Source organism: Streptomyces sp. NPDC046881 (assembly GCF_040645015.1).
Lineage (GTDB): Bacteria > Actinomycetota > Actinomycetes > Streptomycetales > Streptomycetaceae > Streptomyces.
The window spans coordinates 1-42,324 of sequence record NZ_JBEYXJ010000078.1; the positions used below are offsets into that span (position 1 = coordinate 1).

Genomic DNA, 42,324 nt, shown 5'->3' on the forward strand with positions numbered 1-42,324 from the left:
CTATATCGTGCCGTGCAGCGAGGGCCCCAACTTCCGGGGCCTTTTCGTGGCCGGGGCGGCGTGGGCCGCCCTGCATGATGCGGGCGGCCGGGGCCGTGGTCGTTCGTCCAGAAGCGGATCAGCGCGCGGGGCGCTGGGGGTGGAGCGTCTTGAGCGGCACCGGTGGGGCGCCCAGCGGCGCGTCACCGTCGGGCAGCTCCGCGCGCCGGGTGTCGGCCTCGCGGACCGCCGACTCGGTCGACGCCCACTTCATTTCCCGTAGCAGCCAGAGGGCCCGGCCGTCGCCTGGCTCCTCCTCTTCCTTCCGGGCTGCAGCAACGGGTGCGTTGCGCAGCTTGTAGAGGTAGAGCCGGGCGAGCGGGCTGCCCTCAGCACAGTGAGCGTGGCCAGACTCCTGGCACACCGTGCACTGCTCGGCGTGAGCCCGGTACAGCCGGAGCGCGCCCTTGGCGTCCAGGTCCTGGACCACCATGTGAGCAACGGATGGGGCGGCCGCGACCGTCGGCTTGCGTCGCACAGTGGTCCGGCGGCGGGCGGCGGTCTCGGCGCTGCCGTCCTCCAGGCGCTTCTGCCACACCTCGAATTCGATGTCCACGTTGACCAGGCGGTTGCTGCCCTGGCAGCGGACCGCTGCGTCCTTGCCCGCGCGACCCATGTCGTGTGGGACTAACTTCTGCTGCCGGGCCTGGATACCGGTGATCGGCACCCACGTCTTGCAGTCGGGGCAGATCAGCGATGCGCAGGAGGGGCGCAGGTCGTACTGGTGGGGCTTGAGGGTGGAGATGACGAGCGCGGGCCGGGCGCTGGTGTTCCGGGAGCGTGTCCGGCTCTTACGGGGCCGAGCGGTGCGCTGAAAGGTCGAAGCAGACATGTGGACTCCTCAGAGCGGAGTAACAGGGGGCGCGTCGCGGTGCTCTCTCTGCCCTCCGGGCCGCACGGTGAGGCCGGCGTCCCGCAGGACAGACAGCGCACAGCGCTGTGACGTGCTCGCAGGTAGTCGTGCTGTCAGGCCCGGGGGAGTTTGATGCAGCTCTCGACCCCGGCCGCCAAAAAGGGCGGACGACTACTGCGGTCTTGCAGTGATGCTTACTCGGCGCTCCCAGAGGATCACCGACGCCTGACATACATCAGGTTGCATCAGGTACCCTCAGGTGTCAAGCGGTATAGTGAGGCAACCAGACAAGATTGAAGGAGGCGAAGGCAGATGTCCGGGCCACCCCGAGCCGATAACCGGCCGCCGTACGCGCGCATCGCGGGCCACTACCGCGACCTGATCAGCTCCGGGGAGCTCTCGCCGGGCGACCTGCTGCCCAGCATCAAGACACTGGCCACCCAGTGGGAGGTCAGTACCGCCACTGCGGACCGGGCGATGAGACTGCTGCGCGAAGAGAAGCTCGTGCGAGGCATCCCGGGCGTCGGCACCGAGGTGATGGCGCGCCCCATCTCGTTGTCCTCTGGGGCGGAGCGTCACGACCGCAGCAGCAAGACGCAGTCGTCGTGGGGAGTCGGAGAGAAGTCGTCCGGCCACACCGCTGGCATTGTCGCGGCTCCCGAAGACGTCGCTCACGTGTTGGGTATTTCGCCTGGTGACGATGTGATTCGCCGCAGCCGTGTCTACCGAGACGGTCATGGCATCGTCTGCCACTCAACGTCGTGGATCCCGGCGGAATTCGCCCAGGTCGTGCCAGAGCTGGCCCTAAGCGAGCGGCTCAAGGGCGGCCTTTCGTTGGACCTGATAGCTCGCGCAACGGGTCGCCAGGTCGAGAAGCGCGTGGATGAGGAGTCGGCTCGCATCGCCACGCCGCAGGACCTCAAGCTCCTGGAGCTGGAGGGCGGCACCATCGCGGCGATCCTTGTGCTGACCGCGCGCTTCCTGGACGCCGACGGCGAGCTGCTGGAGTACGGCGTGGACCTGGGCGCCCCGGGCCGCACCCGTCGCACGACGTCAGATGTGCAGCGGTGACGACGTACAACGCCGTCGTCCTGGACGACACGCTTGTCTCCTGCCTCGAAGCCCGCCTCGGCCAACTCCTGCGAGCCGAGCGGACCGACACCCTCACACTGGAAGGACGATTCAAGATCACGCGCATCTCTGCCGCTTTGTCCGGCCGACCGGGCCCCGCGCCTCGCGCCATTCTTATGTCCGGTCTGCAGGGTGCTGGCAAAACGACCCTCGCCCGCGCCCTCGAGGAAGCCGGGTTCCGGCGCCTCTGCCCTGACGAGGAAATGTTCCGCCGCTACGGCCACTACGGCAGGGACTTTCCCCGCGGACAGTTCAGGATCAGGGAGGCGCCCGTGCTCAAGGACATCGCTCTCGAGCTCCAGGAACTCCTGGCGGCCGGACACGACGCCGTGGTCGACCACGGCTTCTGGACTCGGGAAGAGCGGGCGCAGTGGGCAGCGACCGCGATGGAGGCCGGCGGCGAGCCCGTTCTCATCTACTTGCCGGTGCCGCATGAGGTGCGCTGGGAGCGGATCCGAAAGCGCAACGCCAAGTCGTTGGTCGACCCGAACAGCATCGAGTTCAGCGAGGAGGATCTGCTTCGGCATGCGGGCCGCTTCTGCCCGCCGACCGACGATGAGCCACACATTGTGTACGACGGTCACCCGGAGAGCGTGCTGGCGACCCTTAGCCGAGGGCTCTGACATGCCGGGCGCAGCGACGACATCCAGGCAACCAGGCCCTCGTTCGAGGTTCGGCATGAGGTCCTCCGACCGGGATGCTGAGTGTGTGGATCAACGTCAACCAGCTTCCGGGGCGAAGACATGGAGCGAGATGTCCCGGCGTGGCAGTGGTGTAGCAACAGCGTGGCAATAAGGCGCTTCGCGCCTGGTAGGTGACCACCAAGGGGGTGTGTAGTGATCGCCGTGGAGCAGTGGACAGGCGAGGAGGCGCTGCTGTTGCGGTCGGTAATGCGTGCGTCGGTACGCGAGTTCGCCGAGCGCCTCGGCATCAGTCCCCGGACGGTTTCGAACTGGCAGAAAAACAGGACCAGCGTGTGCCGTCCGCAGATGGCGCAGATCCTGGACACAGCGCTCAGCCAGTGCACGCCAGGGGAGCAGGAGGCATTCCGTCTGCGCCTGGCAGCCCTTCAGGGGGAGCCGGTTCCGTCCGCGGCCAGTGCGGCAGAACGCCCGGCGCCGTGCACCGTGGTCTCTCACAAGTTCCTGCCTGTGTACCTGGGTGAGCTGAGCACACCGCTGTACGCCGCAGGTACGCCCAGCGAGCCGGGCCCGGGTGGCCTGGAGCAGCGGACGCTCCCGGCTGGCCACCGCTCTGCACAGTCGTCGACGGTGCACGTTTACGCGTGCGGGGTCGCCGTGGTGCACCTGGAAGAGCACCAGCGTGTTGAATCGCTGACCGAACTGGCGGTGTGGCGTTACCGCACCTATCTGAAGGAGCCGGCCTGGGTGGGAGAGTGGATGACCCACCTCCTGATGCAGCACACCGAGGGCAGGGAGGTTGCCAAGCCGTCGCTCATTCCCCAGTACGTGCTGTCGGCCTACGAGCTCCGCGACCATTCCTGGACGGGCTCCGGCCTAGACACCGCTCTCCAGTTACTTGCCACGCCGTCTGTGCTCGTCAATCGACAGGATCCCGCGAACGTGGTGCCGCTTGGGCCGGGGGTGGAAGACGCCAAATTCCGTGACGGTTGGGCTCATCCTGAAGCCGTGACGTTCGATGGCGGGGTTTCTCGCGGCGTGGTCGGCTGGTCTGGTGTCGCCTACCACCCGCGGCCGGAAGAGCGAGCCTTGACCATGAGTCAGGTAGTCGCCTTGGAGCTGGACGTACAAGCGCTTTGGGCGCTTTCGTCTCACATCCTGCACATGATCGAAGACGGCCAGGATCCGGTGATGCCGACGGCCTATGGCTGGCGCTTCTTGCGTAGCGCCTACTTCCGGCTCACCACTGCACGTCCCACCGAGACCGCTCAGCACCGGGTGATGCGCGAGGCGATTCTGGCCACCAGCGAGCTTCCAGATCGGCTGCGCGCCGCCCAGGATGCTCTTCGAGACAGCAATCCGTGACGGCTATGTGGAAGGCGGACTGGGTGGACCCTCGATCGACAGCGCTGCTGGTCATTGACGTGCAGCAGGGCTTCGTGAACCGGCATAGCCGTGGTGTTCTTCCCGCGGTCGTGCGGCTGGTGGAGGGCTGGCGGGCGGCCGGCGCTCCTTTGGTGCTGTCCCGGTTCCACAACGAGCCGGGCTCGCCCTACGAGACGATCACCGGGTGGACCCGGCTGCGCACCCCCGAAGAACAAGCATTCGTTTCGCAGCTCACTCCGTACACGGACAACGCCGCCGCAGTCATCGACAAGGCCCAAGCATCGATCTTCACGCCCGAGGGTGCCCGGATCATCCGGGACGCAGGCTGGACGGACCTGGTGTTGTGCGGCATCGACACGGACGCGTGCGTGTATGACTCCGCGATGGCCGCCTACCAGAGCGGCTACCGGCCATGGATCGTGGTCGACGCCTGCGCCTCCAGTGGAGGCGCTCAGTATCACGACGCGGCTCTGCTGCTGGCGGCCCGGAATCTCGGTGCCGAGCAACTCGTGACCAGCGAGACTGTCCTATCCCGAATCAGTGGACCCCAGGGGGCGCACGCATGATTACACCGTCGTACGAAGCGGACGTGCTGGTGGTCGGCGCAGGGCCAGCCGGGGTGGCGGCTGCGGTCATGGCGGCCAGTCTGAACCTGCGGACTGTAGTTGTTGAGGCTGGTCAGGTCGGCGGCAAGCTGCACGCCATCGGTGCGTTGGAGAATGTGTCCGGCAACTGGTCGACCGGTCCTGAGCTGGCTGCAGCCCTGGCTGCGGATCTAGACCGAATGAAGCAGGCAGGCTGGTGCTCTGTGGTCAACGCCCGTGCCGTAGGAGTCACGGGGTACGACGACCGAGCAGAACTCGCCCTCGAGGATGGGCGGGTATTCACTGCACAAGCGGTCGTGGTCGCCACCGGTGTTGCTTCGTTGACACCGCTCGATGCCGCCTGGATCAGCGCTCCGGCAGAGTTCTCCGCTCCTCCGCTGTGGCGGACGAAGTCCGTGGACCTTGCTGGACGGACGTATGTACTTGGAGGCGACCGGCCTCTCGGCACCTGGTTGCGAAGCCATCCCAAGTCTTCAACGACGTTGAACGTGCTCTACCCGTCTGGAGATGACTACAAGATCACAGAGGTCGCTGGGAACCGGCGCGTCCGTCTCGTGCCCGTATCTCACGTCACGGTGTCCTCGCTGACCTATGGGAGCGGCTGGGCCCTGCAAGTGCAGGATCGGAACGGAGAGCGGAAGTCGTACGTAGCCACCACCGTGTTGAGCAACATCGGCAACAAGCCGGCTGCTCTCCAGGGTCTCGCTGTAGGCGAGGACGGCTACTGCCCACCTGACAAGCAGCACTCCCGAATCCGGATCGCCGGCGACTTGAGGTCGGCGCAGTACCAGCGCATCGCAACCGCCCAGGGCTCCGGGGCCGAAGCCGTGCTCGCCGGCTACTACTCCACCGTGCTTCAGCACGCCTGAGACGAGGTCAACCATGCCGACAGTTGGCAGCGAACGAGGACTTGTGCCACTGCTGGCGCAGGCCTCGGTCGGCATTGGCCTGGTGGCGACACGTAGCCCCCAGGAGGCCTCTAGGTATCGCGGGAACGGTAGGGTGGCCCCGAACGTTGATCAAAAAGAAGTGGCCCCGTCGACCGGCCTTGGCAAGCCGGGAGGGGCCACGTGGCCGAGGGACCTTGTAGGAGGGGTCCCGGGGCCTGCCGAGCACCCTTTTCGCGAGAAGGAAGGTGCCGACGTGATCAGGGTACCCGTACCCGTCACCCGACACACCGCACCCCGCCGTGGGGCCAGCAACCATGCCGGTTGCTGCTCCTTCGACGGGGCGTCCGTGCTGTCATCCGTGCACACCCCGGTCCGCGCCTCTGGTGAGGGGGTCGGGATGACGTAGTCGTCGGGGGCGGCGCCCGTACGGGTCTTCGTACCGCCCCGGGTCGCTCAGCCACAGGTGATTGGGAGTCACCTCGGCTCAGCGCCCATCTGCCACCGGAAGGGCTTGGGAGGCCCCTCCGAAGGGGTTGTCCGTCTGGTTGGGAGCCAGTCGGACAGTTCGGATCGGTTCTGTCACAGGAACCCGAAGCACCGCTCAGGGGGCTTCGTCATGCCGTGAGGCGCGAGCCCCACGACAGGAGTCATTGTGCATGACCTTCCTGCGGGCCGCCAGCTTCGGCATGCCCGCACATACCCGTCATACCACGCAGAGCAGCCACATCACCGTGTGACCGTGGCTGACATCACGTCGTGCGCCGGTCCTACGAGCCAGATCACCGAAGCTGAAAAGCACGTGCTCGGAACTGGCCCGTTCGCGCTCTGCGTCGCGCTTCGCGCCTTCACACGCCCCGTCCCGTGTGACGGGACCAGCTCCAAGAGCCTTAGCCGCCTGACGGGAGCCCTCGGGGCTTTCGCATCTGATCGGAATCTGTCCACAGGTGACCTGGTCCACGGTCGCCGGATGAATCCGATTGCGACTTCTGTCTGGACGGGCCGGTGAGTGCCGGGGCGGCGCCAGCCGCTGTCGGGTTCCAGGTGCCGGCTCCACGGCGTACTCGGACGCGTCTTGGACTTGCTCCGGTCCAGGGTGTGCCGGCTCCGAGGCGTGAGGCCGGGCATCCGCTGGCGCTTGGGAGGAATACGCGGGCGCGGCTGAGGAACGCGCTGCACGCGCTGCTGGACGTGCCCGGCCTGGACAGTGCGCCGGATGTGGTGCGGCTGGCGGTGGTGGTGCTGGCATCGAGGACGTCGGCGGAGTCGGGTGTGGTGGAGATCCGTACGGGTGAGCTGGGCCGTTGGCTCGGGCTGTCCGCGTCGTACGTAGCCTCCGATGTGGTGCCGGTGCTGCGCCGCTCGGGTGTGGTGTCGGTGGAGACGGCGGAGGGCGAGTTCGGCCAGGACGACGGCCTGAAGTGCAAGGTGCTGCCGCTGTGGGCGGCGCAGGACGTGGCCGGGCACCCGCTGAACTTGTCGAAGAAGGAGTACGCGACGCTGCTGCGGCTGTTGGAGGCCGTGATGGCGCCGGGCTGGACGCACCGGGACGGGCGGGTCACACCGGCCGGGTTGATCGGTACGCGTACCGGCCGGGGAGCGGCAACGGACCGCCTGGCGCTGCTGCTGCTGGTGCTGGAGGCGCGGGAGACCGGGCGGGTGCGCCTGTGCGGCGGGGCGGTGGATACCAAGCGCGGCCGGGCGGCGGCGACGGTGGCCCGGCTGCTCGGGTGCACGGCGTCGGCGGGGGAACGGGTGCTGGAGCGCCTGGAGAAGCGGGAGTTGGTGCGCCGGTTCCGGCTGCAGACAGGGTCTGGGCTGGCGAACCGGTCGCGCCTGGTGGTGCTGGCGGTTGCCGCTGCGCACGGCCGCACGGTCGCCGATGCCGTCCGGGAAGACCGTGCGGAGGCCCTTGAGCCCGATTTTTCGGACCCCGACGTTACGGCAGGGCCTGGTGAGGCGCCGAAGCTGGAGACGGAAGCGCTGGTCAGCGGCGTGCCGGTGACCGATGAGGTGGATGTTACAGAGCCCGACGTTGCGGCAGACCTTCACACTGATCACCCTCACCTGGTTACTGCCGTCTTTTCCCCCACTGTCTCTGGTGGCTTTTCCGGCGTAGGCCGTAGTGGGTCTGGTGATCTGCCGGACCGCGCGTACGCGCGCGAGGATCAAGCCGGCGACGGCGAGGCCGCCATTGCCGCGAGCACGTCGCCGGTGGCGGAGGTTAGCCCGCTTCGCGGGGAAAAGCTGGAAGAGTCCCCAGTCGATGAGCGGGGTGGGCAGCGTGCTGCCGTAGCTGGGACTGGTGGTCGGCTGAAGGCGGCGGGCTGGGACAAGACGCAGCGGCAGCGGAGGGCGGGCCTTCCGGCTGATCTTCGTCTGCGGGTGGCGCTGGGGCCGGTCTCCGGGCTGTGGGCGCGGCTGTCCGGCTGGCAGCAGGGCCAGGTCGAGGCGGCGGCGAAGGCGGAGCTGAAGCGCCTGGCGGGCCTGCTGGAGCAGCCGGAGGTCGCGCCGCGGCTGCTAGCTGACCGGCTCACCGACCGCCTGGAAGAGACCGGCGGCGAGGCTCTGGTCAGCAGGCCGTACGGGTGGCTGATCGGGCGGGGCCTGGTGCAGCGTCAGGCATGCACGGACCGGCGCTGCGACGACGGCATCCGGCTGGACACCGGCGGCGAGTGCGAGAACTGCGGCAACGTAATCCACATCCGCCGCGCCCAGCGCGCCCGGATCGCTGCGGACATCGACCGGGAGCTGCCCGGCCTGAGTGACCGCGAGCGCAGGCGCGTCCTCGAGGAGCGGCTGCGGGAGCAGGCCGCCATCGAGGCGGAGGACTACGTCCGGCGGCGCGAGCAGGCCGCAGCCGAGCAGGCCTGCCGCGATGCCGCCCGGGAGCTGGCCAAGCGCGAGCGCCAGGCAGCGGCCGCCGCCGAAGCGGTCCGCCAGGCCCTGCCGTGCGAGGACTGCGGGCAGGAGCGGTCAGCCGGCCTGTGCGAGGCGTGCGGCTACCGGCGCCGGACCGAGGCGGCGATCGTGGAGGCCGGGCTGGTCGAGGCCATCTGGTCGGCCGACCTGACCGACCCGGGCGCCGTCGCCGCCGTCACCGCCAAGGTGCGAGCGACGCTGGAGCGCGACATCGCGGCCGTCCGCGCCGACTACCTGCGCGCCATGGACCCCGCAGACCAGGAGGCCGACCCGGTAGGCACCGCGTCCGTGCTCGCATACGGCGCCCTACACACCGTTCAGGAGGCTCTCCCGGATTACCGGCGATGCGCCCTGGCGATGCTGGGCCGGGCCAAGGAGGCCGAAGCGGAAGCCCGGCGGGCGTACAAGACCGAGCAGGGCCGCCACTGGTTCAAGCACAACCCGAACGGCGCGGACGCCCTGGCGGCGGCGACGAAGGCCGCCGACTCCGCCCGGGAGCGCACGGCCGAGCACCTGCTCGCGGTGCGACTGGGGCAGCTGCGCGAGCAGCAAGCCATGGGCACCAAGCAGGCCGCGGCCGCGCCGTGGACGGACCGGCTGCCCGAGCTCGCCGCCCGCCCGCTAAACGCCGACACGGCCGGGGCGGTGATCGCATGAGCGCCGAGCTGAGCGACATCGACCTGGCGCGCCAGGCCCTGGCCGCCGCCCGGGAGGCGGCGAAGAAGAACGGGGCCGCCCGGAAGCGGCGCACCGGCACGGTCGTACGCCGGGACGGCCGTGAACTTCTCGGGCTCGGCAGCGCGATCAGCATGATGATGACCGAGCGCGGCATGGTGGCCCCGGACGCGGGCGGCAGCGTCCTCGCGCAGTTCGACGACATCCTCGCCGCGGCCGCGCCGGAACTCGCCGGTCACGTCCAAGCCGTTGCGTTCGACTCGGACACCGGGGCACAAAGCTGCGCTGGAGCGCGCCGAAGCTGTTCGCGGCCGCCAACGAGAAGGTGCAGGACGCGAATGTCCGCACGCTGCGCGTCTTGGCGCCCGCCCTCATGAAGGCCGGCCCCGCCATGGCGGCCGCCGGCCCGAATCCGACGACCGTGCCCGCCGCGCGGGTGCAGCGACGGACCCCGCCGGACGGCTACCGCCTTGCCGTCAAGGCACACCGCCAGGCCGTCCGGCCGTCGAGGGTGGCCCCGGCCATCGCGGAAGCGGTGGAGCGACAGACCGCCACGATCGGGAGCTGAGCCCCGCCGCGCGTTTCCCGAGCCGGACGTCGTCGCGGACGACGCGCCGACCTCGATCGAGGCGACCCGGGCGCAGCGACGCCGCCAGGCTGCGGCCACCGAGGGGAGCAGACCAGGGCGTAGCCGCCGGCGTTGTTGCCGAGGGGGCCATCCCCGCGGGCGCGGAGAGCAGATCATCATCGAGCCGGACGGGGTGGATGCCTCGGGACCATCCCCGCGAGCGCGGGGAGCAGCCGGACGTCGCGCTGGCCACACTGGATAAGGCGGGACCATCCCCTTGGGCGGGGAGCAGTCTTCCAGGTGGTGGTCGGACACCTGCCCCGTGGGACCATCCCCGCGGGCGCGGGGAGCAGGAGCTACCGCCGAAGACCAGGGCATCGAAGGCGGGACCATCCCCGCGGGTGCATTCTTACCGCGCCATCGGCTTCTTTTCCAAGTCTTTCACCGAATCTGACATACCGGCTAAAGCGCAGCTGTCGCGGCCGCTTTGCCGCCACCTTGCCGCGGATTGGCCATGCCGATCAGCACACCGATCACGATGACGGCCAGCAGCAGGAACATCTTTCCTTTCAGGCCCACCTGGGTTCCCCCTCCGCAGTACGGCTGATCGACGTCACCGTACCGCCGGGGCGGGCTCGCCACCGATGCGGACGAGGGTCTCCGCAAAAGAGCGGTGGTCGGCTACGGCGTGACGGGCGCGCGCCCAGGGCCAGCCGAAGAACTGCCGCTGGACCGGCACGGTCAGTGCGAGCAGCAGCTCCAGCTTGGTCGCCTCCTCCCGCTCGGACAGGAACACGATGCGGGCGTTGCCGGCGTAGTCGATGGCGAACTGGATCAGCCGCTGGGTGGGCCAGCTGCCGGCGTACGTCGCGCAGTTGTCGATCAGCCAGCGGGTCGCGTCGTCGATCTGCTGCCACCAGCGCTCACGCTCGCCGGCCAGCCGCTCGCGCATGACGGGAGTCCACCCCGGCTCGTCGTCCGCCGGGAGTTGCAGCCTGCTCAGCAGCGCGCACGCCGAGATGATCCGCGTCATGCTCGCGCTGAAGGTGTCGCGGCTCGCCAGGACCTCTCCCACCCGCTTCTTGCGGGCCTCCATGCGCGGAGTGACGAACAGGCCGGTCGCAAGGGCGGTGACGACGGCGGTGGCGGCGGCCACCAGCAGGGTCCAGAAGATCGCAGGCATGGCGGTCATGCTCCCGCGCTCGGCCGCGCGGCGCAGACGTTCAGGCAGACGGACCCTGGATCTCGCCCCGGAAGGTCCAGGTCGGGGTGCCGGTAAGAGCCGTGTCACCGGCCGCAAATGGTGACTGACCGACCCCGTGAGCTGCGGATCAGGTGAAGGTGCGGGCGCGTTCGAGTCTCGTGGTGTTCGACTTTGGGCGCCTCCATCCGGGGTGTACCGCTACCCGCAGCCCGGAGTGGCGCCACAATCTCGAGGCCGCTTCCCCTAAGCAGGGGGCGTGACGACTGAGCTCGATCGGCGGCGGGCCCGGACACGCCGCATACGGCTCCTGCGCCGGATTGGTTCCTGGGTGCTCGCCCTGGGCGGGGCCCTGGCCCTGTTGGTCGGTCTGCCCTGGCTGGTGTGGCGAGGGCCGTACCTGCTCGATAAGGGGTACATCAAGACGTCCACGGTGGGTGAAGCCGGCGGTTCGGCCGCGCTGATCACTGGCCTGCGCACCGCCCTCGTGGCGTGTGCGGCCGCGATCGGCGCCGGAGTGGCCCTGGTGTACACGATCCGCAACTACCGGCTGACCCGGCGCGGGCAGGTCACCGACCGGTTCACCAAAGCCCTGGAGCGCCTCGGGTCCAACCACAGGTATGTGCGGATCGGCGGAGTGTTGGCGCTGGAGCAGATCGTCCAGGACGCCCCCGAGCAGGCCACCCACGCCGCCCAGGTGCTAGGCCACTTCGTGCGCGATCGCGCTCCGGCCCGCCCAGGCCCATCGAATGCCCCGGACGGCGAGGCAACCACGACGGACACCTCGCTACCCACGTCTCCGGAAGCAGACATCCAGGTGGCCTTGACCGCTCTAACGCGTCCCGAATCGCGCACGCACGTCGACGACCGCGAAAGGCTCGACCTCGGAAACCTTCACCTTGCTGGCGCATCCCTGGTCGGGGCGGACCTCACCGGCGCATCCCTGGTCAGGGCGGACCTTACCGGCGTCGTCCTGGCCGGGGCGGACCTTGCCGGCGTCGTCCTGGTCGGGGCGGACCTCAAAGGCGCCCACCTCCCCTATGCGGACCTCACCGGCGCCCACCTCCCCTATGCGAACCTCACCCGCGCCTCCCTGGTCGAGGCGAACCTCACCCGCGCCGACCTGGCCGAGGCGAACCTCACCCGCGCCGACCTGGCCGAGGCGAACCTCACCCGCGCCGACCTGGCCGGGGCGAACCTCACCCGCGCCTCCCTGGTCGAGGCGAACCTCACCGGCGCCGACCTGGCCGAGGCGAACCTCACCGGCGCCGACCTGGCCGAGGCGGACCTCACCCGCGCCAAATTGGGCGGGGCGAACCTTGCCGATGTCCGGGGATTGAGAACAGAGCAAGTCAGGTCGGCGCGTATCACCGCGGAGACGGTGCTGCCGCCCGACATCAGGACGGCCCGGGGGCCGTCCACGACCTGAGGAGCGGATCGCCGTCTGCCGCTATGCCGACGACCCGAACCCGCCCCACCGGCAAGCATGATCAAGATCACCGGCGTTTTCGGCTGGTGACACGATTCTTACCTGCACCCCAGGTCCTGCGCACGCGCTCGATACCGTCGGTCTCCTCGATGAGGCGGATGACCACATGCGGGTCGGTGCCGTAGAGCCCGACCCACTCCGTGTACCGGTCCCGTGCGGTGCCGGGGACGGTCCACTCGCCCTCGACCGCCGGACCGTCCGCCGTGAACTGCAGCCGGGCGAGATGCGTGGTTCCCATGGCCTCCTCCTCGCCGCGGTGCTCGCAGTCCATTGTCCGCGTGTCCGAGGCCGGAGAGGTGCAGTGTGCGGCGCGCTGTGCCCCCAGCCCGGGTCAGGCACCGCCGTGGGCGTCAGCGGTACCGGCACCGGGACGGTGGGTGACGGGATGGATGTCAGTGGCGTGCTCTACCGTCCCGGGTGGCGTGGCATGGCGTCCGGAAAGTCGTGCGGCCGGTTGTCAGACCCTGCGGGTAAAGTACCTCCGCCCACATTCGGAACCGCAGCTTCCGTTGCGTTTCACTATGCGAACCCCCGGCAAAACGGGTCAAATCTCACCGTCCGCTTGTGTGTTGACTCACCCGTCCGAGGGCCATCCGAAGTGTGATTCGGATCACTCTATTGACTGGAAACACCCTTCCACCTGGGCAGTTACCGGACTTAAGGGTCTGATCTGCGGGGATAGACATCCCGTTAGCTGTCGCACGATCACCGCGAAATGAGGCACGATGGGGGCACCGCTGCTTCCAGGTGTGACAGTCGTCACAAACGGCCGTATCCGCTTGCGTACGCAGCGGTAACCGCATTCGGAAACGAAGGAAGGCCCCACCCGACGCCCGCGAAGCATCCAGGTGAGGCCTCCCTCATGTGCACCGTGTGCAGCGCGGGCCCCGACCGGTCAGGTCGGGGCTTTCCGCGTTACCAGGGCCAGTTGTCCATCATGACCTTGTAGGCCGTGCGGACCACCAGCTCCAACCACCAGGCGGTCCAGGTAGACCGGTCCCGACGGCTACAGCAACGGCAGTGAACCTCAGACTGCTCAGGCTGATCCTGCATCGTCATCTGGCTCTATCACCCCTTCCCCGAAGGGGCCGTGAGTTTCACGGCTCCCGTGGTGGAGGCGCACAGATTTCGTGCTCCTCGCGCGAGGGCACGAGCGTTCGTGAACCTCTTGGGGTGTGTGGCCGCACACTACCCGAGCGGCGGGGCGCACCGCGCTCGCGTCAATGTCGCTCCCTCACAAAAGCGGAAGGCACTGGGTGCCACTTAGGCGAGGCACACTTGCGGTCCTTCGGGACCGGCTGCGTGCCGCCCAAGCGCTCTACCAGGCACCGTTGGTGACGGTACGTCGGGTACGCGGTGCCACGGTCGGGTTGTTCCCGGGGCGGGCGTGCGTAACGTCACACAGGTAGCGCGCCCTGCGGGTGAACATGCGCCCCTGTGCTCTCGTGCGCGACCGCCCGCGCCCGACAGCCCTGCGCCTGGAGAGCATTGGGCGGACTGTCGGCCGTCGGCATCAGGTCCTGGCAGATCTCGGCACGGGCCGGTCGACCGGCGGTCACCCGGCAGCCGGCACTGCCCCTTCACCGAATGCGGCGACGTCGCCGGGCAGCATGTCGTCGCGGAGCTGGACGGCCCGTACCGGGTGCCGCCAGACTCCCCGGTCGGCCGCCGAGTAGCCGTGGGTCTAGCGCTGGTCGGGCCAAGCGGCCAGGGCTGTTTCTCTTCGCGCGCCTGGGCGACCTCCGTGCGGAGCTGCGTGACAAGAGCGCGTAGCCGCGCCCGGTCACGTGAACGTGGCGTGCTCCGCACCGCACACGCCGACCATCGGCCGCGGCCCGCTACGCGTTCCTGTGGCCCGCCTCGCCTCGCCTCGCCTCGCCCGGCCCGGGCGAGGCAAGGCGGGGCTCTGCAGAGTCGCGATCCGGGCGCCGTGGTCGTACACCGGACCCATGGAACTGCGACCGCCGGTGACGCCAATGCTGGCGCAGGGACGAGATCAGCTGCCCGCGCCCGGGGCGCTGCCGGGCGGTCTCGCCTTCGAGCTGAAGCTGGACGGCTACCGAGCGCTCCTGTTCACCCCGAACCCCGCGCCCGGTCCGGTCCTGCTCCAGTCCCGCCGGGGCGCCCTGATCCAGGACCGGTTCCCCGACCTGGTCCGTGCCGCCGCCTCCCTGCCCGACGGCCTGGTGCTCGACGGCGAGCTGGTGGTGTGGGCCGGCGAACGGTTGTCGTTCGAGGCGTTGCAGCGGCGCGCGGCCTCCGGCGGGCGGACGGCCGTACGGCTCGCCGAGGAACTGCCTGCGCACTTCGTCGTCTTCGACGTCCTCCAGGCCGGCGGCGAGGTGCTGCTGAAACAGCCGTACACCGCGCGGCGCGCACGCCTGGAGGAGTTGTTCACGGAACACGCCCTGGCCCCGCCGTGGCTGCTGTGCCGGGCTACGGACGATACGCGCATCGCGCAGGAGTGGCTGACGACGTGGACGCAGCAGCCCGGGGTCGAGGGGCTCGTGATCAAAGGCCGGGAGCAGCACTACCTGCCCGGGGTGCGCGGCTGGTACAAGGTCCGCCGCCGGGACACCACCGAGGCCGTCATCGGCGCGATCATCGGGACCCTGACACGTCCCCGGAGTCTGCTGCTGGGCCGGTACGACGCGGCCGGCGCACTGCGGCCGGTGGCCCGAAGTACCCCGCTGCACCCCGATACGGCCCGGCATCTGGCCGCACGGCTCACCGCGGCCGGATCGGGACATCCTTGGCAGGGCGTGCGGTTCACGGCGTCGTGGGGCTCGCACACCCCGCTGGACGTGGTGTTGGTCGAGCCGGAGTTGGTGGCGGAGATCGACGTGGACACCGCCCGGGACCGGGGAGTCTGGCGGCATCCAGTACGGGCCGTCCGGCTCCGCGACGACATGCTGCCCGGCGACGTCGCCGCATTCGGTGAAGGGGCAGTGCCGGCTGCCGGGTGACCGCCGGTCGACCGGCCCGTGACGTAAAATAGAACATGTAAACGATGAGATTCCGGAGCCGGTCGAGGCGCGGCCGTGGCGCCCGGAGGATGGGCCGCCCCCGATCGTGTGGACCTGGCCTCTGACGGATCCGCCGGCGCTATGGCTGAGGTCGCGGGGCCGGTGGCGGTGGGCCACGGTCCGGATCCGGCAGGACTGGGCGGGCGGCCGGGTCGCCTATCAGGTGCTGGCGGACCTCGACGGCTCGACCTCGATGGTGACCCGGGCGTACTGGTGGCCGCATCGGGTCTGCGCGTCGCGCGGCGCAGTGCGTCCGCCCCGTTCCGGGAGGCGGGTCGCGGCGGCGAGATGCCCGTGCCACCTCACTCAACCACGGCGCCCCAGTGAGCGACGGGTCACGCTCTACAGGCCGTGACCTGCAGCGGACATACCAGGACCCCGGACGGCGAGCCGCCCGGGGTACCTGTTCGTCACCGAACCTCGGCAAGAGCAGTCATGGTGCTCACGACCCCGGATCGCTCCCCTTCCCGATGTCCTTCCGGCTCCCGCAACCGCACCTCTTTTCGCCCTTGATCGAGCGCCAACAGTCGCGGACGGACTTGTACGCCTTGGCCGCCTTCTGCATCAGTCCGGGAGTCACATCGAACAGGTGACTCAGAATTATGACAACGATGTCAATGAATCCGATGATGATGATCGCCCACAGCAGCATTGCCCAAACCCTCTTAGCGGGGGTGCTGGCATCGGCACAGCGGCCTTCGAGCACCCGGTGAGTACCGAACGAGCCGCCGCTTGCCGACGTTCAAGACGGTCTCGGGCGCGACGCGCGCGCGGAGAGTAGGGGCAGCAACAATGTCGGTCATGGACGGGCTGCGCAGACGCCGGGCCGCAGAGCCGCATCCATGAGCCGAAAAGCGTTGACCAGTGCCTTTTGACTACAGCACGCCGGTGCGGCGTCAGGCAAGAAGGGGCTGGAAGTGAAGGGCTACAAGATTTCACCCCTATGTTGTCTATACCATTCAACGCGCATACATGATCGTGCTCGCGGGACCAGGGCCGCGTCGGAGATCGGCGCGGTCTTCCTGACGACCGTGATGAAGACCGTGCTGTTCTTCATGAAGGCGGTGCTGTCCTTCACCTACAGCACGCCGATCATGGCGTTCTCCTCCCAGCCCTCGCCGGCCTCGAAGTAGCCCTCCATCGCGGCGGAGTTCTCCACCCATCCGCCCTGCCTGGCGATGACCTTGCGGTCGTTGCCCGCGCGGCGGGACTCCTCGGCGGCGCCGCGGCGGGGGGAGTGGCCGGTGTAGCGCTGCAGCAGCTCGGAGCGCGCGGTCAGCTCGGTGGTGATGGTGCCGATGGTCTCGGGGTCGAGTCCGCCGGGCAGCGGGGTGTGCCAGCGGTTGTGCAGCGGTTTGAAGGCGAAGTTGTCCGGGTCGGCGAGGCCGGCGGCGTCCCGCCACGCGCGCCACGCCCGGACCGGGCAGGTGGAGGGCCTGCTGCCGTAGGGCATTTTGACCTTGCGCGGTGCGATCTTGGAGACCCGGATGTCGACCTCCAGGCCGTGCTCGACCTCCGCGATGTGGCGCAACCGGAGGTAGGCGACCTCGTGCTCGCGGGCGGTGAGGGCGAAGTGCAGCAGCACGATGGCCCGGTTGCGGATGCCCAGCCGGTTCTCGGGGGCGGCCTGGACGGCGGCGCGCAGCTGGGGCACGAGCAGGGCGGGCGCCGGCCCGCGCCCGCGGGTCTCCTCGGTCTTCTCCATCTCCCTCACCTTGGCATTGAGCACGTACCGGGCGCGGGAGGCGACCTTGCGGTCCAGCTGCAGCCCGTAGTCGGTGCGGCCGGTGACGACGACTCCGGGCAAGCGGCGGTCGATGGTCGAGGGCGCCGTGTAGGTGCCCTCCTTCCACCCGGGCTGCCACCACAGCCACTCCACGAACGCGGTCAGCGATCCGGGCGTGATGGCCGTGACGGGGAGTTCGAGCAGCGCACAGAACTGCTCCCACTGCTTCCAGTCGGCGGCGTACCCGTCGGTGGTGTTCTTCGGGCGCAGGTCCTGCTCGTGCTTCTTCGAGCGCTCCTCCAGCTCCTGCAGCTTGGCGAGCACGTCGGGGGTGAACTCGGCGCCGGGCACGGGCGAGACGCCGGCGGCGGCCGGGAGGACCAGAGAGGGCGCCACTACGCGGGGTGTGTCCAGATCCGTCACGTTCTCCTCCGATCGTCCGTCAGTTCGCTTATTTCGTACCGTGCTTTGTCGCATCTGGTGCAGGCATATGTAAGCGGTCAGGTGCCTGGTGCTCGACGCAGTACCTCACAGGTGCCAGGTCCGGGACGATTCGCGTGACAACGGTTAGCACCGTCGAATCGCCATCTCGCTGGGGATCCGTACGGGAGAATGCGCGCAGTTCGTGGGAAGCGGGGGAGCCGGTGGCGCAGCGGGTGATCGCGGGCAGGTATGAGCTGCAGCAGTTGCTGGGCCGGGGCGGCATGGGGGAGGTGTGGGCGGCCCGCGACAGCGTGATGGAGCGTTTTGTGGCGGTCAAACTGCTCCAGCCGCATCTCGGGACGACCGAGGGTGAGCAGCTGTTCTTCCGGGAGGCCCGCACGGCGGGGGCGTTGAGTCATCCAGGGATCGTCACCGTCCACGATCTCGGACGGGACGGCGACGGCACGCTCTACCTGGTGATGGAGAACGTTCCCGGCCGGAACCTGGGCGTGGTACTGCAAGACGGCCTGCCGCCGGTCGCGGACGTCCTGGCGTGGACCGCGCAGGTCGCCGACGCGCTGCACGCCGCGCACAGCGTGCGGATCCTGCACCGTGACCTCAAACCGGAGAACCTGATGCTCACCCCGGCGGGCAGCGTGAAGATCCTCGACTTCGGAATCGCTCGCTACATCTCCACCCTGACCGTTACCAGCCGCGTTGTCGGCACAATCGCCTACATGCCGCCCGAGCGGCTCCTAGGCAAGGTCGGCGACGCCCGCGGGGACCTGTATTCGCTCGGCTGCGTGCTGTACGAGCTACTGACCGGCCGCACCCCGTTCGGTGGCCTCGACTCCCTGGCCCTGATGTACGCCCATGTGAACACCCCGCCCACACCGCCCTCCAGCCACCGCCCCGGCCTGCCGCCCCATCTCAACGCACTGATGGCCGAACTCCTCGCCAAGGAACCAGACGACCGGCCCGCCAGTGCCGCCGATGTCCGTGACCGCCTCAGCCACCCACCCGCGTCCCCGCCTTCTGTATCACCGACGGACCCGCCGGCAGAGCCCAGCCACCGGCTTGTCGGCACCGTCATCGGCGGCCTCCGGCCCCCACCGGCCCGGCCCGCCATGGCGAAGCCCTCCCGCCAGCTCTGGACGCACACCACCGGCCGCGCGGTCCGTTCGTCGCCGGCGGTCGTGGACGGCACTGTCTACATCGGAAGCCGCGACAAGAAGGTGTATGCGCTGGACGCGGCCACCGGCACCCCCCGCTGGACACACGCCAGCGGCAGCGCCTGGAGGCATTTCCTCACCACCTCATGGCCTTCGTCGCCGGCGGTCGTGGACGGCACCGTCTACATCGGCAGCAACGACAAGAAGGTGTACGCGCTGGACGCGGCCACCGGCACCCCGCGCTGGACACACACCACCGGCGACGAAGTCTATTCGTCGCCGGCGGTCGTGAACGGCACCGTCTACATCGGAAGCGACGACCACACGGTGTACGCGCTGGACGCGAACACCGGCACCCCCCGCTGGACACACACCACCGGCGGCGAGGTCCGTTCGTCGCCGGCGGTCGTGGACGGCACCGTCTACATCGGAAGCCGCGACAATAGGGTGTACGCGTTGGACGCGGCCACCGGTATCCCCCGCTGGACGCACCTCACCGGCCACTGGGTCGTTTCATCCCCCGCGGTCGTGGACGGCACCGTCTACATCGGCAGCGGCGACAACACGGTGTACGCGCTGGACGCGACCACCGGCCACCCCCGCTGGACGCATACCACCGGCGGCTGGCTCTTTTCGTCGCCGGCGGTCGTGGACGGTACCGTCTACATCGGCAGTTGGGACCACAAGGTGTACGCCCTGAACGCGGCCACCGGCACCCCCCACTGGACCCACACCACCCACGGCGCGGTCGAGTCGTCGCCGGCGGTCGTGGACGGCACCCTCTACATCGGAAGCCGCGACAAGAAGGTATACGCGCTGGACGCGGCCACCGGCACCCCGCGCTGGACACACACCACCGGCGACTGGGTCTTCTCGTCGCCGGCGGTCGTGGACGGCATCGTCTACATCGGCAGCGATGACAGGCGGGTGTACGCGCTGGACGCGGCCACCGGTCAGGACGGCGCCTCGTAATCGGGGCATCCTGGCGCCTGGGAGGACCCGGCCGGTGTGACAGCCGTCTACAGCACGCCGAGCAGGGCGTTGTCCTCCCATTGGTCGACGACTTCGAGGTAGCCGGCGAGGACCTTGGAGTGGGGGGCCCAGCCGCCCTGTTTGGCGATGACGATCTGGTCGTGGCCCTTCAGGCGGGAGGACGTGGCGAGGCCTCGGCGGGGGCTGTGGCCGGTGAATCGGACCTCGATCCCGGCGCGTTCGCCGGCGCGGGTGACGACGTCGCCGATCGCTGCGGGCTGCAGGCCGCCCTCCATTACGGTGTGCCAGCGGTTGTGCAGGCGGCGCCAGGCGTATCCGTCCGGGTCGGTGAGGCCAGCGGCCTCCTTCCACGCCTGCCAGGCTCTCACCGGGCAGATCGAGGGCCGGGAGCCGTAGGGGACCGGGACGACGCGGGGCCGGACCTTGGATACGCGCAGGTCGGCCTGGATGCCGGCGGGGGTCTCGGCGTAGTCGCGGACGCGGTTGAAGGCGAGTTCGTGCTCGCGGCCGGCGACAGCGAAGTGCATGAGCACCATGGCGCGGTCCCGGATGCCCCTGAGGTTGTCCGGGCAGGCGGCGCTGATCTTCACCAGGTGCTCGACCAGCAGCGGAGGGGCCTGGCCCCGGCCGCGGGTCTCCCCTTTCTCTTCCATCTCCTTGACCAGCTGCTTGAGGCGGTTGCGGGCGAGGCGGGCGACGCCGTCCTCCAGCCGCACGCCGTGCTCGGCGCGGGCGGTCACCACGGTGCCGGAGATGCGGCGGCCGATGGTCGACGGCGCGATGTACGTTCCCTTCTTCCCGCCGGGCTGGGTCCACAGCCACTCGACGAACATCACCAGCGTGCCGGGGGTGACGGCGAGCACGGGCACTCCGGAGTCGGCGCAGAACTTCGTCCAGCTCGCCCAGTCCTGGGCATAGCTTCGGCGGGTGCTTTCCGGGCGGCCGTCGGCGACGGTGCGCACGGCCTGGCGGTCGATGTGGTCGAGCGCGGCCTGGGTCGCGGTGTCGTACTCCTCAGGCCGGGCCGGCGCGGCCGGGATGACGACCGGTTCAACCGTCTTCTGACCATCTGACATGAGACACCCCGTTCACCGGATTTACGCGCTTCCCTGGACTCCTGATATGGAGTTATCCCGGAACCATGACCGGCAGGTGCCGGCGAACATCCGAGGGCCCTCGGGAGGGCCGGGCCGTCCGGCCCTCCCGACCGTCGGGGCCTACTCGTCAGTCGTTACCGGCGAATCCACCGGGACCGTTCATCAGCTGCTTCACAGACTTCCGCAGACGGACCCCCAGCCGCTCCCACCAGGTGCGTGGTTCCCGGTCAGGCCGGGTACTTACGTAGACGGCCAGCGCTACCGCGGTCACGGGGAGGACCAGGACGGAGAAGCCGAGCGCGAGCCGCCAGACGTTGAGATCCTTCACCCTCTCAAAACCTGCAGCCGGAGTGACGTCCCTGCTCTGACCCCACCACCAGGCTGTGCCCCATGCCACCAGGGCCAGACCCAGGGCTCCGAGAGTCACCCGCAGCGTGACCATCCCCCGCGAGACATGGGTGGCCACCGTGCCCGGTGCGGTGTTCATGATCGTGGCGGTCTCCGCCTGGGTGAACTCCAGCGCCTTGTTGAGCAGCACGGCCTTTCGCTGCTGTGGCGGCAGAGCATCCAGTGTGTCCGCGAGGTCCAGGCGCCGGTCGGCGGCACCGATGGGGTCGGCGGGGCCGGCGGCTTCCAGCTGGACGTCCGCGTCCAGGCTCCCGTACGGCTGGCCGGTCCGGTAGCGCTGCGCCGCGCGCCAGACCTCGTTCTTGACCACGGTGAAGACGTACGGGCGCAGTTTCTGGACCGGCTTCTTGCGTGCAAGGACGCTCGCGAGGGCATTCTGCACCACGTCATCGGCATCCACCCAGGCCTGCGGGACGTCGAAGGCCCTCAGCCTCTTCCGTGCGTAGCCGACCAGCTGCCCGTACTGCTCGGCGGCCAGGGCCGCTACCGCCTCGGCGCGTTCCGTCGCCTGATCCTCAGCCATGCCGCCCCCGCCTCGTCGCACGGCGCGCACCGCCCGCCTCCCGCCGTGCGCGCTCCAGCTCCGCCTTGCCTGCCGCCCGGATGCGGAAGGCGATGCTGTTGAGCACGCTCTTCAGTCCCGGCGCGCACACGACCACCAGGAACATGATGACGGTGCCCACGCCCGTAACCTCCACGAAAAACCCCTCCAGTCGGCGGCCTTGAACGCCTCACCCTGAAGCGGCGGCCGTACGACTCCCTGACAGTCGTGCGACGACGGGATTCTTGACACCACAGCCAAGATTTTTTTGGAGGAGCGTCAGCGGGGCCTGCCCGAACTGCTCTCTCTCGCCCCGTACGGACGGTGGCGGCCGTGATTGACACCCTGGGGCCGTCACGTATGCCCTGCTGGAGGTCGCCGCGGCGATCCGGGCGCACACCGGTAGCCCGCGCGGGCATCGCGTGCACGGCCACGTCGACGTAGCCGTGCACGCGGGTCAGTCTGCTGAGTCGGGCTGGGTGCCGGGCGCGAGCGTCGCCGGCCGGGCCGGAAGGTCACCGGGATTTCCTGTACCGCAACTACTCACAACCGGGACGCGGTCTGCGGCCACCGTACCGGCGTGGTCCTGGTGCTCATCCCTGATCGCGTCGGCGGGCGCGCTTCTCGGCGCGGGCCTTGGTGACGGCGACGGCGGCCTACCTCCCAAAGGGCTTGTTCGCCGAGGCCGACCTGCTCGACTCCCTGCCCGGCGTCCGCCTGCCTGATCTGGACGAGTTGCGATCTAGAGGAGTTCTTGGCACCTGCCCGGTGACGCCTCCGGCTCCGCGGCGGACCCTCGGCCCCGGCGGCCGTGCCGACGAGGAGCTGCCGCCCCATCCCGCCTGATGGGTCAGCCGGGTTATAGGCCGGGCACCCCTTCCCGTACGATGCAGGGGACTCACCGCAACACAACCTGGCTGACCGGGACGCACGCCCTGGGACGCCACGAGGGGGCCCGAAGCTGGCGGCAACCGGCGACAGACCCCCTGCGGCGAGTACTGCAGTCACCGGGCCCGGCCGTCTTCCCATCGGCCGGGCTCACTGCTGAGCACAGGCCTTGCGGCGGGGTGATCCGGTTTCCTGGTCACGACCAGAAGGACCGCAGCACGTCGATGGCCGTGACGATCACGGGCGCCCAGTCGATGAACGCCTGACGCCAGATCAGGACGCGCTCGAAGCAGGCGCAGTGCTCGTGCTGGTCCATCGGTGCCTCCCCTCACTAAGCCCCAAGTGGCCCTTGGGGAAGGGCCTCTGTCCCTGAGGGACAGAGCACATGAGGGGCTCGTGCGGTGAAGCAGCCCCCAGCATAAGCCGGTTGGCAGCCGACTCCGACCGGGGGACCACAACTTCTGGGCAGCTGTAACCATCCAACCACTACATGTGGGGCCCGGCTCATACATCGGAGCTAACGTGCGTGTCGCGCGGCATGACCAGCGGAAACGGTGCTAGAGCGGATCCCGTAGTGCTGGCAGCAGGCGAACGTGCAGCCGGCAGCGGCTGCTTACGGGCTGCGGAGAGACCGTGGGCCGCGGCCCATGTGCGACACCGCCTTGGGCAGGGAGCGCGGGCCGGCGGGATGCCGAGCCCGCCTGGCTACCAAGCCGCCTCCGGCCAGGCTCCCCGCACCAGTCACGGTGCCGAGGTGGCGCCGATGACCGCCGATCCCGGCAAGTCTTCCGCACGTTTTCACTCGAATGAGTGTTTGGAAAGCAACTATCGTTGTGCGGCAGAGAGACCACCGAGAGGGGCCGATGAACCCACCGTCGAGGCCCCGGCCTCTCAGAACTCCATGTTCCCTGGGGCCGGACTAGGCCCTGGAGTCCTAGCTCAGACACTGACCGCAAAGTAGTAGTCAGGGCTTCGTGAGCGCGGTCTTCTTCGACTGGCAGGTACTCGTACACCGTCGGCCTCGGCACTTCGAACGTGTCGGCAATCTCCTGAACGGTCTTCTCCACCAGTTACCTGCGGCTGGTGTCTGGGCTAGGACTCCGGCGCCTTCCCGTAACGCGGGCCGCCCTACGATGACCAGCGTGACAGGCCTTCGCGCCCCCGGCTCTGACCCTCAGCACATAGCCATGGGGACCGCCGAGACCGACCGACAGCTGACCGAGTCCACCCGCCTCATGTACTCCGCTGACATGGCCGCCTTCACTGCCTGGTGCGCGAGCGTCGGTCGGCGGCCGCTGCCTGCTACCCCGGAGACTGTCACTGAGTACGTGGCGCACTTGACCGTAACCCCGTCGCCGCAGACCGGCCGCCCGCTCGCCCCCGGGACCATCAATCGCGTCCTGACCGCCGTCCGCGCTGCGCACAGGGCGGACGCTCTGCCCGCCCCTGAGACCGAGGGCGCCCGCAAGGTACTGTCCGGCTACCGTAAACGCCTGGCCGCCGCCAAGATCCGAGCCGAGGCCCGGGCCGCCCGCCCGCGTAGGGCCGCGCCCTCCCCATCGGACGCCTTGCGCGAGATGCTCGCCACCCTTGACCAGGACACGCTCATCGGGAAGCGGGACGCCGCTCTGTTGCTGCTCGGCTACGCCTGCACCGCCCACGTCTCTGAGCTGGCCGCGCTCAATCAGGCCGACGCCGTGGAGACCAACGCCGGGCTCCTGGTCACCATCTACCGGCGCAAGCTCAAGCGGCACGACAAAGTGGCCGTGCCCTACGGCTCCAACCCCGCCACCTGCCCTGTACGTGCCGTCCGCGCGCTGCTCGCCGCGCTGAACGCCAAGGGTCGCACCGCTGGACCGCTGTTCGTCCGCATCGACCGGCACGGCCGAATCGTCCCACCCATGACCCGCCACAGCCAGACCATCGAGGACCCCTCCGGCCGCATCACCCCGACCGCCGCGGCCGCCGTCGTCACCCGCGCCGCCACGTTCGCGGGCTTCGAGGGGCAGTGGGCTGGCCACTCCCTGCGCCGCGGATTCGACACCGCCGCCCGCCGCGCCAGCCCCACCCTTGAAAAGAAGACCGCGCTCACGAAGCCCTGACCACTACTTTGCGGCCGGTGTCTGAGCTAGGACTCCAGGGCCCTCTCAGAACCCCATGTTCCCTGGGACCGGACTACGCCAGGACGCCGGCTATCTGTTAGGCCGACGGCGGCCGACAGCCCGAGGGGCACGGCGACCCTTGCTGTTCGATGGGACGTTCGTCTAGACGCCGTCGGCTAGGACGCTGAGGCCCGGAGCAACTCCGGGCCTCAGTCCGCTCAGTCTTCGTCTGTCTCGGACGGTCGTGGCTGGGCACGGCGGCCGCGAAGGCGTGCGGCCCCCCAGGCAGAAGCTGTGAGGACCAGTGCGGCGCCGAGGCTGCCGAAGAATTCAGGTAGCGAGGCGCGAAGAAGCTCGTACATGGAACACCGGGACACGCCGAAGGACCCCCGAGCGTGCCCGTCTTCTCTCTGTACGAAGTGGTGGGCGTCCGGCGATGTTTGCCCCCGGGGTCTCGGGGCGTGTGTGGGTGTGTGGGTGTGTAGGTAGGTGGCGACCGGCCCGTCCCCCTCGGCTATGACTGCCTGCCTGTCGAGAGAGCCGGTTGAGGTCGGCCGTATCGGAGTATGCCGCCCGAGCGGGCCAGTCCGACACGGAGTTGCAGGTTCCGGGGAGCATGCGGTAGTGCCCGGAAGCTTCGTGTGTGGCTCGCATATGGCGCAGAGCCCCGCCGACGGCGCTTGTCTCGCTGTCACATGTCACAGTCATGCCGGTAACAGTGCCGCCTGCCGGTCCGGCGGATGGCCTCGTCCTCCCCGCACGCCCGCCTCAGACATGGGGAAGGCGTGCGGGGAGGACGGACGAGTTCCGCCGCGCCGGCAGTCACTGGCGTGACCGAGCCGTGCGCCGGCGTTGATTCGGTACGCGGCCGCGGGCCTGGCGCTCGCGGTGGCGCATCCATGCCAGCAGCACGTCGCGCTTGTGTTCGGACTCGTCGGGCATGAGGGACTGGGCCAACATGAGCAGGGCGGACACCGCGATACCGAGGGCCAACGCGATGGCCACCACCCACCAGGGGGCGTCCGCCATCGTGAGGGCGGTAACCATGGTTCCCGCGCCGACCACCCCTCCTGTGACGCGTCGGCCCGCGCCGTTCCCTCGTGCCGAGAACGGCCTCTGCACCGGGGAATGCGGGTCGGAGTCTTGGCTGGTCCTGTTGTTGTTCATCGACCGCTCGCCTTCGCCGTGGTGAGGCGGCCGTACAGGGCATCGATCTCTCCGCGGGCGACCAGAGTCTTGGCGTGCGTACGCAGCCGGCGCATGTGTCCCTCGACGGCCCGGGACGTCATGCCCAGCTCGTCGGCGATTTCCTTCTGGGTCAACTTCTGCTGGTAGATGAGGCTGCAGATCGCGCGGGCCTCCCATTTGGCGTCCTGGAGGATCCGCTGGACGGTCCACCGGTAGATCACGGACTCGTCCGGCGGGAGGTTCCGCCCGAGGCGGTCGCCGTCGAGGACCGCGTTCGCGGTCATGGCGAGGTGGCGGCGGTGCCTGCTGGCCCACTTCTTGAACGTGTCACGGAAGGCGAACATGCAGGCCACGGTGAAGTAGGTGCGCATGCTGGCGCCCTTGTCGGGGTCCCAGTGGCCGGCCGGGAGGATGTCCTCGGTGAAGGTCTTCACGGCGTTCTGGACGGCGTCGTGGGTGACCTCGTCACGGGAGTCGCGATGCCGCTTCAGGGTCTCGATCTCGTCCCAGCGCGCGGGGATGGGGATGTTCCGCTCGCCGCACTTCTCCACGAGCGTGCCGTCGCTCATCCACGCGCGCAGGACCTTCCAGCCGTAGACCCACAGGTCCTGACGCAGCAGTTCCATCTCGTTGCCCACGAACTTCTGCTCTCGCAGGCGTTCGTACAGGGCGCGATCGGCGGCCAGTTGCTCGACGTTCCTGCGCTTGACGCGCTTGGTCGTCGGGGCGCTGCCGGGCTGCTGCGTCTCGTCGGGCAGCGCAATTTGATCTTGCATTGAGATACATACCTACTCTCGCACTAGATGTTGTATCGCGCTGCTCTATGGCGGGAGCATCAATTCATCCCACAAGATTGCTGATAATTCCGGGCGGCAATGTTGTTTGCGCAGGTCACGGCCGTGTTGGAGATTCCATCGCGGAGCGGGAGCGCGGCGGCCGACGGGCGGCGCGTGGGGGCTCGGATGCGCCCCGCGCGAGCAGGACTGATCGACGATGATCAGCAGGGCTGACGGCCCGGGGCGGTCATCACCTTCTACTCGTATAAGGGCGGGACCCGGCGGGAGGTGGCGCAGCGTCAGGCGGGCGCGGGGCGCGGGGGGAGCAGGCCTCTTCCTCTGCTCTGGCCGGCGGCCGCCCGATCCGTTCGCCGCGCGCGGGAGCCGCCGCCGGGCCGCCACGCTCGCCTGCAGCTGCGGGTACACCGCCACCGCCCGAGGGACCACGGACGTGGCCGAGCTCGTCACCGCCTACACCGATCACCGCAGCAGCTGCTGCGGCTGACGACCCGGCGGGCCGACCACCCCGGTGGCCGGCCCGCACGTCGTGCCCCGCCGTTGGTCTGTGCGGGCGCGAGGCCTCCCGGGACTGCGGGGTCCGTACTCCGGGTTTCGTTGGTAGGCGAGGTGATCGAGCGGGGCCGGACCGGTGCGACGGGTCCGGCCCCCAGTCGGGCGCTACCGGCGCCGGTACAGCGCCGTCCGGTCCGCCGCGTACGTGCCGTCCGGCAGGACTCCGTCGGTCAGCTCGAACCGCTCCGCGCCGCCGGGGCCGGTCCAGGTGACCACCGTCCCAGCCGGCCGGCTGCTCGGCAGGTGGACGGGCTGGCCGTCGGAGGCCCGGGCGCCCAGCAGCGTGTAGATGCGGACGCCGTTCGCGGCCGCCGGCGGGGCGACCGGGTCACCTCCGGCGGGACGGGCCGCCCGCCGCCGGAGCCGGCGTCCCAGGAAGCCGAGCACCAGGAGCGTGAGCCCGGCGAGGACGTCCGCCGCCCAGTTGCTGAACACGTTGGTCAACATCGTCTCTTGTCCTTCTTCTGCATGCCGATATCGAGGCGGAACGCGGCGAAGGCCCGGAGGGCTGATCACCGGACGGCACAGTGCGGGACCGCGGGCCAAGGCGCGCAAGTCCGGTGTGCACAGTGCCGTCCGCGCTCCACCCCTTCGCGGGGGAAGTCCCGTGTCCGACAGCAGGCAGCGGCGCAGCAACGTAGAGGGGTATCCCGTCTGGCTCTTGGTAAGTGCCGCTTACCGGGAGCCAGAATCGTGTCCGGTCAATGCCGCATGCGCCAGGCGCCGAACAGTCCGGCAACCGCGCCGATGATCACGGAGAAGCCGGCGTCCCCGACCACGAGGTACACCCCTGCGCACAGGCCCAGCAGGGCGACGAGGGCGATCAGGTCGAGCGCCCGCTGCCGGGCGGGCGTGCCATCAGAGGGCAGGGCCGGTGCGTCGGCGGGGCGGGGCAGGTCGGGGTCGGGGATCTGCGAGGTGGTGTCGATGTCCGTCATGGCACCAAGCAGACCGCCCCAGCCGCTCGAAGCCCCAGTGATCCGTACGAACTCGCATGCACCCGAACTCCGCAGGTCAGCCGCTGAACGGCACAACCGTTCAGGAATGTTCGGCGCAATCCGTGGACGTTCAGAACCAGGCCCCTCTAGCGTTGCGTTAGTACAGCAAGAGGAGATTTGGTGACGCTCAGCAGCCCAGAAGTGGATCCGGAGGACGCAGCTGCCATCGCGGCCTGCAACGAGGCGCTGCTCAACTTCACCACCGAGCTGAACCGCCTGCATATCGCCTTCGGCGCACCGTCGTACGCCACGCTCGTCGAAGCATCGGCCCATCCCAAACTGACCAAGGCCGGCATCAACGAGGTACTGTCCGGCAAGCGCCTCCCCTCGCTAGAAGTGCTTCTGGAGTTCGTCCGGGTCGTCAGCAACCCACGCGCACTCCCCGATGGCGTGCCCGCGACCCATCGGGCCCGCCCCGAACTCGTCAGCCCCTGGCGGAGCCGATGGCAGGAGGTCAAACTCCTGCAGCGGCAGGCACAAGACCCCTGGAAACACCTGCGTACCAGCGTGCAGGACACCCTCGACCAGGCCCGCAACGAAGCGGAGACCACCCGTACCGAGGCCCACGAGGAGGCACAACGAATCCTAGAGCAAGCGCGGGTTGACGCCGAGGAGTGGTGCGAGGCACGGAAAGCAGAGACAGAGCTGCTGCTGGCAGACCACAAAGCGAAGCTTGAGGAAGTGCGCCGGGACCTGACAGCGGCCAAAGCCGAGGCCGAGCGGGTGCGGTCCCAGGCCCGCCGCGCCGCCGCCGAAATCGTCGCCAAGGCCTCCGCGGAGGCCGAGCAGATCAAAACCGCGGCCGAAGACAAAGCCGAGCGAATCATCAATGAGGCTCGGAAGAAGGCAGGACTGCCATACGTAACGACGGAGGAGGTCCGTTGGGACGAACTGCCGCTGGAAATCCGTCGTCGATATGAACGGCCTGGTGAGTGATCGACCCGCTCCTGCGCACATATCCGGAGTCCATGCTGAGATGGAAGCAGTTGAAGCGCCGCCTACGATGACCGCGTGACAGCCGCCCGCCGCATCCTTGGCACTGGCCCCGAGGCCCCGCACCACATCCGCGCCGCCCAGGCCGATCTGCTCGACTTCCTGCCCGGAGTCGGTCTCCCCGACCTGGACGAGCTGCGGGCTCGCGGCGTACTCGCCCCTCACTCCGCCGCCGTCCCTGCTCCGCGACGAACCCTCGGAGCCGGCGTCCGCGCCGACGAGGACGAGGCTCCCCACCCCACCGCCTGACGCGCCCTCACCATCGACCGTCGAGGGCCCGATAGGGTCCCCTCGGCGTCACAGTTATGCCGGTAAGGTTGACCCCTTAGCTACCAGGTGGAAGGCAGGCTTAGTCCGACTGGCAAAGGAGACCCGCTCCACTGCAGGCCATCCGGAGCCGCACCTAAAGCACGCGAGAAGTCGACCGTGCCGCCGGTGAACCTCGCGAGGTCGAAGTCGGCCGTGCCGTCGGCGAACTCCGCGGCGTTGAAGTCGACCGTGCCGCCGGTGAACTCCGCGCCGGCGAAGTCGACCGTGCCGCCGATGAACCTCACGCGGTCGAAGTCGACCGTGCCGCCGGTGAACCTCGCGCTTATGAAGCTGACCCTGCCGCCGGTGACCTTGGCGCCGGCGAAGTCGACCGTGCCGCCGGTGAACCTCACGCGGTCGAAGCTGACCGTGCCGCCGGTGAACTCCGCGCAAACGAAGCCAACCCTGCCGCCGGTGAACCCCGCCCTTCTGAAGTCGACCGTGCCGCCGGTGAACTTGGCACCGGTGAAGTAGAACCTGCCGCCGGCGAACTCCGCGGCGTTGAAGTCGACCCTGCCGCCGGTGACCTTGGCGCCGGCGAAGTCGACCGTGCCGTCGGCGAACTCCGCGGCGTCGAAGTCGACCGTGCCGCCGGTGAACCTCGCGTAGCTGAAGCTGACCGTGCCGCCGGTGAACCTCGCGCTGCTGAAGCTGACCGTGCCGCCGGTGAACTTGGCGCCGACGAAGCTGACCGTGCCGCCGGTGAACCTCGCGCTGCTGAAGCTGACCGTGCCGCCGGTGAACTTGGCGCCGACGAAGCTGACCGTGCCGCCGATGAACTCCGCGGCGTTGAAGTCGACCCTGCCGCCGGTGAACTCCGCGTCGGCGAAGTCCCCGCCGTCGAACACGCCGCCCGTGAAGTCGAAGTCGTGCCCCTGCCAGGAGTGCGGGTGCTCGGGGCCCAGGCGCAGGTGGTCGCGAATGAGCCGGATGACCGTGTGCCGGACCTCCCGCAGCGCCAGATAGGCATGCCAGGCGTTTGCGTCGCCGGCTGGCAGTTCGGACTCCGCGGCGTAGGGCAGGCGCAGGTAGGCACACAGCACGTCGATGCAGGTCTGGCGGAGTTCCCGGGTGGGGGCGTCGTCGGCGAGTCCCGCCAGGGCATGCACACCGCCGAGGCGGACTGCGGCGGAGTCGTCGCCGAGCTGGGAGACGGCCGTGGTGAAGCGCTCGGTGTGCAGGCGGGTCGCCTCGCGCAGTGCACCGTCCTCGTCGACCCGCTGGCGCCGGTAGGCAACGACCAGGGCGACCAGGGCGCCTGCCCCGGCGACCACGCCGAAGGAGAGCTTCACCAGGTCGAAGAGCGTCTTGGAGTCGATGCGGTGCTCGGGCTTGAGTGCCTGGGCGCCGAGCAGGTCCCACCCGGCAAAGAACACCGCGGCGGCGACGACGAGCGCGGTGACGAAGGCCAGGGGGAGGACGATCCAGACGTGCCACAGGCGCAGGCTGCGCCGTTCTGCCTGGCGCCGAGGCAGGGAGAGTCTCACGATCGACAGGACGGCCCGCCCCCCTCCGCCGGTTGCGACTAGGTTCGGCGACCGCGGACGCGCAGCGGCACGGCACTTGATGGACTCTGGATAGGAGTCCACTCGCACCGCTCCGGTTCGTTCGGCGTCGGAGCCCTGCCGATAAGTGTGTCCCCGCCGAGCTTCGACATGTACGCCAGCCTTTCCGCGGGCGGCAGCCCCTCCGCCCGCCGCCTGCGGTCGTGCGCCGGGGTCACAACTTGAGGTAGACGAGCATGGCGCCGAACACCGCCACGACCACGGTCACGGCCGGGATGAGCGCCGGATGCGCCACCACCAACATTCCAGCAACGACGGCGGTGAGGGCGGCGATGGCTATGGTGTTGCGCTCGTTGGGCATGGGTGCTCCTGGATGGTCGGTCGGAAGATAAGGCCTCCCCTGGGGCACAGGTGAGGGGTGACCCGACCATGGAGGGGCCGGGGACTAGCCGCGCAAGTCGCCGCTGCGGCGGCCGTCGGCTGGAGTGCGGGTGGCCGGGTCTTCGCGGGTGGTCGCGTCGGAACCGCCGCGGCCGCCCTGCTGAGCGCCGCCGGGCTGGGTGAGGACAGCGGACTGGCTCCCCTCATCGCGGCCAATGGGCAGTGGGCCGGGCGGACGTCCTCTGCTCAGGCCCGCGTCGCCGCGTTGCCGGTGGCCGCCGCCCGGGCGGTGTACAGAGTGCCGAGCCGCTTGAGCTTGCGGCGCACCCGCTCTCCGTGAGCCGTCGACAGACCGGCGTTCAGTGCCGTTCGAGCCCAACTCTCGCCGCTGGCCGCCCAGGCCCGGGCGAGCCCGGCCTCGTCCGGGGCCAGTGTGCGCAACACCGCGAGCAGGCGGCTGTCGGCCAGCTCGGCGGCGAGCGTCGCGTCCTCTGGGGTGTGCTCCTCGGTGAGCAAGTCCTGCACCGTCAGGCCCGGGCTGAGCGGCTGGCCGAGCAAGGCGGTGCGCTTGCCACGCACCCGACGTTCCCACAGCGGTTGCAGTGCTCGGTGCTCGCTGCGCGCGTGCCGGTCCAGCAGCGCTTGGACGTAGTCGTCGGTGGCCAGCCCCCGGCCGAGCGCCTCCACCCAGTCCCCCAGCAGGGCCGCCTCCACCGCCTCGCGCCACGCTGCCGGGTGGGACAGGCCCAGCCAGTTGCGGCTAAAGGCGTCGACGGCCTCAGCGTCGCCCTCGATGGCGGCGTTGCGGGCTGTCAGGGCGGCGCAGAGCGCGACTCGGGCTGGCGCGGACGGCGTCTCGGGGAGGGTGGCGACCATCAGGAGCAAGAGCGCAACGATGCCGAGCGTGGTTCTACCAGCGTCTGGTCGTTCTCCTCTCGTGGTCGCGTCGAGGCCGACTGGCAGCAAGACGCCCAGGAGTTCGTAGACCGTCATGGTCCCAGGGAGCTCTCGGCCCGGTGCCTCCCCGACCGACATGCGGACCTCGATCTCAGGCAAGGCCTCGCCGCGCGCCACGCAGACAAAGCTGCGGGAGGACAGCCGCGGCGGGCCGCTAGTGGCCCGGCCCGGCTCGGGCAGCAGCAGTGCCGTGCACCCCCGACTGCTCGCCGTGGGGCGGCGGGAGGCCGGGCGGGGCGGGGCGCCGACGCGCGTCATGGCAGTACTCCTTGGTGGGACTGAGCAAAAGGGTCCGTCACCTCTAGGCGCGGTACGGCCGGGAACCGGCAAAGAATCTTGCTGATTCGCCTGTGGCGCTGATCACATCAGCGGTATCGACGCGAGGCCGGGGCGCCTTCGTCTGTGACGCGCAAGATCAGCACGGAGCGGGCAGCGCCGCCGGTGCATCGCTCGGCACCAACGAGTCGCGGCCCGCCGCCAGCTCCGGCACGTACTTGTACAGCGTCGTACGGGATACCCCGAGTAGCTTCGCGATCGAGGTGATGGTGTTCTCCGGCTGCGCGAGCAGCGCGCGGGCATGCCGGATCTGTTCCTCCGTCATGGCCGGCGGCCGCCCGATGCGCTCGCCGCGGGCCCGGGCCGCCGCCAGGCCCTCGTGGGTGCCCTGCACGATCAGCTCGCGGATGAACTCCGCGAGCGCGGCGAACACGTGGAAGACCAGGCGGCCGCCCGGTGTCGTGGTGTCCAGCGCCTCGTGGAGCGACTGGAAGCCGACGCCGCGCTTGCGCAGGGCGGAGACGATGGAGATCAGGTCTTGGATCGAGCGGCCCAGCCGGTCGAGGGAGGGCACCACCAGGGTGTCGCCGGGCCGAAGGTAGTCGAGGCACTTCCACAGTTCCTCGCGCTCCGCGTTCTTGCCGGACTTCTTGTCGGCGAAGACGCGTACGCAGTCGGCCGCGTTCAGGGCCGCGATCTGCCGATCGAGAAGCTGCCCCTTCGTGGACACGCGCGCATACCCGACGCGGGCTCCGGAGGAGTTGGAGGGGAAGGTGTCCAGCGGGCTGTCGGCGTCCGCCCACTCGGCGGGAGTCGTCGTCAGCCTCCGATCGGGCGGGCACCTCCCGCCTCACCCCTTAAGTGAGTCGCTGGGGCCAGGAAGACAGGAAACCCACCAGAAGTCGGCCACGGTGGGCGGTTTACGTGGCCCGCGCGCTGCCGTCTGCGGCGGCTCGGTTGTGACGGAGGACAGGCTGGCAGCGGAGTGGGTGGGGGAGGGGCGCCGGGTCGTGTGCCGTCGAGCCGGCCGGAGCTGGGCCGCCCGCCGTACTCCCGCCGTCGCGAATGCGGGCGCGTGAGGAGACCGCACCACCGGCCGTGGTCGAGGGGGAGCGGCTGCTGCCGCGATGTGGCCGGGCCCGTCGTGGGCGCTCCGCTCAGCGCGGCGCCGTCGTGGTGACCGGTCCGGCGAACCGTTCGCGGGGGCACGGCCGGGCGCTTCCTCCTTTCGCCCCTCAGATGAGGTCCCGTTCATGGAACCGGCCCCCGCCAGTCGCCGATTGACGACTGGCCCCAGACGCCGGAAACGGGCCCTCAGATCGGGGCCCGTTCTATAATTTCCGCAGGTCAGGAGGGTAACAGTCGCGGCGGACTGTTACCCGGGCGTTCGTGGGAGAGCTCGCCGTCGACCCGGAGTTGGGGACGTGCGCGCCGGGGTGTCGTCGCGGTCGAGGCGGACCGAGGCGGGCCCCTCGGTCGGCTGGACGTCGAGGACCAGGCGGAGCCCGCCACCGCGGTGTGACAGCCGCGTCGGTTCACCCGCCCGCAGCGCGGTGCACGCCTGCAGGAGCGGCAGCAGGATGTCCACCACCCGCTCGCCCCGCTCGCGGTCGTCCGTCATGACCCTGATCTGCACCATGGTGTGCTCCCTTCAGCTGACGAGCGCGGCCGCCCGCGCTGTCGGGACTCCCGCGAGTTCCTTCTGCGCGGTCCATCATCTTCTGACCTGCGGCACTGGTGAGCGGGGGTTCACTCGATCGCATGGAGACTTCGATGTTCCGTCGAGATTCCTGACGTTCTGCCGCTATCTATGACGCATGGTCGTTCGCAGTGAGCTGAGGCGTTGATGACGCTCGCGGTCGTCCGGTCGATCGGTACGCCGCGGCGGCTGACGACGGCGCAGGAGTAGGAGGACTTCGAGCAGGAGCTGGTCGACCAGTTCCTGCTCGCCGGGGTCGGCGCCGGGATGGCGGACAGTTCGGTCGCCGACGACCGGCGGGCGATCTTCGAGTACGCGCGGTTCCTCAGCCGGCCGGTATGGACAAGCGGTCCGGAAGACGCTGACCGCTTCCTCGCGGACCAGCGCAAGGTCAAGCGGCTCGCGCACAGCACGGTCCAGAGCAAGGCGTGGACGCTCGCGCAGTTCTTCGACTTCCTGATCGCGCGCTACCAGGGCGACATCCACGCGCTGACCGGTCACGTGCTGGTGCAGCCGATCGACGAGTTCAACCGGCCGGCCAAGAGCGAGTACGGGACGAAGCGCATCCCGCCCTCCGAGGCGGAGGTGGACCAGCTGTTCAACGGGTGGCGGGAGTCGTTGGGGAGCGCGAGGAAGTTCCTGCCTGCGGCCCGTGACTACATGGTCGCCTCGCTGTGGCGGCGGGTCGGGACGCGCATGACCGAGACGCTCAAGCTGGACATCCGGGACTGGCGGCCGGATCTGGGCGATTTCGGGAAGCTGCACGTCCGGCACGGCAAGGGCAGTCGCGGGCGCGGGCCGAAGGGCCGTCTGGTGCCGGCCATTAACTCGACGGACGCGCTGATGGACTGGTGGCTCGGCGACGTACGGCACCAGTTCGGCGACGACTACGCCAACCCCGACGCCCCGATGTTCCCGAGCGAGCGCCGTGACCCGCTGACCGGGTTCTGCCTCCGGGCTGGTGACGACGCGCTGCGGTCGGGCCTGAAGGGCGCGGTCGCGATCTTCCTGCCCCCGTGGTCCGGACGGCTGACGCCACACGTCCTACGGCATTTCTGCGCGTCCTCGCTTTACCTGCAAGGCGTCGATCTGAAGGCGGTCCATGAGCTTTTGGGCCACGAATGGCTGTCCACTACGACCCGGTACATCCACGTACACGAGAACCACATCGAGCAGACGTGGGCGACGGCGAACCAGCGGGTCTCGACCCGGCTGGGCCTGGGCTGAGGAAGAGGATATGCGCTGGAACTTGCGGATGAAGGCTGCCGAGCGGGGGATCTGGAAGTCCACCGAGATGCGCCGACGCCTGGCGGAGGCTGGGCTGGAGATCAGCACGGGCAAGATGTCGGCGCTGTGGACGGGAACGCCGACGACGGTTCGGCTCGATGACCTGGACATCATCTGCCTGGTGTTGCAGTGCACCACAGCGGATCTGCTGGTGCACGAGCCGGAGGTGGCAGCGGCCAGAAGGCCGCAGGCCGAGCCTCAAGCAGCCACCGGGTCCTCGTCGGTGCTACCGCGACTGGGCCGCGGCCGGACCCTTCCACCGATCTGATGGCGCCGCCGAGGACCTGCCCGCGGTGCCGCCAGCGGCCCGTGTCCAGCCAGGGCGCGAAGTACTGCCACCGCTGCCGACCGCAGCCGTGCGACCCGCCGCCGTGCCGTCAGTGCGGGTCGACCGAGGACTACTGGACGGCGTTCAAGTGCCGTAACTGTTACCGGGGTTCGTCAGCCGAGCGCCCGGCATCCTGCCCGGACTGCTTCGCCTGGGGAATGCTGCGGCGCTACGGCCGGATGTGTGTGGGGTGCCGGGCCTGGCGTCGGCTCTACCCGGTCACCGGCCCCTGCCGGATCTGCGGACGTGACCTGCACCTGGGCGAGAGCGGCGCGTGCCGTTTGTGTATGAAGCAGGCTCAGATGCTGCGGCCCCGCCGCCGGGCCCTGGACCTGGAAGGGGCGAACCGGCACGGGCAGCAGCTGTACTTCGCGGACGCGGAACGGCGCCTGCAACTGCTGCACCCGAAGGGGTCACGGCGTCGGCCCGAGCTGGCTCCACAGCTTCCGCCCCCGCTGGTGCCAGCAGAACACCAGCAGCTCGTCCCCCTCGTCCGGCCGGGACCTGCGGCGGGGACAAGAACGGGGCTTCCCCGACGTGGACGCGCCCGAGGTTGCAGCGGCGCTGAAGGCCGCAGTCGACGACTACGCGCAACGCCACGAGCTGGGGTACTACACCGCCTACGGCCTGGACCGCGGGCTGCGTGTCCTGCTGAGCATCCAGGAGACACCCGGCGCCCGGTTCCGGGCGTCCGACGTGCTGTTGCTGCGTGACCTGCTCCTGCCAGCCCGACCTCTGCTGAAGCTGCTGGCTCAGCTCGGCATGCTGGACGACGACCGCACCCCCGGCGTCGTCTCCTGGTTCCGCGAGCGCACCGCCGGCCTTCCCGAACCGATGCTCGGGGAGCTCACCACCTGGTTCGAACTGAAGCTGTCCGGCAGCACCACCGCACCACGCGTCAAGGCGCGACCGCCCCGGTGGACTCAGCGGATGGTGACGCACGCTCTCCCCGCCCTGCGAACCTGGGCGGACCAGGGCAAGGACTCGCTCCGGTCCATCACCCGTGCCGACATCCTCGCTGTCCTGCCCGACAGCGGCACCCCGCGCGTCGACATGCTCCAGGGCCTACGGCACATCCTGCGGCCGCTGAAGAACCGGCGGATCATCTTCACCGACCCCACCGCCCGGATCTTCTGCGGCATGCCGACCCCCACCATTCCCCTGCCCGTCGAGGTCGACGCCCTCCGGGAAGTCCTCCACGACCAGGAGACGCCGCGAGCCGCCCTGGCCTCCCTGGTCATCTTCCACGCGCTCACCTCTGGGCAGCTGCGCAGCCTGAAGACCACTGACCTGCGCGACGGACGCATGTTCTTGCCCCACCGGACTGTCCTGCTCGCCGAGCCCGTACGTACCCGCGTGGCGGCCTACCTGGACTACCGAAACCACCGGTGGCCCCGTACTGCCAACCCTCACCTGTTCGTCTCCCAGACCACCGGCTGCGGCGTCGAGCCGGTCAGCAACGTCTGGATCAACGATGTGCTCGGCATGTCCGCCCGCCGGCTCCGCGAGGACCGCCTCCTCCACGAGGCCGAGGCCACCGGCGGCGACCCCCGCCGCATCTGTGACTTGTTCGGCTTGTCCGTCGGTGCCGCCCTGCGCTACACCGGCACCGTCGACCAACCCGGCCTCATTGAACACAGCCTCCGCAACGCGGGATCAGCACCCCGACCAGGGCCAGAGTAGGAACGGACCAGGTGATCGTTCTGCGGGCCGAACGCCGCAGCCCCGCAGTGGCGCGGGCAGTCTGGACTACGCGTCGGCCTCAGGCACGGGCCTGGGCCCGTGCCCGTCGTCTTGGTTGGGCTCTTGGTGTTGGTCTCGGAACGGGAAGTTCGGGGTCGCACGCTAGCGACTCGTCCACCAGGCAGCTCCAGTGCCACTGGCCGTAGTTATCAGCGTGATCAGCCAAGTGGGAACACGCTGAACGGTCAAATGCAGTCCACCCCAGCGGAGTTCGAATTTCGGATGCTGCTCGCATGTGTCAACTCGTCGGCTCATGCTTACTGTTTTAGATGAACTTTTCGAATTGCCACAATACGGACATCTCTTGCGCCAGGCGCTGATCGCAGCCGCCTGTCACTCGTCCCGATTTGCGGCCTCATGACCCTCGGTTCGGCGGGCCCGGACGAACCCGAGCCCGCTTCGGTACCGTTCTGGAAGCACCACCCGCGAGTTCGGCTACGAGCCCCCTTCGGAAAACTCGAACCCACGGCCTTTAGTCAGAAACTCCACCGGCACGAGGCGGACCGTAGCCGGAGCCGACACCCGCCCGACGGTCTTTCCGCGAACCTCAGCGAAGTCCCGGACGGCGTGCTAGCCGACCAAGATCAATCTCACCGGGATTTCCTGTACGCCAACTACTCACACCCGCATATGGACGGAGTGGCCGCCCGAGGCGTTACACCTGGGGCGCGGGAGGTTCGGAGAACGCAGGAACCCCCGCGCTGGGGCGGGGGTTCCGTAGCCGTGCGGGCGCCGGTCAGCGCTGGGCTTGCCGGTGCCCGTTCCAGGCTTCCGCGGCGAGCTGCATGGGTCTCGCCCAGTCGTCTTCACTCTGCTCGGCGATCGAGTCCCAGACGCGCTGCTGGACCCGGGCGAGGACGTCGAGGCCTTCGGCCGGGGCGAGCTTCCACGCCGGGTGAGCAGCGGCGACGCTCTCCGCCTGCTCGGCGGTGTGGCCGAGGGCCATGAGCCAGAGCGCCCACAGCGCCGGGTCGATCCACGCGGCTCCCAGGGAGGCCCATCCCCAGTCCACGAGCAGGGCGCCGTGGTCGGTGATGAGGACGTTGTGTGGGTTCCACTCGGTGTGCAGCAGGCTGTTCCCGGCGAACCAGGACAGCTCTGCCGGGTCGTCCACGAACGTCCGCAGCCGGTGCGGCATCGTCTTCAGCTCGAAGCCGGGCGCGGGGACGTCGGCGAGCCGGATCATGGTGGCCATGACGGTGGGCAGGTCGGGGGAGCCGGGCGTGTAGTCGGCGTGGCCGCCTTCCACGTACTCGAAGCCCAGGAGGCTCCAGCCGCCTTCTTCGACGTGCCACAGCAACTGTGGGGCGATGCCGCGGACGATCGGGCCGATCTGAGCTTCCCGCTTCTGGGTCCACACCCGCGGGTGATCCAGGGGCAGGCCCTTGACGAACAGCGTGCGCTCCGTGGTGCGGACGCGGGCGGCGATGGCGCTGTTCAGGCCCGCGTTGATGGCGCCGACGTCGGCCACGGGGCCGCTGACCTTTTCGATCAGCCGCCGTACGGTGTCCGGAAGCTGGGTCAGGCGCTCGGTGGGCAATGGACTCTCCTGTTGCGGTCGGGGCGCCGGGGCCGCGCACGGGCGCGGCCCCGGCAGTCAGTTCTACTGGTAGGGGTTGTCGTCGTTGCAGCCGGGCACGGTGCCCGGGGTGAGCGTGTCGACGTCGCCGATCAGGGTGACGTCCTCCGGGTCCTGGACGACGAGCTCCGGTTTGCGGGTCAGCTCGACCATGACAGCGGGCATGGGACTACCTCATTCCGTGTTGGCAGTAGTTTGCGAGTGGTGCCTTCGCCTCCTGGAAGACCTTCGCCATCGGCCTGCACACCCGGCACGTGCCGGACAGCTTGCAGCCGCTGCATCCTCCGGTGCGAAGCATGAGGGACTCGGCGATGGGGCCGAGCCGGGCCAGACCTTCCACGCCTTCGGCGATCAGGTCGATGTTCGGTTCGCGGCCGACCTTGCAGATCGAGGCCCGCCCGAACGGGTCGGAGTGGAAGAACGTCACGCCGGCCGGGCAGCCGGTGAACGGCTTCCGGTGGGTGAGGTACTCGGGCGACTGCTGCGGCAGAGGCTCAGCAGTGCCGTGGATCGTCGGCGAGATGTTCGCGTACTCGCGGAACCGAACACCGAGCCGGCGCGCCCATTCGCGCATCGCCTCCGCCTCGTGCGCGTTCTCCCGAATGATGATCAAGCTGAGGTCGACGTTCAGCCCCGCGGCGACGGCGCCCTGCAGACCGGCCGAGAACCGTTCGAACGCACCCCGGTTGCGGGTGACGGCGTCGTACGTAGCGGCGGTCGCGCCGTACACGCTCAGCGTCAGCTTGGTCGGCGGGTAGGTGCGCAGCAGGTTCAGGATGTGGTCCTTGTGCAGCCGGGACCCGTTCGACAAGATCTCCACCTGCATGCCGAGCTCGTGCGAGAGCCGGTACGCCTCGGGGAAGTCGGGGTCGATCAGCGGTTCCCCGCCGGTGATCTGCAGCCAGATCACGCCCGCATCACGCATGACGGCCAGAAGCTGGCGCTTGCCGTCCATGTCCAGGCCCTCGAAGCGCTTCTTGCCGAGGTAGCACATGGGGCAGTCGTAGTCACAGCCGAGGTTGATCTCCCACGTGGCCCGGCTGAACTCGTACGGCCCGGCCTGGCGCAGCAGCAGGACATCGCCGACCCGGCGGCCAACCAGGTCCACGTTCCACTGCTCCCGCACCGGGCCGGTGAGCCACGCGGGCATTACGTCGGGCCCGGCCGCCAGGGCGCGCAGTTCCTCGAACCGGGCCCGGGGCAGCTGCACGGCCTTGGCGCTGCCCGGGCGCAGGATCAGGCGCCGCTCGCCTAACGGTGTCGCAAGGAGCTCGTGCACGTCATGTTCCCTCTCTCGTGGGACCCGGCGCCGGGCCGCTACGGGGGTGAAGCGGCCCGACACCGGGCGTTGGAGCCTGCTCCTCACCAGCGCCCCGATTGCGGCGGCGAGGAACAGGTGTCAAGGGGTGGGCTCGCGCAGTGCAGGCAGGTAGGCGAGGAACACGCCGCGTTCCCGCAGGTGCTCCAGCATGCGCGCGTAGGAGTCGTCATCGGTGGTGATGGCCGGGCGGGCGATGGCGAGGATGCCGTGGGCATAGCCCTGAGCCGCGTACCTGCAAGCCGCTGTGAAGCCGGGCCGCTGGACGAGGGGGAGTGGCTGCCCCACGTCGGCGAACGAACTGCGGGCGACCTGCCAGCCCATCTCTGCCGCGTACCCGGCGACCTGTTCGAGGTCCGCACGCCGCTCGGCGCCGGGCTGCGCGAGCACGTACGGAGCGACACGCGGCGTGCGGTTCTGGCGGGCTGCAGCGGCGAGGATCTGGCCCATGTACTCCCGGCGCAGCACTGCAAGCCTGGCGGCCCGGGCCGGAGGCCTGAGAGGCGTCAACATCGCAGTCCTTGGAGGTCGTGGCCGCGTGCGGCGCGAGCTCGGGGAGGTGTAAGCCTGCGCCGCACGCGGAGATCAGGAGATCGAGCTGAGCATGGAACCGAGGAGCGTTTCGTGCGGCGCGGGGCCCGGGCGGAACTGGTCCAGGAGTTGGCGCAGCGCCGTGGGCGGGACGAGCCGGTCATTGCGGCAGGGGCGCAGCCAGTACGGGCCGGGCGGTTCCGTCGTCGTCATCGCCGGCAGAGCGATGTGGTGCGGCCGGCCGAGGCACAGGGCGTGGCGGTGCGCCGCCCACCGCTCGCTGGTGCCGGGCGGGACGAGCCAGATGAGCCACGACCGCTGGGGATCCTGGATGACCGGCCCGCACGCGTCGGGCTGGTCCGGGCTGGTCTGCTGGATGCCGTCCAGGACCTTGATAGCGGCGTAGGCCTGCGGGCCGCTGGCCGTGACCACGATGTCGAAGAAGTGGCCGCCGAGCGGGAGCTGCAGCACGCGCTGCTGCTGCAGGTCCATCAGGCTGCGCAAACGGGCGGTCAGGTCGGCCATGTCGGGAGCGATGTGCCGCGGGTCGACGGTCATGCTGGTCTGGATGAAGCCGACCGGGGGCGCGTCCGGCAGCCTCCGGTTCGGGTCGACGTCGCGGCGGTCCAGCTGCTCGGTGGCGCTCACGCCGCCTCCTTCCCGACGGCCGGCATGACGACCGTGACCGTCTTGCCCACCAGCCGCCCGTCATCGTCCTTCTGCACGTCCCACGACAGGCGGCCGCCGTACTGCTGCACCCACCACAGGCCTCGGCCATGCGGGTGGGAGCCGGAGGTGATGGCGTCGAAACCGGGGAAGGTGGGATCGGACCGCGATGCCCTGCTTCTTGGCCCACATGATGAAGTCGGCGACCACGAGGAAGTAGCCCGGGAAGCCCATCGAGATGATGGTGTCCATCTCGTAGTCGGCCTGGTTCTGCCGGTCCTCGGGGATCCCGCCCGGGTAGCGGCGCTCCATGCCGCGGCGGACCTCCTCCTTGAACCAGGTGACCTCGGTGTAGCCCTCGGGGATGTCGAACTTGGGCATGAGGTCGCGCTTCTCGAACATGCCGGTGGTGTCCACCATCTCGGCGACGAGGAGCGTGTTGGC

General features: G+C 69.4%; 40 protein-coding genes and 1 pseudogene. 18 read left to right on the forward strand and 23 right to left on the reverse strand.

The window, feature by feature from the left end; genetic code table 11:
* Nucleotides 1–118 precede the first annotated feature (118 nt).
* The gene (locus tag ABZ923_RS29130) at nt 119–871 is read right to left on the reverse strand and encodes a hypothetical protein (RefSeq protein WP_361477154.1); all 753 of its coding nucleotides are present in this window, start codon (nt 869–871) and stop codon (nt 119–121) included.
* Nucleotides 872–1,204: 333 nt separating this feature from the next.
* On the opposite strand from ABZ923_RS29130, the gene ABZ923_RS29135 reads away from it, so the two are divergent.
* The 8 genes from ABZ923_RS29135 (at nt 1,205) to ABZ923_RS29170 (ending at nt 9,707) form a co-directional block, all read left to right on the forward strand.
* On the forward strand, nt 1,205–1,963 hold the full coding sequence (locus tag ABZ923_RS29135) for a GntR family transcriptional regulator (RefSeq protein ID WP_361477157.1): 759 nt from the start codon (nt 1,205–1,207) through the stop codon (nt 1,961–1,963).
* Entirely contained in the window at nt 1,960–2,646 is a 687-nt protein-coding gene (locus ABZ923_RS29140; RefSeq protein ID WP_361477160.1) for an ATP-binding protein, read from the forward strand. The genes ABZ923_RS29135 and ABZ923_RS29140 overlap by 4 nt, the downstream gene beginning before the upstream one ends.
* Nucleotides 2,647–2,859: 213 nt before the next feature.
* Entirely contained in the window at nt 2,860–4,029 is a 1,170-nt protein-coding gene (locus ABZ923_RS29145; protein WP_361477163.1) for a helix-turn-helix transcriptional regulator, read from the forward strand.
* A gap of 5 nt (nt 4,030–4,034) precedes the next feature.
* On the forward strand, nt 4,035–4,616 hold the full coding sequence (locus tag ABZ923_RS29150; protein ID WP_361477166.1) for an isochorismatase family cysteine hydrolase: 582 nt from the start codon (nt 4,035–4,037) through the stop codon (nt 4,614–4,616).
* The gene (locus tag ABZ923_RS29155; protein ID WP_361477169.1) at nt 4,613–5,524 is read left to right on the forward strand and encodes an FAD-dependent oxidoreductase; all 912 of its coding nucleotides are present in this window, start codon (nt 4,613–4,615) and stop codon (nt 5,522–5,524) included. The genes ABZ923_RS29150 and ABZ923_RS29155 overlap by 4 nt, the downstream gene beginning before the upstream one ends.
* A 1,209-nt stretch (nt 5,525–6,733) precedes the next feature.
* Nucleotides 6,734–9,121: a hypothetical protein gene (locus tag ABZ923_RS29160; protein WP_361477172.1), complete on the forward strand. Its 2,388-nt coding sequence runs from the start codon at nt 6,734–6,736 to the stop codon at nt 9,119–9,121.
* Nucleotides 9,118–9,516, forward strand: coding sequence for a hypothetical protein (locus ABZ923_RS29165; RefSeq protein WP_361477175.1), 399 nt, complete (start codon nt 9,118–9,120; stop codon nt 9,514–9,516). Before ABZ923_RS29160 ends, ABZ923_RS29165 begins: the two co-directional genes overlap by 4 nt.
* Nucleotides 9,498–9,707, forward strand: coding sequence for a hypothetical protein (locus ABZ923_RS29170; RefSeq protein ID WP_361477178.1), 210 nt, complete (start codon nt 9,498–9,500; stop codon nt 9,705–9,707). Before ABZ923_RS29165 ends, ABZ923_RS29170 begins: the two co-directional genes overlap by 19 nt.
* Nucleotides 9,708–10,320: 613 nt before the next feature.
* Here the strand turns inward: ABZ923_RS29170 and ABZ923_RS29175 are convergent.
* Nucleotides 10,321–10,890, reverse strand: coding sequence for a hypothetical protein (locus ABZ923_RS29175; RefSeq protein ID WP_361477181.1), 570 nt, complete (start codon nt 10,888–10,890; stop codon nt 10,321–10,323).
* A 349-nt stretch (nt 10,891–11,239) separates the two neighbouring features.
* Between ABZ923_RS29175 and ABZ923_RS29180 the strand changes: the two genes are divergently transcribed.
* Nucleotides 11,240–12,337 (forward strand): pentapeptide repeat-containing protein, encoded by a 1,098-nt coding sequence (locus ABZ923_RS29180; protein ID WP_361477184.1) that lies wholly within the window; start codon nt 11,240–11,242, stop codon nt 12,335–12,337.
* A gap of 67 nt (nt 12,338–12,404) precedes the next feature.
* Here the strand turns inward: ABZ923_RS29180 and ABZ923_RS29185 are convergent, their stop codons facing one another.
* On the reverse strand, nt 12,405–12,635 hold the full coding sequence (locus ABZ923_RS29185) for a hypothetical protein (RefSeq protein WP_361477187.1): 231 nt from the start codon (nt 12,633–12,635) through the stop codon (nt 12,405–12,407).
* Nucleotides 12,636–14,346: 1,711 nt separating this feature from the next.
* Between ABZ923_RS29185 and ABZ923_RS29190 the strand changes: the two genes are divergently transcribed.
* The gene (locus tag ABZ923_RS29190; protein WP_361477190.1) at nt 14,347–15,363 is read left to right on the forward strand and encodes an ATP-dependent DNA ligase; all 1,017 of its coding nucleotides are present in this window, start codon (nt 14,347–14,349) and stop codon (nt 15,361–15,363) included.
* A 502-nt stretch (nt 15,364–15,865) separates the two neighbouring features.
* Here ABZ923_RS29190 and ABZ923_RS29195 read toward each other — a convergent pair.
* Together ABZ923_RS29195 and ABZ923_RS29200 are read right to left on the reverse strand one after the other, a co-directional pair.
* Nucleotides 15,866–16,129 carry a hypothetical protein gene (locus ABZ923_RS29195; protein ID WP_361477193.1) on the reverse strand — a complete coding sequence of 88 codons (264 nt, stop codon included), beginning with the start codon at nt 16,127–16,129 and terminating at the stop codon, nt 15,866–15,868.
* A gap of 372 nt (nt 16,130–16,501) precedes the next feature.
* A complete protein-coding gene (locus tag ABZ923_RS29200) occupies nt 16,502–17,572 on the reverse strand; it encodes an integrase (protein WP_361477196.1) in 1,071 nt (356 codons plus the stop codon).
* 221 nt (nt 17,573–17,793) lie between these two features.
* On the opposite strand from ABZ923_RS29200, the gene ABZ923_RS29205 reads away from it, so the two are divergent.
* Entirely contained in the window at nt 17,794–19,716 is a 1,923-nt protein-coding gene (locus tag ABZ923_RS29205; RefSeq protein WP_361477199.1) for a serine/threonine-protein kinase, read from the forward strand.
* A gap of 47 nt (nt 19,717–19,763) precedes the next feature.
* Here ABZ923_RS29205 and ABZ923_RS29210 read toward each other — a convergent pair whose 3' ends face one another.
* The 3 genes from ABZ923_RS29210 to ABZ923_RS29220 form a co-directional block, all read right to left on the reverse strand.
* Nucleotides 19,764–20,813, reverse strand: coding sequence for an integrase (locus ABZ923_RS29210; RefSeq protein WP_361477202.1), 1,050 nt, complete (start codon nt 20,811–20,813; stop codon nt 19,764–19,766).
* Between the two features lie 148 nt (nt 20,814–20,961).
* Nucleotides 20,962–21,765 carry an RNA polymerase sigma factor gene (locus ABZ923_RS29215; protein ID WP_361477205.1) on the reverse strand — a complete coding sequence of 268 codons (804 nt, stop codon included), beginning with the start codon at nt 21,763–21,765 and terminating at the stop codon, nt 20,962–20,964.
* Nucleotides 21,758–21,925 carry a hypothetical protein gene (locus ABZ923_RS29220; RefSeq protein WP_361477208.1) on the reverse strand — a complete coding sequence of 56 codons (168 nt, stop codon included), beginning with the start codon at nt 21,923–21,925 and terminating at the stop codon, nt 21,758–21,760. Before ABZ923_RS29220 ends, ABZ923_RS29215 begins: the two co-directional genes overlap by 8 nt.
* A 530-nt stretch (nt 21,926–22,455) precedes the next feature.
* Between ABZ923_RS29220 and ABZ923_RS29225 the strand changes: the two genes are divergently transcribed.
* Complete coding sequence (locus ABZ923_RS29225) at nt 22,456–22,629, forward strand: hypothetical protein (RefSeq protein ID WP_361477210.1); 174 nt, start codon at nt 22,456–22,458, stop codon at nt 22,627–22,629.
* Nucleotides 22,630–24,008: 1,379 nt separating this feature from the next.
* A complete protein-coding gene (locus ABZ923_RS29230; protein ID WP_361477213.1) occupies nt 24,009–24,773 on the forward strand; it encodes a hypothetical protein in 765 nt (254 codons plus the stop codon).
* An 822-nt stretch (nt 24,774–25,595) separates the two neighbouring features.
* Here the strand turns inward: ABZ923_RS29230 and ABZ923_RS29235 are convergent.
* From ABZ923_RS29235 to ABZ923_RS29250, 4 genes are all read right to left on the reverse strand, one after another.
* Complete coding sequence (locus tag ABZ923_RS29235; RefSeq protein WP_361477216.1) at nt 25,596–25,940, reverse strand: hypothetical protein; 345 nt, start codon at nt 25,938–25,940, stop codon at nt 25,596–25,598.
* Nucleotides 25,937–26,737, reverse strand: a complete 801-nt coding sequence (locus ABZ923_RS29240) for a hypothetical protein (RefSeq protein ID WP_361477219.1) — start codon at nt 26,735–26,737, stop codon at nt 25,937–25,939. The genes ABZ923_RS29235 and ABZ923_RS29240 overlap by 4 nt, the downstream gene beginning before the upstream one ends.
* A gap of 678 nt (nt 26,738–27,415) precedes the next feature.
* Complete coding sequence (locus tag ABZ923_RS29245; RefSeq protein ID WP_361477222.1) at nt 27,416–27,757, reverse strand: hypothetical protein; 342 nt, start codon at nt 27,755–27,757, stop codon at nt 27,416–27,418.
* Between the two features lie 254 nt (nt 27,758–28,011).
* Nucleotides 28,012–28,248 (reverse strand): hypothetical protein, encoded by a 237-nt coding sequence (locus ABZ923_RS29250; RefSeq protein ID WP_361477225.1) that lies wholly within the window; start codon nt 28,246–28,248, stop codon nt 28,012–28,014.
* 180 nt (nt 28,249–28,428) lie between these two features.
* Here ABZ923_RS29250 and ABZ923_RS29255 point away from each other — a divergent pair, with 180 nt between their 5' ends.
* Nucleotides 28,429–29,244 carry a hypothetical protein gene (locus ABZ923_RS29255; RefSeq protein ID WP_361477227.1) on the forward strand — a complete coding sequence of 272 codons (816 nt, stop codon included), beginning with the start codon at nt 28,429–28,431 and terminating at the stop codon, nt 29,242–29,244.
* 75 nt (nt 29,245–29,319) lie between these two features.
* Nucleotides 29,320–29,550 (forward strand): hypothetical protein, encoded by a 231-nt coding sequence (locus ABZ923_RS29260; RefSeq protein ID WP_361477230.1) that lies wholly within the window; start codon nt 29,320–29,322, stop codon nt 29,548–29,550.
* 80 nt (nt 29,551–29,630) lie between these two features.
* Here ABZ923_RS29260 and ABZ923_RS29265 read toward each other — a convergent pair whose 3' ends face one another.
* The 5 genes from ABZ923_RS29265 to ABZ923_RS29285 form a co-directional block, all read right to left on the reverse strand.
* Entirely contained in the window at nt 29,631–31,097 is a 1,467-nt protein-coding gene (locus tag ABZ923_RS29265; RefSeq protein ID WP_361477233.1) for a pentapeptide repeat-containing protein, read from the reverse strand.
* Nucleotides 31,098–31,329: 232 nt separating this feature from the next.
* A complete protein-coding gene (locus ABZ923_RS29270) occupies nt 31,330–31,476 on the reverse strand; it encodes a hypothetical protein (protein ID WP_361477236.1) in 147 nt (48 codons plus the stop codon).
* A gap of 266 nt (nt 31,477–31,742) precedes the next feature.
* Nucleotides 31,743–32,489 carry a hypothetical protein gene (locus tag ABZ923_RS29275; protein ID WP_361477239.1) on the reverse strand — a complete coding sequence of 249 codons (747 nt, stop codon included), beginning with the start codon at nt 32,487–32,489 and terminating at the stop codon, nt 31,743–31,745.
* Between the two features lie 379 nt (nt 32,490–32,868).
* On the reverse strand, nt 32,869–33,552 hold the full coding sequence (locus ABZ923_RS29280) for a recombinase family protein (RefSeq protein ID WP_361477269.1): 684 nt from the start codon (nt 33,550–33,552) through the stop codon (nt 32,869–32,871).
* Between the two features lie 552 nt (nt 33,553–34,104).
* Nucleotides 34,105–34,368 carry a hypothetical protein gene (locus tag ABZ923_RS29285; protein WP_361477242.1) on the reverse strand — a complete coding sequence of 88 codons (264 nt, stop codon included), beginning with the start codon at nt 34,366–34,368 and terminating at the stop codon, nt 34,105–34,107.
* Between the two features lie 327 nt (nt 34,369–34,695).
* On the opposite strand from ABZ923_RS29285, the gene ABZ923_RS29290 reads away from it, so the two are divergent.
* The 3 genes from ABZ923_RS29290 to ABZ923_RS29300 all read left to right on the forward strand — a co-directional run bounded on the left by ABZ923_RS29290 (nt 34,696) and on the right by ABZ923_RS29300 (nt 37,726).
* Entirely contained in the window at nt 34,696–35,655 is a 960-nt protein-coding gene (locus tag ABZ923_RS29290; protein ID WP_361477245.1) for a tyrosine-type recombinase/integrase, read from the forward strand.
* Between the two features lie 10 nt (nt 35,656–35,665).
* On the forward strand, nt 35,666–35,983 hold the full coding sequence (locus ABZ923_RS29295) for a helix-turn-helix transcriptional regulator (protein ID WP_361477248.1): 318 nt from the start codon (nt 35,666–35,668) through the stop codon (nt 35,981–35,983).
* A gap of 597 nt (nt 35,984–36,580) precedes the next feature.
* A complete protein-coding gene (locus ABZ923_RS29300; RefSeq protein WP_361477251.1) occupies nt 36,581–37,726 on the forward strand; it encodes a hypothetical protein in 1,146 nt (381 codons plus the stop codon).
* A gap of 796 nt (nt 37,727–38,522) precedes the next feature.
* Here the strand turns inward: ABZ923_RS29300 and ABZ923_RS29305 are convergent.
* The 6 genes and pseudogenes from ABZ923_RS29305 to ABZ923_RS29330 form a co-directional block, all read right to left on the reverse strand.
* Nucleotides 38,523–39,326: an aminoglycoside phosphotransferase gene (locus ABZ923_RS29305; RefSeq protein WP_361477254.1), complete on the reverse strand. Its 804-nt coding sequence runs from the start codon at nt 39,324–39,326 to the stop codon at nt 38,523–38,525.
* A 63-nt stretch (nt 39,327–39,389) separates the two neighbouring features.
* Nucleotides 39,390–39,530, reverse strand: coding sequence for a hypothetical protein (locus ABZ923_RS29310; RefSeq protein WP_361477257.1), 141 nt, complete (start codon nt 39,528–39,530; stop codon nt 39,390–39,392).
* A 4-nt stretch (nt 39,531–39,534) separates the two neighbouring features.
* The gene (locus ABZ923_RS29315; protein WP_361477260.1) at nt 39,535–40,644 is read right to left on the reverse strand and encodes a radical SAM protein; all 1,110 of its coding nucleotides are present in this window, start codon (nt 40,642–40,644) and stop codon (nt 39,535–39,537) included.
* Nucleotides 40,645–40,764: 120 nt separating this feature from the next.
* A complete protein-coding gene (locus ABZ923_RS29320) occupies nt 40,765–41,196 on the reverse strand; it encodes a hypothetical protein (RefSeq protein WP_361477263.1) in 432 nt (143 codons plus the stop codon).
* A gap of 72 nt (nt 41,197–41,268) precedes the next feature.
* The gene (locus ABZ923_RS29325) at nt 41,269–41,862 is read right to left on the reverse strand and encodes a hypothetical protein (RefSeq protein ID WP_361477266.1); all 594 of its coding nucleotides are present in this window, start codon (nt 41,860–41,862) and stop codon (nt 41,269–41,271) included.
* A gap of 180 nt (nt 41,863–42,042) precedes the next feature.
* Nucleotides 42,043–42,324: pseudogene (locus ABZ923_RS29330) on the reverse strand (DNA polymerase III subunit alpha); the annotation flags it as partial.

What these genes read in the sequence shown, in the direction of transcription:
- ABZ923_RS29310 (WP_361477257.1), bottom strand. Translation starts at nt 39,530, where the DNA reads ATGCCCGCTGTCATGGTCGAGCTGACCCGCAAACCGGAGCTCGTCGTC.
- ABZ923_RS29240 (WP_361477219.1), bottom strand. Translation starts at nt 26,737, where the DNA reads ATGCAAGATCAAATTGCGCTGCCCGACGAGACGCAGCAGCCCGGCAGC.
- ABZ923_RS29235 (WP_361477216.1), bottom strand. Translation starts at nt 25,940, where the DNA reads ATGAACAACAACAGGACCAGCCAAGACTCCGACCCGCATTCCCCGGTG.
- ABZ923_RS29185 (WP_361477187.1), bottom strand. Translation starts at nt 12,635, where the DNA reads ATGGGAACCACGCATCTCGCCCGGCTGCAGTTCACGGCGGACGGTCCG.
- ABZ923_RS29215 (WP_361477205.1), bottom strand. Translation starts at nt 21,765, where the DNA reads ATGGCTGAGGATCAGGCGACGGAACGCGCCGAGGCGGTAGCGGCCCTG.
- ABZ923_RS29210 (WP_361477202.1), bottom strand. Translation starts at nt 20,813, where the DNA reads ATGTCAGATGGTCAGAAGACGGTTGAACCGGTCGTCATCCCGGCCGCG.
- ABZ923_RS29150 (WP_361477166.1), top strand. Translation starts at nt 4,035, where the DNA reads ATGTGGAAGGCGGACTGGGTGGACCCTCGATCGACAGCGCTGCTGGTC.
- ABZ923_RS29155 (WP_361477169.1), top strand. Translation starts at nt 4,613, where the DNA reads ATGATTACACCGTCGTACGAAGCGGACGTGCTGGTGGTCGGCGCAGGG.
- ABZ923_RS29250 (WP_361477225.1), bottom strand. Translation starts at nt 28,248, where the DNA reads ATGACGGACATCGACACCACCTCGCAGATCCCCGACCCCGACCTGCCC.
- ABZ923_RS29275 (WP_361477239.1), bottom strand. Translation starts at nt 32,489, where the DNA reads ATGACGGTCTACGAACTCCTGGGCGTCTTGCTGCCAGTCGGCCTCGAC.
- ABZ923_RS29295 (WP_361477248.1), top strand. Translation starts at nt 35,666, where the DNA reads ATGCGCTGGAACTTGCGGATGAAGGCTGCCGAGCGGGGGATCTGGAAG.
- ABZ923_RS29285 (WP_361477242.1), bottom strand. Translation starts at nt 34,368, where the DNA reads ATGGTGCAGATCAGGGTCATGACGGACGACCGCGAGCGGGGCGAGCGG.
- ABZ923_RS29320 (WP_361477263.1), bottom strand. Translation starts at nt 41,196, where the DNA reads ATGTTGACGCCTCTCAGGCCTCCGGCCCGGGCCGCCAGGCTTGCAGTG.
- ABZ923_RS29135 (WP_361477157.1), top strand. Translation starts at nt 1,205, where the DNA reads ATGTCCGGGCCACCCCGAGCCGATAACCGGCCGCCGTACGCGCGCATC.
- ABZ923_RS29290 (WP_361477245.1), top strand. Translation starts at nt 34,696, where the DNA reads ATGGCGGACAGTTCGGTCGCCGACGACCGGCGGGCGATCTTCGAGTAC.
- ABZ923_RS29245 (WP_361477222.1), bottom strand. Translation starts at nt 27,757, where the DNA reads ATGTTGACCAACGTGTTCAGCAACTGGGCGGCGGACGTCCTCGCCGGG.
- ABZ923_RS29270 (WP_361477236.1), bottom strand. Translation starts at nt 31,476, where the DNA reads ATGCCCAACGAGCGCAACACCATAGCCATCGCCGCCCTCACCGCCGTC.
- ABZ923_RS29175 (WP_361477181.1), bottom strand. Translation starts at nt 10,890, where the DNA reads ATGCCTGCGATCTTCTGGACCCTGCTGGTGGCCGCCGCCACCGCCGTC.
- ABZ923_RS29190 (WP_361477190.1), top strand. Translation starts at nt 14,347, where the DNA reads ATGGAACTGCGACCGCCGGTGACGCCAATGCTGGCGCAGGGACGAGAT.
- ABZ923_RS29165 (WP_361477175.1), top strand. Translation starts at nt 9,118, where the DNA reads ATGAGCGCCGAGCTGAGCGACATCGACCTGGCGCGCCAGGCCCTGGCC.
- ABZ923_RS29130 (WP_361477154.1), bottom strand. Translation starts at nt 871, where the DNA reads ATGTCTGCTTCGACCTTTCAGCGCACCGCTCGGCCCCGTAAGAGCCGG.